56 protein-coding genes (2 of these 56 only partly in view) are annotated in these 56499 nt (G+C 67.5%); 21 read left to right on the top strand and 35 right to left on the bottom strand.

What is annotated here, in order from left to right; genetic code table 11:
• The 3 genes from KV110_RS07510 to KV110_RS07500 form a co-directional block, all read right to left on the bottom strand.
• Positions 1-1713: the 5' portion of a hypothetical protein gene (locus KV110_RS07510; RefSeq protein WP_218474596.1), read on the bottom strand. 2985 nt of this gene lie to the left of the window's left edge; only the first 1713 of its 4698 coding nucleotides appear in the window; it begins with the start codon at positions 1711-1713; the stop codon falls past the left edge of the window.
• A gap of 125 nt (positions 1714-1838) precedes the next feature.
• The gene (locus KV110_RS07505; RefSeq protein ID WP_246634389.1) at positions 1839-2174 is read right to left on the bottom strand and encodes a hypothetical protein; all 336 of its coding nucleotides are present in this window, start codon (positions 2172-2174) and stop codon (positions 1839-1841) included.
• A gap of 259 nt (positions 2175-2433) precedes the next feature.
• On the bottom strand, positions 2434-3789 hold the full coding sequence (locus tag KV110_RS07500; RefSeq protein ID WP_218474595.1) for a flavin monoamine oxidase family protein: 1356 nt from the start codon (positions 3787-3789) through the stop codon (positions 2434-2436).
• A gap of 297 nt (positions 3790-4086) precedes the next feature.
• On the opposite strand from KV110_RS07500, the gene KV110_RS07495 reads away from it, so the two are divergent.
• On the top strand, positions 4087-5448 hold the full coding sequence (locus tag KV110_RS07495; protein WP_218474594.1) for a DUF2252 domain-containing protein: 1362 nt from the start codon (positions 4087-4089) through the stop codon (positions 5446-5448).
• Between the two features lie 3 nt (positions 5449-5451).
• Here the strand turns inward: KV110_RS07495 and KV110_RS07490 are convergent, their stop codons facing one another.
• The gene (locus KV110_RS07490; RefSeq protein ID WP_218474592.1) at positions 5452-5952 is read right to left on the bottom strand and encodes a CGNR zinc finger domain-containing protein; all 501 of its coding nucleotides are present in this window, start codon (positions 5950-5952) and stop codon (positions 5452-5454) included.
• Positions 5953-6227: 275 nt separating this feature from the next.
• On the opposite strand from KV110_RS07490, the gene KV110_RS07485 reads away from it, so the two are divergent.
• From KV110_RS07485 to KV110_RS07470, 4 genes are all read left to right on the top strand, one after another.
• The gene (locus tag KV110_RS07485) at positions 6228-7484 is read left to right on the top strand and encodes a phthiocerol/phthiodiolone dimycocerosyl transferase family protein (protein ID WP_218474590.1); all 1257 of its coding nucleotides are present in this window, start codon (positions 6228-6230) and stop codon (positions 7482-7484) included.
• Between the two features lie 203 nt (positions 7485-7687).
• Complete coding sequence (locus tag KV110_RS07480; protein WP_218474588.1) at positions 7688-8725, top strand: cytochrome P450 family protein; 1038 nt, start codon at positions 7688-7690, stop codon at positions 8723-8725.
• A gap of 140 nt (positions 8726-8865) precedes the next feature.
• Positions 8866-10143: a phthiocerol/phthiodiolone dimycocerosyl transferase family protein gene (locus KV110_RS07475; RefSeq protein WP_218474587.1), complete on the top strand. Its 1278-nt coding sequence runs from the start codon at positions 8866-8868 to the stop codon at positions 10141-10143.
• Between the two features lie 201 nt (positions 10144-10344).
• Positions 10345-11265: an AfsR/SARP family transcriptional regulator gene (locus KV110_RS07470; RefSeq protein ID WP_218474585.1), complete on the top strand. Its 921-nt coding sequence runs from the start codon at positions 10345-10347 to the stop codon at positions 11263-11265.
• Positions 11266-11395: 130 nt separating this feature from the next.
• Here the strand turns inward: KV110_RS07470 and KV110_RS07465 are convergent, their stop codons facing one another.
• From KV110_RS07465 to KV110_RS07455, 3 genes are all read right to left on the bottom strand, one after another.
• Positions 11396-12493, bottom strand: coding sequence for a CSLREA domain-containing protein (locus KV110_RS07465; protein ID WP_218474583.1), 1098 nt, complete (start codon positions 12491-12493; stop codon positions 11396-11398).
• A 134-nt stretch (positions 12494-12627) separates the two neighbouring features.
• Positions 12628-13356, bottom strand: coding sequence for an NIPSNAP family protein (locus KV110_RS07460; RefSeq protein ID WP_218474581.1), 729 nt, complete (start codon positions 13354-13356; stop codon positions 12628-12630).
• A gap of 45 nt (positions 13357-13401) precedes the next feature.
• Positions 13402-13722 (bottom strand): DUF4873 domain-containing protein, encoded by a 321-nt coding sequence (locus tag KV110_RS07455; RefSeq protein ID WP_218474579.1) that lies wholly within the window; start codon positions 13720-13722, stop codon positions 13402-13404.
• 174 nt (positions 13723-13896) lie between these two features.
• Between KV110_RS07455 and KV110_RS07450 the strand changes: the two genes are divergently transcribed.
• The 4 genes from KV110_RS07450 to KV110_RS07435 are packed head-to-tail and all read left to right on the top strand — an operon-like array spanning position 13897 to position 17301.
• The gene (locus tag KV110_RS07450; RefSeq protein WP_218474577.1) at positions 13897-14889 is read left to right on the top strand and encodes a diiron oxygenase; all 993 of its coding nucleotides are present in this window, start codon (positions 13897-13899) and stop codon (positions 14887-14889) included.
• Entirely contained in the window at positions 14886-15875 is a 990-nt protein-coding gene (locus KV110_RS07445) for an AurF N-oxygenase family protein (protein WP_218474575.1), read from the top strand. The genes KV110_RS07450 and KV110_RS07445 overlap by 4 nt, the downstream gene beginning before the upstream one ends.
• Before the next feature lie 2 nt (positions 15876-15877).
• Positions 15878-16951: a ferredoxin--NADP reductase gene (locus KV110_RS07440; protein ID WP_218474573.1), complete on the top strand. Its 1074-nt coding sequence runs from the start codon at positions 15878-15880 to the stop codon at positions 16949-16951.
• 8 nt (positions 16952-16959) lie between these two features.
• Entirely contained in the window at positions 16960-17301 is a 342-nt protein-coding gene (locus KV110_RS07435; RefSeq protein ID WP_218474572.1) for a DUF4873 domain-containing protein, read from the top strand.
• On the opposite strand, the gene KV110_RS07430 is transcribed toward KV110_RS07435, so the two are convergent.
• From KV110_RS07430 to KV110_RS07405, 6 genes are all read right to left on the bottom strand, one after another.
• Positions 17278-18573: a sensor domain-containing diguanylate cyclase gene (locus KV110_RS07430; RefSeq protein WP_218474569.1), complete on the bottom strand. Its 1296-nt coding sequence runs from the start codon at positions 18571-18573 to the stop codon at positions 17278-17280. The two genes, KV110_RS07435 and KV110_RS07430, sit on opposite strands and share 24 nt — an antisense overlap.
• 32 nt (positions 18574-18605) lie before the next feature.
• Complete coding sequence (locus KV110_RS07425; RefSeq protein ID WP_218474567.1) at positions 18606-19415, bottom strand: SAM-dependent methyltransferase; 810 nt, start codon at positions 19413-19415, stop codon at positions 18606-18608.
• A gap of 162 nt (positions 19416-19577) precedes the next feature.
• Positions 19578-20786: an ROK family protein gene (locus KV110_RS07420; RefSeq protein ID WP_218474565.1), complete on the bottom strand. Its 1209-nt coding sequence runs from the start codon at positions 20784-20786 to the stop codon at positions 19578-19580.
• Positions 20787-20811: 25 nt separating this feature from the next.
• Positions 20812-22047 (bottom strand): sugar ABC transporter permease, encoded by a 1236-nt coding sequence (locus tag KV110_RS07415; RefSeq protein WP_218474563.1) that lies wholly within the window; start codon positions 22045-22047, stop codon positions 20812-20814.
• Entirely contained in the window at positions 22044-22844 is an 801-nt protein-coding gene (locus KV110_RS07410) for an ATP-binding cassette domain-containing protein (protein ID WP_218478251.1), read from the bottom strand. Before KV110_RS07410 ends, KV110_RS07415 begins: the two co-directional genes overlap by 4 nt.
• 96 nt (positions 22845-22940) lie before the next feature.
• Complete coding sequence (locus KV110_RS07405; protein ID WP_218474561.1) at positions 22941-24020, bottom strand: sugar ABC transporter substrate-binding protein; 1080 nt, start codon at positions 24018-24020, stop codon at positions 22941-22943.
• Between the two features lie 553 nt (positions 24021-24573).
• On the opposite strand from KV110_RS07405, the gene KV110_RS07400 reads away from it, so the two are divergent.
• The gene (locus KV110_RS07400; protein WP_246634388.1) at positions 24574-25515 is read left to right on the top strand and encodes an alpha/beta hydrolase; all 942 of its coding nucleotides are present in this window, start codon (positions 24574-24576) and stop codon (positions 25513-25515) included.
• 15 nt (positions 25516-25530) lie between these two features.
• Here the strand turns inward: KV110_RS07400 and KV110_RS07395 are convergent, their stop codons facing one another.
• Both KV110_RS07395 and KV110_RS07390 read right to left on the bottom strand, forming a co-directional pair.
• The gene (locus tag KV110_RS07395; protein WP_218474559.1) at positions 25531-26286 is read right to left on the bottom strand and encodes a class I SAM-dependent methyltransferase; all 756 of its coding nucleotides are present in this window, start codon (positions 26284-26286) and stop codon (positions 25531-25533) included.
• Between the two features lie 109 nt (positions 26287-26395).
• Positions 26396-27907 carry a flavin-containing monooxygenase gene (locus KV110_RS07390; RefSeq protein ID WP_218474558.1) on the bottom strand — a complete coding sequence of 504 codons (1512 nt, stop codon included), beginning with the start codon at positions 27905-27907 and terminating at the stop codon, positions 26396-26398.
• Between the two features lie 33 nt (positions 27908-27940).
• Here KV110_RS07390 and KV110_RS07385 point away from each other — a divergent pair, with 33 nt between their 5' ends.
• Positions 27941-28993 (top strand): AraC family transcriptional regulator, encoded by a 1053-nt coding sequence (locus tag KV110_RS07385; RefSeq protein ID WP_246634387.1) that lies wholly within the window; start codon positions 27941-27943, stop codon positions 28991-28993.
• Positions 28936-32070, top strand: a complete 3135-nt coding sequence (locus KV110_RS07380; protein WP_281427748.1) for an AfsR/SARP family transcriptional regulator — start codon at positions 28936-28938, stop codon at positions 32068-32070. The genes KV110_RS07385 and KV110_RS07380 overlap by 58 nt, the downstream gene beginning before the upstream one ends.
• A gap of 455 nt (positions 32071-32525) precedes the next feature.
• On the opposite strand, the gene KV110_RS07375 is transcribed toward KV110_RS07380, so the two are convergent.
• Complete coding sequence (locus KV110_RS07375; protein WP_218474555.1) at positions 32526-33965, bottom strand: alpha/beta hydrolase; 1440 nt, start codon at positions 33963-33965, stop codon at positions 32526-32528.
• Positions 33966-34177: 212 nt separating this feature from the next.
• Here KV110_RS07375 and KV110_RS07370 point away from each other — a divergent pair, with 212 nt between their 5' ends.
• The 3 genes from KV110_RS07370 (at position 34178) to KV110_RS07360 (ending at position 36332) form a co-directional block, all read left to right on the top strand.
• Positions 34178-34723 carry a YdcF family protein gene (locus tag KV110_RS07370; protein ID WP_218478248.1) on the top strand — a complete coding sequence of 182 codons (546 nt, stop codon included), beginning with the start codon at positions 34178-34180 and terminating at the stop codon, positions 34721-34723.
• 42 nt (positions 34724-34765) lie between these two features.
• Positions 34766-35500: a VIT1/CCC1 transporter family protein gene (locus KV110_RS07365; RefSeq protein WP_218474553.1), complete on the top strand. Its 735-nt coding sequence runs from the start codon at positions 34766-34768 to the stop codon at positions 35498-35500.
• Between the two features lie 70 nt (positions 35501-35570).
• Positions 35571-36332 (top strand): GAF and ANTAR domain-containing protein, encoded by a 762-nt coding sequence (locus KV110_RS07360; protein ID WP_218474551.1) that lies wholly within the window; start codon positions 35571-35573, stop codon positions 36330-36332.
• A gap of 70 nt (positions 36333-36402) precedes the next feature.
• Here the strand turns inward: KV110_RS07360 and KV110_RS07355 are convergent, their stop codons facing one another.
• From KV110_RS07355 to KV110_RS07345, 3 genes are read right to left on the bottom strand one after another with little or no spacing between them, the layout of a single operon-like run.
• Positions 36403-36579, bottom strand: a complete 177-nt coding sequence (locus tag KV110_RS07355; RefSeq protein ID WP_218474549.1) for a CsbD family protein — start codon at positions 36577-36579, stop codon at positions 36403-36405.
• A gap of 9 nt (positions 36580-36588) precedes the next feature.
• Positions 36589-36744 (bottom strand): DUF6131 family protein, encoded by a 156-nt coding sequence (locus KV110_RS07350; RefSeq protein WP_167768950.1) that lies wholly within the window; start codon positions 36742-36744, stop codon positions 36589-36591.
• A 24-nt stretch (positions 36745-36768) separates the two neighbouring features.
• Positions 36769-37221, bottom strand: a complete 453-nt coding sequence (locus KV110_RS07345; RefSeq protein WP_218474548.1) for a hypothetical protein — start codon at positions 37219-37221, stop codon at positions 36769-36771.
• A gap of 128 nt (positions 37222-37349) precedes the next feature.
• On the opposite strand from KV110_RS07345, the gene KV110_RS07340 reads away from it, so the two are divergent.
• Complete coding sequence (locus tag KV110_RS07340; RefSeq protein ID WP_218474546.1) at positions 37350-37544, top strand: heavy-metal-associated domain-containing protein; 195 nt, start codon at positions 37350-37352, stop codon at positions 37542-37544.
• 27 nt (positions 37545-37571) lie between these two features.
• Here KV110_RS07340 and KV110_RS07335 read toward each other — a convergent pair whose 3' ends face one another.
• Entirely contained in the window at positions 37572-39272 is a 1701-nt protein-coding gene (locus tag KV110_RS07335; protein ID WP_246634386.1) for a Na+/H+ antiporter, read from the bottom strand.
• A 17-nt stretch (positions 39273-39289) separates the two neighbouring features.
• Here KV110_RS07335 and KV110_RS07330 point away from each other — a divergent pair, with 17 nt between their 5' ends.
• Positions 39290-40462, top strand: a complete 1173-nt coding sequence (locus KV110_RS07330; RefSeq protein WP_218474545.1) for a cytochrome P450 — start codon at positions 39290-39292, stop codon at positions 40460-40462.
• Positions 40463-40476: 14 nt separating this feature from the next.
• Here the strand turns inward: KV110_RS07330 and KV110_RS07325 are convergent, their stop codons facing one another.
• Entirely contained in the window at positions 40477-41469 is a 993-nt protein-coding gene (locus tag KV110_RS07325; protein ID WP_218474543.1) for a DUF418 domain-containing protein, read from the bottom strand.
• A 119-nt stretch (positions 41470-41588) separates the two neighbouring features.
• Here KV110_RS07325 and KV110_RS07320 point away from each other — a divergent pair, with 119 nt between their 5' ends.
• Positions 41589-42029, top strand: a complete 441-nt coding sequence (locus KV110_RS07320) for a MarR family winged helix-turn-helix transcriptional regulator (RefSeq protein ID WP_218474542.1) — start codon at positions 41589-41591, stop codon at positions 42027-42029.
• Between the two features lie 25 nt (positions 42030-42054).
• Positions 42055-42435 carry a DUF5313 family protein gene (locus KV110_RS07315; protein WP_218474540.1) on the top strand — a complete coding sequence of 127 codons (381 nt, stop codon included), beginning with the start codon at positions 42055-42057 and terminating at the stop codon, positions 42433-42435.
• 91 nt (positions 42436-42526) lie between these two features.
• Here KV110_RS07315 and KV110_RS07310 read toward each other — a convergent pair whose 3' ends face one another.
• A complete protein-coding gene (locus tag KV110_RS07310; RefSeq protein WP_218474539.1) occupies positions 42527-43171 on the bottom strand; it encodes a response regulator in 645 nt (214 codons plus the stop codon).
• Positions 43168-44382 (bottom strand): sensor histidine kinase, encoded by a 1215-nt coding sequence (locus KV110_RS07305; RefSeq protein ID WP_246634385.1) that lies wholly within the window; start codon positions 44380-44382, stop codon positions 43168-43170. Before KV110_RS07305 ends, KV110_RS07310 begins: the two co-directional genes overlap by 4 nt.
• A gap of 161 nt (positions 44383-44543) precedes the next feature.
• Between KV110_RS07305 and KV110_RS07300 the strand changes: the two genes are divergently transcribed.
• Positions 44544-45554, top strand: a complete 1011-nt coding sequence (locus tag KV110_RS07300) for an SDR family NAD(P)-dependent oxidoreductase (protein WP_246634384.1) — start codon at positions 44544-44546, stop codon at positions 45552-45554.
• Between the two features lie 61 nt (positions 45555-45615).
• Here KV110_RS07300 and KV110_RS07295 read toward each other — a convergent pair whose 3' ends face one another.
• The 3 genes from KV110_RS07295 to KV110_RS07285 all read right to left on the bottom strand — a co-directional run bounded on the left by KV110_RS07295 (position 45616) and on the right by KV110_RS07285 (position 47579).
• The gene (locus KV110_RS07295) at positions 45616-46500 is read right to left on the bottom strand and encodes an aminoglycoside phosphotransferase family protein (protein WP_218474536.1); all 885 of its coding nucleotides are present in this window, start codon (positions 46498-46500) and stop codon (positions 45616-45618) included.
• Positions 46501-46599: 99 nt separating this feature from the next.
• Positions 46600-46992 carry a RidA family protein gene (locus KV110_RS07290; RefSeq protein WP_218474534.1) on the bottom strand — a complete coding sequence of 131 codons (393 nt, stop codon included), beginning with the start codon at positions 46990-46992 and terminating at the stop codon, positions 46600-46602.
• Positions 46989-47579 (bottom strand): DinB family protein, encoded by a 591-nt coding sequence (locus KV110_RS07285; protein ID WP_218474533.1) that lies wholly within the window; start codon positions 47577-47579, stop codon positions 46989-46991. Before KV110_RS07285 ends, KV110_RS07290 begins: the two co-directional genes overlap by 4 nt.
• 54 nt (positions 47580-47633) lie before the next feature.
• Here KV110_RS07285 and KV110_RS07280 point away from each other — a divergent pair, with 54 nt between their 5' ends.
• Positions 47634-48632, top strand: coding sequence for a helix-turn-helix transcriptional regulator (locus tag KV110_RS07280; protein ID WP_246634383.1), 999 nt, complete (start codon positions 47634-47636; stop codon positions 48630-48632).
• Positions 48633-48655: 23 nt separating this feature from the next.
• Here KV110_RS07280 and KV110_RS07275 read toward each other — a convergent pair whose 3' ends face one another.
• The 9 genes from KV110_RS07275 to KV110_RS07235 form a co-directional block, all read right to left on the bottom strand.
• Positions 48656-49312 (bottom strand): hypothetical protein, encoded by a 657-nt coding sequence (locus tag KV110_RS07275; protein ID WP_218474531.1) that lies wholly within the window; start codon positions 49310-49312, stop codon positions 48656-48658.
• A gap of 198 nt (positions 49313-49510) precedes the next feature.
• Positions 49511-50116, bottom strand: coding sequence for a hypothetical protein (locus tag KV110_RS07270; protein ID WP_218474529.1), 606 nt, complete (start codon positions 50114-50116; stop codon positions 49511-49513).
• A gap of 13 nt (positions 50117-50129) precedes the next feature.
• The gene (locus KV110_RS07265) at positions 50130-51086 is read right to left on the bottom strand and encodes an MlaD family protein (RefSeq protein WP_218474527.1); all 957 of its coding nucleotides are present in this window, start codon (positions 51084-51086) and stop codon (positions 50130-50132) included.
• The gene (locus KV110_RS07260) at positions 51083-52207 is read right to left on the bottom strand and encodes an MlaD family protein (protein WP_218474525.1); all 1125 of its coding nucleotides are present in this window, start codon (positions 52205-52207) and stop codon (positions 51083-51085) included. Before KV110_RS07260 ends, KV110_RS07265 begins: the two co-directional genes overlap by 4 nt.
• Positions 52204-53289 (bottom strand): MlaD family protein, encoded by a 1086-nt coding sequence (locus KV110_RS07255; protein WP_218474523.1) that lies wholly within the window; start codon positions 53287-53289, stop codon positions 52204-52206. Before KV110_RS07255 ends, KV110_RS07260 begins: the two co-directional genes overlap by 4 nt.
• Entirely contained in the window at positions 53289-54323 is a 1035-nt protein-coding gene (locus tag KV110_RS07250; RefSeq protein WP_218474521.1) for an MlaD family protein, read from the bottom strand. Before KV110_RS07250 ends, KV110_RS07255 begins: the two co-directional genes overlap by 1 nt.
• The gene (locus tag KV110_RS07245; RefSeq protein ID WP_218474519.1) at positions 54311-55312 is read right to left on the bottom strand and encodes an MCE family protein; all 1002 of its coding nucleotides are present in this window, start codon (positions 55310-55312) and stop codon (positions 54311-54313) included. The genes KV110_RS07250 and KV110_RS07245 overlap by 13 nt, the downstream gene beginning before the upstream one ends.
• Positions 55309-56310 (bottom strand): MlaD family protein, encoded by a 1002-nt coding sequence (locus KV110_RS07240; RefSeq protein ID WP_246634382.1) that lies wholly within the window; start codon positions 56308-56310, stop codon positions 55309-55311. Before KV110_RS07240 ends, KV110_RS07245 begins: the two co-directional genes overlap by 4 nt.
• A gap of 29 nt (positions 56311-56339) precedes the next feature.
• Positions 56340-56499, bottom strand: the final stretch of a protein-coding gene (locus tag KV110_RS07235) for an ABC transporter permease (protein WP_218474517.1). 707 nt of this gene lie beyond the right edge of the window; only the last 160 of its 867 coding nucleotides appear in the window; its start codon lies off the right edge, out of view; the stop codon is at positions 56340-56342.

Genomic DNA, 56499 nt, shown 5'->3' with positions numbered 1-56499 from the left:
CGGTGCCACCACCGCGAGCACGATGAACTCCGCGAGCGCGACCACGGCCAGGATCGCGCCACCGGCCAGGCCCACCGCGCCGAACGCCAGCACAGCGACTGCCGCGAGCGCGAGCAGGATCGGAAGGGCGATGAGCCCGAACGGAGTGAACAGCGACAGCAGTCCGACGCCGGCGATGAGCACGGCGGTGACCAGTCCGGCGACCCCGAGCACGCCGAAGAAGGCGACCGCCGTGGCGATGAGGCTCACGACGAGGAAGCCGAGCGCGCCGGTGAAGAGCAGCGGCGCAAGGACCAGTCCGAGGAACGGCACGAACACCGTGGCCAGCAGGGCCGCCGCGGTCAGCACGACGAACCCGACGATGCCGAGCGCCAGCCCACCGGCCAGTGCGGCCACGGCGAGGGCGAGGCCGCCGACGATCGCCACCGCGATCGCGGCGATGCCGCCGATCAGGATGATCGGCGCCAGCACCTGGAACGCGACGAACGCGACCGGAACGGCGATGAGCAGTACCGGAATAGCGATGACCGCGAGCACGAGTAGCACCGGAACCGCCAGCACCGCGAGGATCAGTCCGCCGATCACCAGCGCACCGATCACCAACGGAGCCAGCACGATCGCGCCGAGGATCACCGCGCCGAGGGTGAGGACAGCGGCCACCGCGATGCCGCCGGCGAACAGCAGGGGTACCGCGGCGAGCAGCGCGATCACCGGCACCGCCAGCAGCGGCAGCGCCGCGGGGTTCCTGGCGTCGGCAACCAAGCCGCGCACCGCGTCCCGTATCTCGGTGAATACCGCGCCGATCGCGGCCGCCGGGTTCGATGCCATGACGAGCAGCGGCGCAAGGAACGCGAGCACCGGCGCGAGGCCGGCCAGCTGGGGTGCGAACAGGCCGATCATCGGCGCGGCGATCGCGAGCAGGCCGGGCGGCAGCTGCTGTGCCGCCGGATCTTGTTGTCCCACAGTTGGTGTGAGGAGATCGCGCAGCCCCTGGACCGGATCCGGTCCGTCCTTGGGGAAGCCGAACAGCGTGCGAGCCTGGTCGATCAGGTCGTCGATGGCCGGGGTCGCGCTGTTGCGACGGGTGCCCGCCATTTCGGTGGCCTGCTGGACGAAGGCGAGCAGATCGTTGACCGGCCCACGCATCGGGCCCTCGGGAAAGGTCCGGTCCGCCCAGGTGGCCAGCTGGTCGAGCGGCATTCCCGCACCGGCGATCTGCGCGACGGTCGCGGCGAGATCGGCGACCGGCGCGGGAACCCGGCCCGCCACATCCGAAGCGACCGCGGCAGGAGTGCCAGGCGCGGCAGGGATGCCCGGCGCGGCCGGAGCGCCCGGTCCGGCGAACGGCGCTGGTCCCGGTGGCGGTGCCCCGCCCCCGCGATAGGCATCGATCGCCGAGTTCACCTGGTCGCCGAAGGGCGTTGCCGCGCCGACCGTGCCCGCGACACCGAGTGCGCTGTTCAGCGCGTCCTGCTGCGACGGGTCGAGCAGTTGTCCCGCCACGTCGCCCGCGCCCGACAAAACGCCGTTCAGGTCACCGGGAGGTGGCGGTAACTCGAAATCGGCGGCGGCGTTTCCGGCGCCGATCATGGCGGTCGCCATCGAGGCGAATGTCGCCGCGGCGTACATCCCGCGCCGGGACCGTTCGACACCCTTGCGATGACGTGCCGACGCTTTGGTTTCTCTCTGACGTTCCTTCGTGTCTACGCGCATGACTGGAGCCTCTCCGTGAACCCGTCCCGCGGGACGTGCTGGCTACGATGCGCCCTGGCCCTGTTGTCGTGCGATTCACGGGCTCCCGGCGCGGAAGGCGATATCGGGGACAAGCCCCGCCCGGATCAGACCGGACCGGTTTCGGCCGGGGCGCACGTCGCCCTGGACCAACCGCCACCCGGACCGATGGTTTCGCCGATGTGGGTGTGCGGCATGCCGAGGAGGTCGCGGCAGCGGATGAAGGCGTGCTCGCCGACACCGGAGCCGGGGTCGCAGGTGACCGTCAGTTCATTGGGAACCGAGGAGTCGGTCGTGCAACCGGACAGGTCCGCGGCCGCTGAGCCGGGTCCGACGAACCATCCGCCGACCAGCACCGTGCACAGCAGCAGCAGCGTGGCCGGGAAGGCGCGGCCCGTGCCGGACGGCACCGACCTTTGCTGAATGTTTGCTATATGTGCCATGCGCTACATGCTTCGCTTTGAGCAGAATCACAGTCAACATAATGGAGATCACATTCCCGCATTTACCGAGGTCAGCAGCGCCTTTTTGCTTCAAGAATCCCGGGTCGCGTCAAGGAAGCGTTAATGCTTATATACGGGCATTATCAATCGATCTATGATCCGAATTTCATAACTGGACGATTGACTAGTTTAGCTATTTTCCAAATGTCAGCAGGAATTTCCGACCCGGAATGCGCAGCGCGGCATGGGAATCGGCCCGTTAACCAACGGTGGCGTCCCGAGAAGCCGCGAGCACCTCGGCTGCGGCGCGCTCGCCCGAGCGAATCGCGCCCTCGATATATCCCGCCCATTCGGTGGCCGTTTCGCTGCCCGCCCAGTGGATCGCGCCGATCGGTTGACGCAATGTCGAACCGATGGTCGTCAGCACGCCGGGCGGGAAGAAGGCGCCATATCCGCCGCGGGAGTAGGGATCGTCGGCCCAGACTTTCTCGCGCCAATCGATCGGATCGCGCGCCGCGGGACCGAAGGCGCGGACCAGCGAGCCGACGATCATGGCCCGGCGTTCGGCGGCCGGGAGCGCGGCGAGGCGATGGGCGGCGCGGCCCGGGACGAGGGCACCGAGACAGCCCGGCCCACCGGGGCGGGTGGCGTCGAAGGTGACCGGGACCGGGTCGTGCAGGTTCAACGCCTGGCCGGTGAGCCGATCGTCACGCCAGAAGGGCCGCTCGTAGACGGCGAAGGCCTTCAGCACCGAACCCATCGGCATCCGCTGGGTGAGGTGGTCGCGGGCAGCGGGCAGCGGTGGGTCATAGGTGATCCGCCCGGCCAGCGCGGGCGGTAGCGCGACGATCACCTGTGCGGCACGGACCTCCCCGAACTCGCCGCCCACCGAAAGCCCCTCCGGCACTTGGCGAATCGAGGTGACCGGGGTGTCGAGCCGCAGTGCGTCGCCCAGCTCGGCGGCGATCGAGTGGGCCGGGCCGTCGGCGCCGTCGACGAACAGGCGGGTCACCGTCTCGGCGGTCACGCCCCCCTCGACACCGCCCGCGGCGCGAATGGTGGTCAGTACAGCGAGCATCGAGACGCTGCCGACGTCGACGCACAGCTCCTCGCCGATCATCACCTCGGCCAGGTTTCTGGCACGACGCTCGGGCAGGTTGCGGCGCAACCAGGTCGCCGCCGTCATCGCATCGAGCCGGTCCGCGCCCGGGGTGGTCCACGGACGCGCGAGGTCGATGCGCGCCGCCAATCGTTCGATCCGCCACAAGGCCTGTGCGAGCACCACCAGCACGAGCGGCGGCAGCGGCGGCCGCGCGCCGACGAACGGACGCCGCACCGCGCCCTCGACCAGTAGGTTCGCGCCGTTCGACGGTGCCGCATAGGTTTCGGCGCCGTACTCCTCGACGAGCGCGGCGAACCGGGTGTGGGCGCCGGAGATCCACTGGGCGCCGAGATCGATGACCCAGTCACCGGCGATCCGGTCGGTCAGCACCCGGCCGCCGACGCGTCCGCTCGCCTCCAACACGGCAACCTCGCGTCCCACCGCGCGCAGTGCCCGCGCCGCACAGAGTCCCGCGTATCCGGCACCGACGACAACCACATCCGCGCGGTCCATGCGGCCTCCCGTCGCTACCACCGTTGGATACCCCACTGTTGATCACCCGCCGCCGATGCGCAACCGCTCGGTGCACGGCGCACACAGGAGGAGGGCTCTTGCTCACCTGCCGATACCCATTCCCCCGAACTACCACGCTGACCTCCTGAATTAGCCAGGGCGCCAGGGATTCCGAGACACAACCGCAGCCGTGGACAGCCGGGCTCTCCAGACTGCCGATGAGCTGCGATCCGCTTCAGTCGCCGACACTCGGCTCATATTTGCTAATTAGTTGCCATCTGATGACAAACTGGCCAGATGGCGAACCCTTCGGCGATTGCGGAACCCGGCGCGGTCGAGGTGGGGCGGCGCGCGCGCAAGCGGATCGGACGGCGGGCGTTGGGGATATGGGACCCGCCCGCCGACCGTGCGGATCCGATCGCCGTGCTCGAACGCCAGGCCGCCACCCGGGTGCCCCAGCTGGTTCCCATCCGGTACGCCCGAATGGCCGCGGGGCAGTTCCCGTTTCTGCGCGGCGCACCCGCGATCATGGCCGCCGATCTGGCGGTCTCTTCTACCACCGGACTGACGGCCCAACTGTGCGGTGACGCGCACCTGTCCAACTTCGGCCTGTTCGCCTCGCCGGAACGCGCACTGGTCTTCGACGTCAACGACTTCGACGAGACCCTGCCCGGCCCCTTCGAGTGGGACGTCAAACGGCTGGCGGCCAGCATCGCGGTGGCCGCGCGCGCCAACGGCTTCGCCGATACCGACGCCGAAACCTCGGTCGGCGCCGCCGCACGGGCCTATCGGGAGACGATGATCCGGCTGGCCGGTCTCGGCGAGTTGGCCGTCTGGTACGAGCGGATCGACGCCGATCATCTGACCGCGCTGGTGCGCAAACCCAAGCGCCGCAAGGGCGTCGAGCAAGCACTCGCCGAGGCGCGGGCGCGCACCAACCTGCAGGCGCTCGGAAAGCTGACCGAGCCGGATGCCGAGGGCGTCCCACGCATCAGGCACCGGCCGCCGCTGCTCATTCCGATCGAGCAGATCGACGCCGAAACCATCCGGCGGGTCTTCACCGACTACCGCCGCACCCTGGCCGAGGAGCGCCGGGTGCTGCTCGACCGGCACGAGATGCTGGACATGGCGGTCAAGGTGGTCGGCGTCGGCAGTGTCGGCACCCGCTGCTTCATCGTCCTGCTGGCCGGGCGGACGAGCGGTGATCCGCTGTTCTTGCAGGTGAAGGAGGCCGAGCAGTCGGTGCTCGCGCCGCACACCGCGCCGAGCAGGTTCCGCAACCAAGGGCATCGGGTCGTGCATGGCCAGCGGCTGACCCAGGCCGCGAGCGACATCTTCCTCGGCTGGGCAACGGGCGCGGACGGCAGACATTACTACTGGCGCCAGCTGCGCGACATGAAGGGCTCGGCCGTCATCGAGGAGATGTCACGCGCCTACCTGCGCGACTATTCGGCACTGTGCGGCCGCACCCTCGCGCGCGCTCATGCCCGCTCCGGCGACCGAGTCGCCATCGCCGCCTACCTCGGCTCGAGCGACACCTTCGACCGCGCCATGATCGATTTCGCCGTCGCCTACGCCGACCAGACCGTCCTCGACCACCGAACCCTGCTCGCCGCAATCGATTCCGGGCGGGTCGAGGCGGCGGCGAAAGCGTACTGAGACTCAGTCCGAGCGACGGGACCGATGCTCGGCCACGTGCACCCGATTCGAGCACCGCGGCGAGCAGAAGCGGCGCCTGCCGTTGCGCGAGGTGTCGACGAAGACCTCGGCACACCCGTCGCGAGCGCAGCGGCCGATGCGGTTCGGGTCGTCGCAGAACAGCGCGGCGAGTCCGACCGCGGTGTACGCCTTGACCCGTTCGTCGACGGGTGCCGTCTCGTCGGCGAAATGCAGGTGCGGCGCCCGGCTGTCGTGCGTCGAAATATAGGGCCGACTGGTCGTTTTGGCGAGCAACGCGTTCAGTTGGTCCACCGTGGGGCGATCGAACACGGCATCGAGTTCACCGATCCAGCGACGCAGTTCCGCGGCCTGCGACGCGGTAAGCGTCCCGAGCGGTTTGTAGTCGGATTCGGCGAGCAGTTGCCGGAGGTCCTGGTCGGGGCGCGCGTTCACCAGCCGGGCGGCGAGTTCGGCCGCGGCGCCGCCGTAAGGGTTGAAATGCACTAGGTCATTACATCAGGCTGACCGCATGGACCTGACCTGCCCCTCCTGTTCCTGGCCGACACCGACGGTCGTGTCCTCACACGGCCACGTCCGATACCTGCGCTGCGTGTGCGGCCAGTGGCTGATCGCCGAACATGGTCTCGTTGTGGCCACAACCGGAAACAGCTCATTCGGTATGAGCGATACACCACACAGAGGTGATGATCCCGAAAGACCGTGGAGTGCCCGGTATTCGAGCTAGCCTCGATGGGCAGTCTCATGTGGAGGGATTCGACATGACCACGGCTACCGTCATCCGGCCGTTGGCACCGAGCGAAGAGATCTTCGCCGGTAGCGAAGTCCTCGTCGGTTATTCGATGCGACTGTCCGGTCGGTTGAATTTATCCGCGCTTTCCGAGGCGTTCGATGCCGTGGTCCGCGCCTACCCCGCACTCGGCGCCCATTTGGAAGAGGACGGACGCGGCCATATTCTCGTCGACTCCCTCGCTTCCGCACCGGAAATCACCGTCGTCGACGGCGATCCCGAACAATTGCTGAGCGGTGCGCGATTGGACCAGCGCACCGGACTCGCCGCGCTGTGCGTGGTCCGCGACGGCGACAGCACCGGGGTAACGCTGATAACCCACCACAGCATCGCGGACGCGTGCCACTCGCTCGCGGTGCTCGCCGAACTGTGGTCGTGCTACACCCAGGTCAGCGACGGCCACCCGCCGATGCTGACGCCACACCGCTTCCCGGCCGCCGTGGAGGATCTGCTGCTCGCCAGATGCGTCGAGAAGATGTCCGGCTTGCCGGTGTCGGCTCGACCGCTGGCCGTCACCGCGGCGCCCGCCACCGCCCCACCGGTCGGCGCGGACCTGTCCTATCTGCTGCCACTGACGGCACGCTGCCGCCTGACCCAGCAGGAGACCGTCGCGCTCGCCGACCTCGCGCACCGGGAAGGGACCACGATCAACGGGCTGGCCTCGGCCGCGATCCTGCTCACCGAGGCCGAACTGCGCGAACTGCCGCTGACCGAACTCAGCTACACCTACTCTGTCGACCTGCGCAACCGGGTCACCCCCGCGATCGGCAGCACCGAGGGAACGAATGTCCTCGGGTTCGCCGATTTCATACCCACCCTCAGCGGCGGAACAACGCTGACCTCGCTGGCCCGCGGCATCAGCGATGCCCTGCGCAACGGCCTCGCAACCGGCGTCGTGCAGCAGACACCGCTGCACATCCCCGATATCGCGTCCGGCCCGCCGCCACGGGCTCCCGGCATCGTGCTGGCGACCAACTGGGGCCGGATCGACCGGCCGTGCTTACCGGAAGGTCTGCGGGTCAACGACTTTCGCACCGTCATGATCGCGAAGCCGGACAGGGCCGGGCGTCGGCTACAACAGCCGAGCGGCACCATCATCATCAGCACGTTCGACGACCGGCTGAGCATCGAGATCCATCACCCCGTGGAAACCCTCGCACAGCAGCGGCTGCGGGTGCACCTGCTTGCCGCGCACCTGGATGCGGTCAGCGAGGCCGGTGCCGCGTAGCGCGGGTGGCGCGGGTGGCGCGGACCGAGTCCGGACTCCATCCGGCGACGTCCAATACACTGCGGGCAATGGGCGGCAGTGAGGTTGGGGTGATGGTGGAAACAGCGGCGATCGGAACGTCTGCGAGCACACGATGGGCCGAGCATGCGAGCTGGCGAGGATCGGTACGTCGTACGGAAACGCCTGATGGCCACCCGGTTTGGGTGATCGCCGGATACGACGAGGTGTCCGCGTTGCTCGCCGATCCCCAGCTCAGCCTGGACAAGCGGCACGCGTGCGACGGGTACACCGGCTTCGCGCTGCCGCCCGCGCTGGATCGGAACCTGCTGAACATGGACGGCGACCAGCACAACCGGATCAGAAAGCTTGCCGCACCGGCGTTTTCCCGGCGATCGGTCGATGATCTGCGCGCCGCGATCGGGCGGATCGCCGGTGCGGTGTTCGACTCGCTCTCCGAAAAGGACGGTGAGACAGTCGATCTGCTCGACGAACTGTGTGTCCCGGTGCCCGCGCTCGTCCTCGGTGAGTTGCTCGGGGTACCCGCCGACCTCTACCCGCACCTGCGCGACGCCGCGGCGGCGATGTTCACCGTCGACACCTCGTCGGCGGAATCCAGGCAGCGGTTGAAGGCAGCCATCGACTGGCTGACCACCACCTTCGCCGACTTGGTCGCCGCGAAACGGGCCGACCCCGGCGACGATCTGCTCAGCGGCTGGGTACGGGCCCGCGACGACGAGGCGGCGCTCACCGAGGACGAGCTGGTGTCGTTGGCGTTCCTGATGATGCTGGCCGGACTGGAAAACGCGGTGCACATGTGCGGCAACATCATCGCCGCCCTGCTCGATTCCGGCGACGCCGCGGCAGCCGTCGCCGCCTGGCAGTCCCGCCGTGGTGAACTCATGGAGCAGGCCAATCCGTCGCCGTTCGCCATCCGCCGGTTTCCGATCGCCGACCTCACCGTCGGTGCCACGACCATCCCGAAAGGCGACACCGTCCTGCTGTCGCTGATCGGCGCCGACTCCGACCCCGCCCGCAACGGCAGACGGAGCCTGATGTTCGGCCGCGGCCCGCACTACTGCCTCGGCGCCCAGGCGGCCTCGCTGATCGTCGACGCCGTCGTTCCGGAATTGTTCACGCGCCACCCTCGCGCCCGGCTGGCGATTCCGGCAGCCGAGCTGACCTACCGCGCCTCATGGCGCTCCCACGGTCTGGTCGCGCTCCCCGCGATCCTCGCCCCCTGACCGCGAAACCGCAGTGAGACGCCGGTGAAACCCGGCTCGTGGATGGTGGTCGGCGGCCGGAAAACCGTTTGCTCCGGCGCGCGCGCCGCGGCTTGGATCGTCCGTTGGCGCGTAACTCGGCACAGGTGAAGGGGAGCTCTATGACCACGTCTACTGTCATCCGCCCGTTGGCACCGAGCGAACAGATATTCGCGGGCACGGAAGTCTATGTGGGGTACGGGGTGCTGGTTTCGGGCCGCTTGGACCTGGCGGCCTTGTCCGCGGCGTACGAGGCCGTGGTGTGTGCGTACCCGGTGCTGGGCGCGCGGCTCGAGCCGACCGAGGACGGCGGCTATGTCCTGGTCTCGTCGGCGGGTGTGACACCCGAGATCTCGGTGGTCGACGGTGACCCGGAACGTCTGCTGGTCGATCCGAAATTCGATCAGAGTGTCGCGCTCAGCGCGGTGTGCGTGGTCCGCGACGGGGACACGGCGAGCGTCACGTTGATGACGCATCACAGCGTGGCGGACGCCTATCACTCGCTGGCCGTGCTTGCCGAGCTGTGGTCCTGCTACACCGACGCCGTCGCGGGCCGACCGCTGGAGCGGGCGGTCCGGCCGTATCCGCGGTCGGTGGAAGACCTGCTCGCGGAGCGGGGGATCGAGAAGATGGTCGATCCGAATGTGGCCGAGCCCCCGGGTGCCGCCGCTGACGAATCGGCTGTGCCCGAATCGATTATGTCCGACTCAACGGTGCCCGAATCTGGTCATGACGATCTCGAATTCGCCTCGCTGCGCACCGCTCGGTGCCACTTGTCGGTGGCGGAGACCACGGCGCTGGTCGAACTCGGGCATCGGGAAGGGGTGACGATCAATGGTCTGGTGTCGGCGGCGGTCCTGCTCAGCGAAGCGGAGGTGCTCCAACTCCCGCTGACCGACATCCTGTTCACCTACCCGGTCGACCTCCGCAGCCGGATCACGCCGACGGTCGGCCTGACCGATGGCACCAACGTCCTCGGCTTCGCCAACTACATCCCGCAGGAGACCACCGGACTGCTCGACCTCGCCCGCGGTATCTGTGAGTCGTTGCGGACGAGCTTGGCCGCGGGAATCGTGCAGCAGACTCCGCTGCACATTCCCGATATGGCGGCGAGCGAGTTCCGACTCGTCCCCGGTATGGTCATCGTCACGAACTGGGGCCGCGTGCCGGACCTCCGGGCCCCGGAAGGGTTGCGTCTCACCGATTTCCGCTCCACTTTGACCGCGAAGCCGGACCGGATCACCATGCGCCGCGCCGAGGCGCCCGGCGGTGGCGCCTGCATTGTCAGCACCTTCGGCGGCCGGTTGAGCATCGAGATCCATCACCTGGAGTCGAATATCGCGCAACAGCAACGGCGCATCGACGGCATCTCCGCCAAGCTGCGCGCCGCCATTTCATAACCGCTCCGACGAAGCAGCGCCGCGCGCTCCGCTATCAGGCGGGGCGCGCGGCCTTTCTCGTCGCTGTCGGAAGCCCCCTTCGTCCACTCAAATAATAACCGAGGGAAAGTCGAAAAACATCAGCATGCAGGACGATGTTTCCGCAGGTAGCCACCCCTAATCTGGTCTCCTGACCCCGGATGAACCCCGCGCGGAGGAATCTTGGACACCACGGAGCACACAGCATTCGACAGCGGCGGCGCGATGAGCGATGGCCTCGGGATGCACCGCGAGGTGGCGCTCATGTGTCGGGTCCTCGGGCCGATCGAGGTCGAGGTCGACGGTGTTCCGGTCGAGCTGCGTGGTCCGCGGCCTCGTCAGCTGCTGGCGGCGCTGTCTTTTGCCGCGGGCGCACCGGTGTCGAATGACGTTCTGGCCGAGCATCTTTGGGGGCCTGCGCCGCTGGGGCAGCCGGGGGCCAATGTGCGAGTTGTCGTCCATCGCTTGCGTGCCGCCCTCGGGCCGCACGCGGGTCGCATGCTCGAACTCGACCGCTGCGGCTATCGGTTCACGCTCTCACCCGAGCACACCGACCACGGGCGGTTCGCCGAACTCGTTGGCGCGGGCCAGCATGCGCTGCTCGACGGCCATGCCGCCGCGGCAGTGGACACACTGCGGGCGGGTCTCGCCTTGTGGCGTGGTCAACCGTGGGTCGAGCTCGGGGATTCGCCGGAACTGCGCGGGGCGCGGGCGAAACTGACGGAACTGCGGGAGCTCGCGATCGAGGAATTGCAGGCTGCCAGGTTGGCGGATGGGGATACGGCGGGAGCTGTCGCGGCGTTGCGCGAGGCCGTCATTCAAGCTCCGTATCGCGAACGGCGCTGGGAGCTCTTGGTTGTCGGCCTGTTCCGCAGCGGCAGGCAGGCCGATGCGCTCGCGGAGCTACGGAAGGTGCGCGCGTTACTGATCGAGGAGGTCGGTGTCGAACCGGGACCCGCCCTGCGTGAGCTGGAGCGGCGGTTGCTCGATCACGACCCGGGACTGCTGTTGCCGGATAGGTCGATCCGCCCCGCGACCGGCCGGGCTACCGCCACGCTTGTCCGCGGTTTCCGGACCTATCCGGCCGGGCGCCGTGCCAGTTGATCAGGACGAACCGGCGGTAGCGCCGGACACCAGCATCGACATCACCCAGGCGAAGGCCTGACCGAGCGTCGTCATCCAGTCGCCGACATTGAACGAACCCATCGCGGATTTCCTTCTGGTTGTGGGTGTTTCAGCGGATGCCCGCGTCGGGGCGGACCTCGTCGCCCGCCGCGGTCAGATCGCAGGAGTGGTCGTTGCTGAGATTGCCGCCGGTGGAGAGGATGACGGCGAACACCTTCTTGCAGTTCTGTTCACCCAGGCCCGCGGTGTTCTGCGCGATGGTCGAACCGCGCAGGATCAGGTGTCCCATACCGGGATTGAAGACATCGGTGAACTGATACGGCAGTGTGTCGAGATAGGCGGGCGCGATATTGATGCCACCGCCGCCCTCATCGGCGCTGTTGCGCATGACGACGGTGTCGATGAGGACCACCTCGCCGACCCCGCGGATATCGAGCCCGCCGCCGCGGCCCGCGAATCCGCCGATCCGGTACCACTTGGTGCGCGGATTGACGACGTGGTTGTCGGTGATGGCCGTGCGGGTGAAGGTGCAGGTGTTGTCGCAGCGCACGCCCCCGGCTTCGCCCGCCGCGTTGGCGGTGATGATGCTGTCGGTCACCTTCATGTCCGCGACCGGAATGTTGAAGATGCCGCCGCCGTAGTCGGCGGCGTTGCCGGTGACCGTCACGTGGTCGAGGACCAGCTTGCCCGAGTTGGCGATGCCACCGCCGCCGGTCTCGAACAGCGGGATCTCGTGTTCGGTCGCGCGGCCGCCGGTGATGGTCAGGCCGGAGATCGAGACATGGGCCGTGGTCAGCACCACCCGGTCGCGGTGTCCGGCATCGATGACGGTGCGGTCCTGGCCCGCGCCTTCGATGGTGGTGTCGGCGGTGACGTCGAGGTCGCCGGTGGCCGGATCGATGAAGGGCCCGTTGGTATTCCAGAAGTTCGGTGGGATGGTCAGTACGTACCGTCCTTCGGGCACCCGAATGGTGCTGCCGGGCCGGACATTCGCGGCCTGCACCGCCGCGCGCAGCGTGCACTCGCCGGTCGTGGTGCGGCATCGGCCCTCGAACGGATTCGCTGCCGCACCGTCGGCGGTCGTCGTCACGGCGAAAACTTCCGGCGGCGACCCGGCCGAGCCCGTGTCGGCGGCCGCGTGGGCAGGCACCCCGCTCACCGCAGCGAGAACTACGACACCGATCATCGAAATCGACGAGATTTTCATCGGAACAACCACTCTCGACCAGCCACTGTCTCAGTCATTTCGGTTCTAACAGAACCGAAACCCGTGTCGTGGCGGGTCGGGCAGTTCCTTCGCTATTGCACAATCTCGCTGGGCGTGTCGACAGGGCTGTGCGCTCAGCGCAGCAGAGATCGTGCGGTCGGTGCAAGTCGCAATCGCTCGATCGGGCCGGACAACCGTTTCGCCAGTTCCGGCTGGACCTCTGCGGTCCAGGTCGGTGCGGCAGCCAGCCGGTCGAGGTGCTCGGCGCGCTGATCGGCAGTGTCGAACAGCGCGAACCACACGAAAACCGTCTCCGATCGGACCGGAAGCGCGGCAAAGGTATTCGGCGCGGGATCGGTCAGGTAGCAGGCGATCGGCGGCGCACCGGTCGCCGCCAGCAGCGGCCGAACCCGGCTGTCGAAGAATTCCGCGAACTCGTCGGCAGGTGTATCGAGGTAGTAGATCGTTGCCAGCACCCGAGATTCCGGTAGCTCGGCGGCGTGCGCGCCGGGACGCTCGCCCGCTAGCGCGAACCCCGATGTCGCCGATGCGGGCTGTAGCAGAAGGGCATTGGTGGTGTCGACCATCGTCGCCCGCGCCGCTGGGGCGTGCGTCCGCCATGTCTCCCCATCGACGTAGAAGGCGGTCAGCGCGGCGCCGCGCGATTCGATGTCGCGGAAGGCGCGAACCCAGACGAATCTGTCCGGGTCGTCCTCGTCCCGGAACTGCGCGACGATGCGCATGCCGACGGCTTCCTGTGTCTCGACGAGCTCCCGATCGAACAGTTCGATCAGCACGTCCCTGGTGCCGGGGCGCAGCGTGTACTGCCTGAGTTCGACTACCGGCCATACATTTTCAGTCATCCGGTCACCGTGCCAGCAGGCACCGACAAACGCCACCGATAGGGGTCAGAGCAGCGGATACGGCGGCGTGCTCTTGCCCATGACGCGGTACCGGTTCCACAGGTCGCGGTCGCCGACCACGGCGGGGCAGGCGGTGTCGCCGGTCCGCACCACGCAGGGCGTCCGTTGTTCGTCGCCGAGCACGTCGGTGAGCGCGTCGTCGGCGTCGATCCGGCCGACCCACCGGTAGACGCCGTCCGTCGGTTCCGGATATCCCCGCATCTCCACGCGCACCGGCACTTCCACACCGCGAACGATGAGGATTGCCGTTCCGTAGTAGTCGGCGCCGGCATGCGGGCTGCCCTTTGCTGTGCTGCGCCGTGCCATCGCGTCCACCTTCTTCGACCTCTGTGTCTCAGACAATCTTGACAATACCGACCCCGAGTTCCAGACTCAAGGTGTGTCGGTACCAGCGGTACCGGATAAACATCTCGCGATCGTGCGCCGTTGCGGGTCGACGCAGGCGACGCACGCGCGCGACCAGGAAGAGAGCCGCTCACGATGGGAACGCCGAGCCCCGAACCGATCGAATTCCCGTCGCCCACTAGCATTTCCGGAGCCGCGGTGCGGCGCCGCCGTGCCATCGCCGATCGCGGGCTCAGTGCCCGGCGGCTATTGCTCGATGCCGCGGCGGAGACCTACGACGGCGACCTCGACATCGACTGGGCGGCGCCGCTCGATCCCGGAAAACGCTGGCTGCCCGACCAGCTCAGCACCATCCACGGCACCTGGCTCTGGCACCGGATGGGTAGCGAACAGCGGGCCACCCTCGCCAAATACGAGCTGGCCAACCTGCTCACCCTGGCCATCTATGCAAATGCGGCTCGGTCCATGCTGCTGTTCCGCGACATCATCGAGGCCTCGGGTCCGGCCGACGATCAGACCCGCGCCGCGCTGGCGGCCATTCACGCCGACAGCCGCACCATGGCCATGTTCGGCAGGATGGTGCACAAGAGCGGGCTTGCCCCCTACCGGCGGCCGGTACTCGCTCAGGTGGTGTCCCGGCTGGTGTTGTTGACGCCGAGGAACACCGCGACGTCGGCGGTGACGCTGCTGATTCAGCAGGCCATGTACGACTTGGCGAGCACGATCGCCGACGACCCCGATACCCAGCCGCACTTGCGCCAGCTGATGAAGATTCATCGGGTAGCCGCCCGACGCAACCTGGCCTACGCCCAGGACGAGCTGATCGCCGAAATCGAGGAGCACGGCAGAGTTTCCAACACGCTCGCCGCGCTCTTGACCGCGGCGGCCACCGCGGCGCTGTATCCGGCGGTCATCGCGCCACGTCCCTATCGAGCGGCCGGTGTTCGTGCCGGCCAGGCACTGGCTGCCGCATACCTCGGCCGCCACTACCAGGAAGCGGCCCGCACGTTCACCGAATCCTTTGTCCGCCAAGGTGTTCAGGGCGGACTCTTCGGCGACCCGCTGACCACCACCATTCTCCGGCTGGGTCGTGTCTGGCCCGGTTCCGCACCGAGGAGGCACCGATGACCGAACCCATCCGGCACGCGGTCAGCACGGCAGGGATGTCGACCACCCGCGCCAAGAATGTCGGTGACCGGCAGAAGACCGCGCAGCGCCTGCTGCGTTCGGCGGCCGATCGGGCCTATGACGGTGAGGTGGACATCAATTGGGATGCGCCCCTCGAGCCGGACAAGCGGTGGATGCTCGATCATCGGCAGACGCTGTACGGAACATACCTGTGGGACCGGCTGACCGAGGAGCAGCGCCGGACCCTCGGCATGCACGAGGCGGTCAGCGCGCTGAGCTTCGGCTTGCTCGCCGAGGCCGCGCTGTCCACCTTCCTGCTGCGGCAGGTGATCGAATACCAGAACCCGGGCGACGAGCACAGTCGCTACGCGCTGGCCGAGGTCGGCGAGGAGACAAGGCATTCCACGATGTTCAGCAGGCTGATCAACAAATCGGGTCTGCCCGCGTATCAGCCGTTCGTGCCCAAGCAGCTGTTCAAAGCGGTGCGGCTGATCGGGCTCGTTCCGATGGGTCCGGCGACCATGGCCGGTCTGCTGCTGGTCGAGGAGACGCTGGATCGGTTGCAGCGGGAGAACATGGACGATCCGCGAATCCAGCCACATATGCGGCAGCTCAACAAGATTCACGTGCTGGAGGAGGCCAGGCACATCACCTATGCCCGGGAGGAACTGGTGCGGCAGATCGGCAGGCGCGGCAAGATGGTCAATGCCGCCCATCGACTCGCCTTCGCCATCATGGTGTTCGGTATCCAGCCCGCCGTCGTGACGCCGCGGGTCTACCGTTCGGTCGGCATCCATCCGTTGCACGGCCTCGCGGTCGCGCTGCTGAACCCGAACTATCGGGAGAACGCGAAGTTCGCGGGGGAAATGCTGTTGCGCTACGCCTACGAGGTGGGCATGGTCCGTGGCGCCGTCAGCACCCGCATTCTGCGGCTGGCCCGTGCTCTGCCGGACGACGTGGCGGCCGAGTTGTCGCGGCCGGTGTGACCATGGCCGAGCCGGATACCAGCGCACCGCTGCCTGCGACGACCGCGAACACCCATGTGCACGAACTGGAAGTCGCCGAGGTGATCCGGGAGACCGCCGACGCGGTCTCGCTGGTCTTCGAGGTGCCCGAACCGCTGGTCCCCCGATTCCGCTATCGCCCAGGGCAATTCCTGACCCTGCGCGTGCCGAGTGATCGGACCGGCTCGGTCGCGCGCTGTTACTCCCTGTCCAGCTCACCGCATCTCGATGACGACCTGATCATCACCGTGAAACGCACCGCAGGCGGCTACGCGTCGAACTGGCTGTGCGACAACGCTTTTCCCGGCACGCGGTTGACCACACTGTCCCCCTCCGGTGTCTTCACGCCGAAGTCGCTGGACGCCGATCTGTTGATGATCGCCGCGGGCAGCGGCATCACGCCGGTCATGTCGATCATCAAGTCGGCCTTGATCGCCGGTACCGGCACCAGTTACCTGCTCTATGCGAATCGCGACGCGTCCTCGGTCATTTTCGGCGCCGAACTCGCGGACATGATGGCCGAGTATCCGGATCGACTCGTCGTCGACCATTGGCTGGAGTCGGCCATGGGTCTGCCCACCGCCGAAGCACTGACCGAGCGGCTGTGGCCATATACGGGTTTCGATGCATTTCTCTGCGGGCCAACGCTATTCATGAACATCGCGCGTTCCGCCATGGTCACGGCGGGGATGGCCGAAAGGCATATACACACCGAGATCTATCGATCGCTGACCGGCGACCCCTTCGCCGAGATCGTGGTCGCCCGCGACGATGCCCAAACCCCGGCCACCGCAACGGTAGAACTCGACGGCCGACGGCTGGAACTGTCCTGGCCCCGGCAGACCCCACTGCTCGATGTGCTGCTTGCCAACGGCTACGACGCTCCCTACTCCTGCCGTGAGGGGGCGTGCAGTGCGTGTGCCTGTACCGTCCGCGCGGGCGAGATCCGCATGCTCCGCAACGACACTCTGGTCGACGCCGACCTGGCCATCGGCCTGACCCTCGCCTGCCAATCCATCCCGCTCACCGAGCACGTCGACATCGCCTTCGACCAGTAGGGACGACCATGGCGGATCCCGCCGAAGACCACGACTACCAGGGCCTGGCAATCGTCACCGTCGCAGGCACCGGCATCCTGGTCCAGCTCACGCTGCGCGGACACTTCCAAGGCATCGACGGAATCTATCGCTGGTATGGGCGCATTCGACCGAATCCAGCACTCGCGGCCGCGGTCGGCGAGCACGCGGACGTCGAGATCCGAACCTCCTTCGGCACCGCCCGCGCCGTCATCGGCGACATCGATTTCTGGGGCCGCTACCGAATTTCCGGCCACAGCACCCCGCCGTTCTTCGTACCCAACAGCTTGGCAGGCACGGCGAATCCGCTAATGCCGCTGTCGGAACCGTGACTCACGCGCGCCTTGCGCGGCCTTGTTGCGGTACATGGCGGTATCGGCCGCGTGCATGAGTTGGTCTGGGGCGGGGGGGACGTCGTGGAGGAAGACGGTACCGATGCTGGCGGCGACGGACACCAGATGGTTCTGCACCTCCATCGGCTGGGTCAGCGCCCGCGACAGCCAGGCGGAGACTTCGGTCAAAGTGTCCGCGCCCGGGCACTTTTCGATCAGGACGATGAATTCGTCGCCGCCGAGCCGGGCGACCAGTCCGTCGACCGGCTCGACGGCCGCGCGTAATCGCTCGCCGACAACGCGCAACACCCGGTCGCCTACCGTATGGCCCCAGACGTCGTTGATCTCCTTGAACCCGTCGAGATCGAGGTAGCACACGCCGATCGGCGGGCTCGCGTTCGCCAGCCGATCGAAGAACAAGGTGCGGTTGGGCAGACCGGTGAGGCTGTCATGGTTCGCGTCGTGCCAGAGCCGGTCGGCCAGCTGCTTGCGTTCGGTGATGTCGACGGCCACCCCGATCAGGAACCGCACCTGCCCGGCGCTGTCGCGCACCGCTGACATCGAGAGGTCGATGGTGGTGATGGCGCCATCCGGGCGCAGATGGTCGGTCTCCAGCCGGAAACGGTCGATCGCTCCGCTGAGCATTCGCTGCAGTTCGTCGAAGGCGTACCCGATGTTCGCCGGGCCGAGCAGTTCGGCCACCGACCGGCCGGGCATGACTTCCACTGGCAGGCCGAGCATTTCGGCCATGGCGACGTTCGCGTCGAGCACCTTACCGGTGACATCGATGGTGCCGATGCCGACCGAGGCGCCCGCGAAGACCGCCGCGAACCTGGCCTCCGACAGCTGCCGTTTGGCCTCGGCCTCCTGCGCGGCCGCCAAGGTGGCCACCAGCGTGGCTTCCTGTTCGGCCAGCGCCGCCGTCCGCAATGCCGCGGTGAAGCCGGCCGCGAATTCGGCGGCGACGACCACCGCGCGGTCGCGGATCCGCTCGAATTCCGGCTCGGTCCGGGTCGGGCAGAGGTCGTCCACCAGATCGTGGCAGATCACCACCACCGAACGGCTGACCGCCACCGCGTCGCGATAGTTCGCCGCGACCAGCACCGAGGCGGCATCGCGGGCGACCGTGAGGTCGGCGGTACCGAGGACCACGGCCTCGAGCGCGTCGCCGAGGTCGGTCAGCATGGCTTCGATCTGGGTCCGCGTGAGAGTGGGGGCCACCGCGCCGTCGAGCGCCTCGGCCCACTGAATCGCTAGCTCATGCGACCCCACTCAGGGACTCCCTGCCGGCTCGTGTTCGCGCTTCAGGCCTTTCGGCCGACGCCGGCCAGACCGAGCGAACGGCCCGGCGCCTCGTGCAGATCCCGCTCGGACTCCGGGCGCCAGACCGGCAGCTCGACCACGCCGGGCTCGATCAGGTCCCATCCATCGAACATAGCGACGATCCCGTCGCGATTACGGAAATGGATACCAATTCGATTCTCGGTGCTCGCGTTGGCGCCGAGCTTGCCCGCGTCGTCGGGCCGCATTTCCGAGGTCAGGTGGGAGATGGCGACGTAGCTGCCCGGCTGAACGGCGGCGCGCAGGTCGGCCACCTTCGCGACGGGCTCGTCGCTGTCCGAGAGCAGGTGCAGCACCGCGACCAGCAGCAGACCCACCGGCTGATCGAAGTCGATCAACCCGGTCTCGGCGGCCTTGCCGAGCAGCTCGGCGGGCTTGCGCAGGTCGGCTTCGATGGCGCCGGCCCGGCTGTTGCCCCGCAGAATCGCCCGCGAATGTGCGACGGCCACCGGATCGATGTCCGCGTAGAGCACTCGAATATCGGGGTCGATACCTTGCACGACTTCGTGCACATTTCCGGCTGTCGGGATCCCCGACCCGATGTCGAGGAATTGCCGAATCCCGGAATCGGCCAGGAAGCGCACCGCGCGACGCAGGAAGGCCCGGTTGCTCAGCGCCAAACGCGGCAGGTCCGGCACCAGCGTCTTGCCCATCTCGGCGGCCTTGCGGTCGATCTCGAAATTGTGCGAACCGCCCAGCAGCGCGTCGTACATTCGTGCCGGGCTCGCCTGCTGCATATCCACGCCCTCGGGCGCCCACGCCGGCCTATCCATCGAAACCCCTTATTGCTCACGATCGAAACTCGCCGACCTCAGACCGGCCGATCCACGCGGGCGTCGTGTGCTCGATCACCCGAACGGTGTTCTGCGGATAGTAGTCGGGTTTGGTGACCAGCGGGAAGCTCGCCGATGACCGTGCTCTACCCGCGCCCGATTTCACCGGCGCCCGGCGGAGATCCTGGCCAGGGTCTGTACCGGATCGGTCAGCACGTCGGTGAAGGCCAGCTCCGCGGCGCCGATCAGGGTCGCGTCGCCGCCCAGCGCCGAAGTACGCAGCTTCACCCGTTCGCGGACCGCGAGCAGGCCGTCCACCGCCACCCTGCTGCGCACCTGGGCCGCCGAGGCGAGGTAGATCTCGCGCAGCACTCCGCCGAAGACGACCATCGACGGGTTGAAGATATTGACCAGGTTGGCGACGCCGTAGCCCAGCCAATCCCCCACCTGGTGCAGGGCGTCCCTGGCGGTCGAGTCGCCGCGGGCCGCGGCCTCCACGATCGCCTCGACGGCGGCTCGGCCCGCCGGATCGGTGCGCCCGGCGGCGGCGATCAAGCCGAGCTCGCCCGCCTCGGCTTCGAGGCAGCCGCGCGATCCGCAGGCGCAGGCTCGCCCGTCCCGGTTGACGATCATGTGGCCGACCTCGCCCGCGTAGCCGCCCTCGCCGCCGAGCAGTTGTCCGCCCATGATGATGCCGCCGCCGATCCCTACGTCGCCGTGCAGGTAGATCAGGTCGGACAGGCCCGCACCGACGCCGCGCTCGCGTTCGGCGAGCGCGCCGAGATTGGCGTTGTTGCCGACCGCGACCCGAAGGTCGAGGTCGAGTTCCCGAGTCAGGCTCGCGCCGAACGGGACATCGACCCAGCCGATGTTCGGGCCGTAGCGCACGACCCCGTCTTCCTCCCGGACCATCCCGCAGAACGCCACGCCGACGCCGACACACACGCCGTCGCGGGCCGCCTTGTCGATCATGCCGCGCGCCATGGCCGCCAGTGTGCTGATCACGTCGTCGGGGTCGAAAGTGCCTCGCGGACGGTCGGTTTCGATCTGGTCGAGGACCGAGCCGCCCAAGCCGACCCGGGCCGCGGCGAGCCGGTCCGCGCCCACGTCGAGTGCGACGACGTAGATGCGGTCCGATTCCGGCCGCACCACCAGCGACGGGCGGCCCGCCCTACCGGTCTGGCCGGGCAGTTCCTCACGGATCAGCCCGGCTGCGGCGAGGTCGGCGGTCAAGGCCAGAATGGTGCTGCGGTTCAGCCCCATTCGCTCGGCGAGCGTGGCGCGCGACACCGGACCGTCGCGGTGGACGTGCCGGAGCAGCACGGCCAGGTTGCTCTTCCGAATCTCCTCGGGAGAAGAAGCTGCCCTCATTCACCGTCCTTCGCCGAGGGATGGGTTATCTACGGAGTAACGTGCGCTTACGCGACAGGGCGTCCACTCCGGCCGCCAAGAGCAGCACAAATCCTGTCACAACGAATTTCGTGCCCGCGCTGTAGCCCATCAGGCCCATTCCGTTGTCGATCACCGCGACCACGGCCGCGCCGAGGACCGCATCCAGCATGCGGCCGCGGCCGCCGAACAGACTGGTGCCGCCGATGACCGCGGCGCCGACCGCGAGCAGCAGGACGCTGCTGCCGCCGGTGTTCGGGTCGACGGAGTTGGCACGCGAGGCCGCGATCAGGCCGCCGACCGCGGCCATTGTCGAACACAGCACGAAGGCGGTGATTTTCACCCGATCCACCGTGATGCCCGCGCGCCTGGCCGCCTCGGCGTTGCCGCCGACGGCGTAGATGTGCCTGCCGAACGACGTCCGGTTGAGCACGAAGGTCCACAGCAGCAACAGGATCGCGATGAGTGGCACCACGATCGGCATGCCCTTGAGCGAGTGCAACTCCGGGTTGCGGCTGCGTTCGCCGTTGAGCACGAGCACCGCGATGCCGAGTACCACCGCCACTGCCACGATCCGCGCCACGATCACCGGTGCGGTCTCGCCGGTGAGCCCGAGTTTGGTGCGGGCCCGCAATTTTCGATATTGCAGGAACGCGAATCCGGCGACGAGAACCGTGTACATCACCCAGCCGAGCAAGGGCGGTACGTTTTTGTTCGCGATGGCGAGGATGGTGTCGTCGCGGATGGAAATGTTGCGGCCGTTGTCCATGATCTTCAGCGCGACTCCTTGCAGCGCAAGGAATGCCGCGAGCGTCACCACGAACGACGGGATGCCGATCTTCACCACGATGGTGCCGATCGTCAGCCCGATCAGCACTCCGGTGAGCAGCGAAACCAGCACCGCCACATACCAGGGCCAGCCACGATCGGTGAGCAGCACCGCGAGCACCGCCGCGCAGACGCCACTGGTGAATCCCGCCGACAGATCGATCTCGCCGAGCAGCAGCACGAAGATCAGGCCCATCGCGATCACCGCGATCGCCGCGCCCTGGGTGAACAGATTCGCGAAGTTTGCCTCGGACATGAAGACCGGGCGCGCGGCCCAGAAGACGCAGGACAGGATGACCAGGGCGAGCACCGAAGGCAGCGCGCCCATATCGCCGCTGCGTACGCGTCCGACGTAGGTGTTCACCAAATCGGAAACTGGTGGGGTTTCGGGCTTTTCCGTCAAAATGGCGCTCATCTATTGGCTCCGTTCGGGTCCAGGCCCAGTGCGCCGCTGCGGCCTGCCGTGATCAGTTCGACGACCTGTCCGTGGGTCACATCGGAGGTCCGCACCTGCGCCGCCATCCGGCCCAGGTACAGCGCGGCGATCCGATCCGAGACCGCGAAGACGTCGTTCATGTTGTGCGAGATCAGCACCACCGCGAGACCTCGGTCGGCTAGGCGGCGCACCAGCTCGAGCACCTGCTGGGTCTGCTGCACGCCGAGGGCGGCGGTCGGTTCGTCGAGGATCACCACCTTGCTGTTCCACAGCACGGCCTTCGCGATCGCCACCGTCTGGCGCTGCCCGCCGGACAGGCTCGATACCTGCTGGCGGACGCTCTTGACCGTCCGAACGGACAGGCTCGCCAACGTCTTTCCGGCCAGCTCCTCCATCGCGTACTCGTCCAGCACGATCCCGGTCTTCTTCTCCCGGCCGAGGAACATGTTCTGGACGATGTCGAGGTTGTCGCAGAGCGCGAGGTCCTGGTAGACGATCTCGATGCCGAGCGCGGCCGCGTCGCGCGGACTGTGCACCTGAACGGGATTGCCCTCGAACAGGAATTCGCCCGCGTCGATCGGGTGCGTGCCGCCGATGCATTTGACGAGCGTGGACTTTCCGGCCCCGTTGTCGCCGACCAGTGCGGTCACCTCACCCGCGTAGGCGGCGAAGGCGACGTCGTGCAAGACGTGAACCGGCCCGAAACTCTTTTCCAAGCCACGTAGTTCGACTACCGGCGTATCGGGCCCACCCGTCACCCGGCCACCACCCCTCATCGAATCGCTGCGCGATGCTTCACTCATAGTGCTGCTCCTGAGAAGGAGCCCCTTCCGCTGTGCCCTCATCGAAACGGCGGAAGGGGCTCGAGACGATCAGATGCCGTTGTCGGTGCAGAGTTTCGCGATCTCGCCGGTGCACAGCTCGGCCTTGGTGACATAACCGTCTGCGACAACGTCTTTCACGTTCGCCGCGTAGATCGGCTTGGGCTCCAACAGCACCGACGGCACGTCGGCGTTGGCCTCGGGGTCACGCACTTTGCCGTTCGCATGACCCTGTTGTCCCTTGGCCAGCGCGATGGCCAGTTCCGCCGCGGCCTCGGCTTCCTTCTTGATCGCCTTGTAGACGGTCATGCACTGGTCGCCCTTGAGGACGTTCTGCAGGCCCTGCACGGTGGCGTCCTGGCCGCTCACCGGAACCTGACCGTTGAGCTTCTGCTTCTTCAGCACCGCGATCGCCGCATTGGCCAGGCCGTCGTTGGCGGCGACCACGCCGCCGATGTTCGGCTGGCTGGTGAGCATCTGCTCGAAGATGGTGCCCGCCTGGGTGTTATCCCACTCCGGCACCGCCTGATCCGGGCCCTTCACGTACTGGCCCGCGTCGAACTTCGGCTTCAGCACCGCGTCGTAGCCGGTCTTGAGCAGGGTGGCGTTGTTGTCCGTCGGCCCGCCGTTCAGGTAGGCGACAACGGGATTGGCCGCGTTCTTGTCCGTCAGGCACTTCGCCACACCCTCGCCGAGCAGGCTGCCGACCTTCACATTGTCGAACGACACGTAGAACTGGGCGCCGCCGCCGAGCGTGAGCCGGTCGTAGTCGATCACCGTGACGCCCTGTGCCTTTGCTTTCTGGATGACCGCCTTGCCGGTGCCGCTGTCCAGGTTCGTCATCAGCAGGACCGACGCACCGTTGGTCATCATCTGATCCGCGATCGTCTGGAAGGCGTTCTTGTCACCCTGTGCGTTCTGGATGTCGGCCTTGACCCCCGCCGAGTCGAACGCCTGCTGTAGATACTTGCGGTCCGCCGTCTCCCACCGTGCCGATGTCTTGCTGTCCGGCAGGATCACCCCGATCTTGGCCCCACCACCCCCCGAATCCTTTGAATCGTCACCACAAGCAGTCAATGAAGCGAGCACGGCGACCGAGACGGCCGCAACGCCGAGAATGCCCTTACGCATGAGGGGGCCTTTCGTGGAACCACCGCCCCGGTGTCGCCCGGGCGGTCGAGGTAGAACGAATGTTGTTCGCTGCAACATATTCGACTGTGACCCACTGCACAACCTGTTCGAGCGACCAATTTGTTGTTCGAGATAACAATCAGGACACGTTCCGGTTGGCTCCTGTGCCAGATTCGGCCGTGGACCGGTCGGCCCGACAGTCTGCCGCGAGCAGTGCGGCCAGTTCGCGAGCCTCCCGCAACCAGGCGGCCCGCACCTCGCGAGTCGAGTCCGTCACCGTTCGGAACACCTGGCGGCGCACGTCATTCACGCCCACGAAGGGCAGCACGGACCACTGTGTCGGAAGGGGTAGGCACCCACTGGCAACGGTCGGCCGTTGCGGCCCGAGGGCGGACGAGAAGCACTGGTTCAGCGGGTGATTCGGTCACGTGCTTCGCGTCATGAGTTTTCGCCAATTTGCGAACAACACTATTCGTAGAGTGCCTCGGTGCTCTAGATTCAGCGCTGCGGGATCGCGCAGTTCGACGCCGATCCCGGAGGAAAGGATCGTCCGTTGCCCCGAATCAGCAGGCTCATCTTGGCCGTCGCTACCGTAATCGCCAGTCTCTTAACGCCTTTCGCGGGTGCTGGCCCGGCGCATGCCGCGGCGGGCACGGTCCGCTGGGAGACCCGTGTCAGCGATCGCATCCTCGACATCGGCGTCTCTTCGCCCAATCTCGAAGGGCCCGACTGGTCCGTCAAGGTGGTCCGTCTGCTGCTCCCACCGGGCTGGACCAAGGAAACCTCGCGCACCTGGCCCACCGTCTGGGTGCTGCACGGCGGCTTCGACGATCACAAATCCTGGACCGACAAAGGTGATCTGGAAGCGATGACCGCGGGCAAGGACGCCATCTTCGTGCTCCCCGAAACCAGCTGGTGCAGTGCGTATTCCGACTGGTACAACGACGGTCGTGGCGGTCCGCCCGCTTGGGAGAAGTACCTGCTCGACGATGTCCGCACCATCTTGGAAACCACTTATCGCGCCAACACGACCCGCGCCATCGCGGGTAATTCCATGGGCGGTCTCGGCGCCATGAAATTCGCTGCCGCGCACCAGGGTTGGTTCAACTCGGCCGCCTCCTTCAGCGGCAATGTCGACCCGCTGCACGACTCGGGCGCACCCGGCGATCCCGACAAGCCGGGGCAGGGCTGCGCCGCCGACTGGAAACGAGTCTGGGGCGATTACAAAACCAACCGCGACATCTGGGTCGCCAACAACCCGTACAGCCAGGCCGCCAACCTCACCGGCATTCCGCTGTTCGTCTCCTACGGCAAGGCAGGCACCGTCGAATCCCTCGTCTACGAACAGAACTACCGCTTCGTCGACCGCCTCCAACAACTAGGTGCCCGAGTCGACGAACGCTACGAGCCGAGCCACGGACACGACTGGGCAGCCTGGAAGGTGCAGATGCGCAACGCCCTCCGCATGCTGCTCACCTCGGTGGGAGTCGGCTGACCGCCCTGGTCGCGATCAGGCGGTTCGACGCAGCACCGCTTGATACTCCCAGGCGTCCCAGAGCGGGTGTGTCGCCGAATACCGTTGGTCTGGACGAAGTTCCGTGCCGTCGAGTTCCATCCGCTCGACGGCAAGTCCGGTGCCTTCGACCAGCAGCAGCAGATCGGCGGGGGTGTAGCAGCGCCCGAACTGATCGAGGGCTTCGGACTCCTTGCCGACCGGCCACCACCGGTCGTTGAACCGGCTCGTCACCGGGTCGTAGTCGTTGGAGTTCGCGAGTTCGACGACATACTTCTCGTGGTCGAGTTCACCCGCGACGCGGGCCCATTTCCATGGGCTGAACACATCGACGATCATCGCCCCGCCCGGCCGCAACCATTCTGCGCTGACCCGGCGCAACAAGGCGCGCTGTTCCGCGTCGGTGCCGACACCGAACCCGTTCCAATACACCACGCAATCGAACTGCTCACCGAGCTCGACCGCGTAGAAGTCACCCTCGACGATCCGCAGATCCCGCCCCGCCACCTCCCCCGCGCGTTCGCTCGCCTGCCGCGCCCGCACCGAGCTCAGCTCCACCGCCACCACGGAATAGCCGAGATCGGCCGTCACCACCGCAGTCGTTCCGCTCCCCGCCCCCAACTCCAGCACCCGTTCGACCCCGGTCCCCGCCAGTCGCGCGATGGACTCCGCGCGCCGCCGATCCGACTCCCGCACCGCCTGCGGCCCCCACCACTGCGGCGCGGTATCGAAGAAGCGCTGCACCCAATCCATTCCCGACCACCCCATCCAGTAGGTCACCACCCAACGGCGACAAGCCAATCGGCCGACCCCTGGAATCGTGCCCTACCTCCGCTACGACGGACACCGAATATTCACGGCGTCAGTGGGCGGTGGTGAGGGTCGGTTGGGGTAGGGCGGATTTTGGGGTGGCGGTGAGGGTTTTGGTGAGGTTGGTGCGGAGGGTGGTGGCGGAGTCGAGGAGGTAGTTCTGGCGGACCTTCCAGGGGTGGCGGTCGCCCTGGCGGGGGAACTCGGCGATCGAGCGCTGGATGTAGCCGGAGGCGAGGTCGAGGAGTGGTTGCTCGGTGAGGTTGCCGTCCGGCTTCGGGACAACGGCGGCGTAACCGCGTCGGTCCATGTGGTTGAGGATCTTGCAGACCAGGCGGGAGCTGAGGTCGGCGCGCAGCGTCCAGGAGGCGTTGGTGTAGCCGACGCAGACGGCGAAGTTGGGCAGGCCGGTGATCATGGCGCCCTGCCAGACGAACTGATCGGATAGGACGACCGGTTGGCCATCGACGCGCGGTGCGATGCCGCCGAGGGGCAGCATTTGCAGACCGGTGGCGGTGACGACGATGTCGGCCCGCAGGATTCGGCCCGACTTCAGCCGAATACCTTCCGGCACAAAGGTATCGATGTGGTCGGTGACGACCTCGGCTTTGTCCTTCTTCATGGCCTTGAAGAAGTCCGCGTTGGGGACGGCGCACAGGCGCTGGTCCCACGGATTGTAGGTGGGGGTGAAGTGTTCGGCTACGGCCTTCTCGTCCTTGAGAATTCGGGTGGTCAGGCCGGTGAGCAGCTTGCGCGCGGAGTCCGGGCGGCGACGGCAGTACTGGTAGAAGCCGATGGCGAACAGGATGTTCTTGGTGCGAATCAGCCGGTGCGCCAGGTTCGGCGGCAGCAGCTCGCGGATCTTGTCGGCGTACTTGTCCCGACCGGGAATCGCGCTGATCCAGGTCGGGCTGCGCTGCAACATGGTCACCCGTTCGGCCTGCTTAGCCATCGCGGGCACGAGGGTGACCGCGGTGGCGCCGCTGCCGATCACGATGACCCGCTTACCGGTGTAGTCGAGATCCTCCGGCCAGAACTGGGGGTGCACCACCTGCCCGGAAAACGAGGAAAGGCCGGGGAATTCGGGCGTGTAGCCGCGGTCGTAGTCGTAGTAACCCGCACACGCGTACAGGAAGCCACAGGTCAGCTCGCGCCGCGAGACGTTGCCCGCCGCGTCGCGCTCTTCGAGAGTCAGTGTCCAGCGGGCGGTTTCGCTCGACCAGTCGGCGGCGATCACCTTGGTCGAGTAGCGGATGTGCCGGTCGATGCCGAACTCGGCGGCGGTTTCGTTGATATACCGGCGAATCGACGTCCCGTCGGCGATCGACTCGGCATCGCGCCACGGCTTGAACGGGTAGCCGAGGGTGAACATGTCGGAGTCGGAGCGGATACCGGGATAGCGGAACAGATCCCAGGTGCCACCCATCGCGGCGCGGGCCTCGACGATGGCGTAGGTCTTGCCGCGGCACTCGGTCTGCAACCGGTAGGCGGCACCGATACCGGACAGTCCGGCGCCAATGATCACGACGTCGAGGTGTTCGGGGGCTACGACGGTCTCGTTCATAGTTCCAGTCTGGGACCGAATGGAGCCACGCTCTTGACTTTGTGCGACAACTATTTGATTCTGGACGACATGTCGGTGATCCGCTCCGCGGGACTGCGCGGGTTCCGCGCGACGGTGGCCGAGCTCGGCGCAAATGCCGAGCAGTTCGCCACCGCGTGCGGGCTGCCGATCGCCGCGCTCGACACCGACGATCTCTTGATCCCCGACCACGCACTGGCGGCCGTGCTGGAGTTGGCCGCACAACAGCTGGACTGCCCGGACCTCGGCTTGCGGATTTCCCGCCGACAAGACCTCGACATGCTCGGCCCGCTGGCACTGGCCATCCGGAACTCGCCGTCGCTGACACACGTGCTGGAATGCACGGCGCGCTACCTGTTCCTGCACGCCCGCGCCCTCACGCTGACCCCGGAGCCGGACCCGTACGGCGATCGCGGCGTGATCGCGCTACGTTATGGCCTGCCCCCGGGATTCCCGACGCCCATCCAAGGCACGGATCTCGGACTCGCGTTCGTGCACCGCACAATTCAGCGTCTGGTCGACCACAGCTATGGCCTGCTCTCGGTCGAGTTGCCGTACCACCCCGCGGCCCCGATCGCCCGCTACGAGGAATTCTTCGGCGCACCGATACGGATAAACCGGCCGTACGCTGCCTTGCGTGTGCCGCGCAATCTGCCGACCCGACCGCTGAGCGGCGGTGACGAAAACCTGCACCGGTTGGCGATGGCATTCCTGGCGGAGCAGGCGGGCGGCGCCGACGCCTCGGTGGTGACCGAGGTGCGCGCCACCGTCCAACAGCTGCTCGGCACCATCCCGCCCGAAATCGGCGCCGTCGCAAGGCTGCTGACCGTCCATCCACGTACACTGCAACGCCGCCTCGCCGCGGAAGGCACCTCGTTCGCCACGATTCTCGACGAAGCCCGGCGCGACGAAGCCCGCCGCTATCTCACCACCACCGACATGCCCATGAGCCAGGTCGCATCCCTCATCGGCCTGTCCGAGCAGTCCACCTTCACCCGCTGCGCCCGACGATGGTGGGGCACCACACCTACCGCGATACGCCGCGCCGGGGCGCCCGCCAAGGCGTGACCTCGAGGTCCACAGCTTTCATAATCAAGGGGACATGGTGGCGGCATCGCCCGAGAGCACAGCAGATATCTGGTTGGTCTCGGTCACCCGGTGCACGAGGCAACACGGCGGGACGCCACGTACACTCCCAGCGTTCGGGAGGTCGGTTGTTGCACTTCGTTGTGTTGGGGGAGGTCAGGGGGTGGCGCGGGGAGGCGCCGCTCCAGCTGGGGCCGCCGCAGCGTCGGGCCGTGTTGGCGGCCCTGCTCTTACGTGCCGGGAACGCGGTGACGGCGGCCGAATTGGTCGAGGGCATCTGGGGTGAGCGGCCGGTGCCGCGCGCGATCGCCGCGCTGCGCACCCATGTCGCGCAGCTGCGCCGGACGCTGGAACCGGATCGGCCGACGCGTGGGCCGTCGACGGTGCTGGTGTCGATCGGGGACGGTTACGCGCTGCGGATACCGCCCGGCGCGACCGACGTGGCGCAGGTGGAGCGACTCGTCGCCGCGGCAGGCCAGGTTCGCGACAGCGATCCCGCTGCCGCGCGGGCGAATCTGGTTGCCGCGCTCGGCAAGTGGCAAGGGTCAGCGCTGAGCGGGCTGCCGGGCCCGTTCGCGGAGCGGCAGCGATCACGGCTGGAGCAGTGGCGGCTGGCCATTCTGGAGGATCGGCTCGCCCTCGACATCGAGACCGGCCGCAGCTCCGACGCGGTCGCCGAGCTCGGCCCGCTGATCGAGGAACATCCACTGCGCGAACGGTTCCGGGCGCTGTTGATGACCGCGCTGTATCACTGCGGCCGCCAGTCGGACGCCCTCGACGCCTACGCGCAGGCCCGCCGCGCATTGGTGGACGGGGTCGGCGTCGAGCCGGGCCCGGAGCTGACGGTGGTGCACGAACGGATCCTGCGCGGCGCGATGCCCGAGATCGCCGAGCCCCGCTCGATGGCCGAGCTCCGTACTGACCGCGGACGCGGCTCGACGATCGAACCGTCCGCGCAAACCGATCACGGCGCCGAACCGGTGCCTGCCCAGTTACCGCCCGACATCGCCGATTTCACCGGCCGCGAGCGACTGGTCGACGAGTTGGCGGCACAACTGACCGGTGCGGGCAGTGCGGTGGCGATCTCCGCGGTCGGCGGCATGGGCGGCGTCGGCAAGACAACCCTCGCCCTGCACGTCGCGCATCGGGTGCGGGATCGGTTCCCGGATGGGCAGTTGTACGCGAATCTGCACGGCGTCGACCCGGTGCCCACTCCCCCTGGCGCCGCGCTCGGTGGCTTTCTGCGCGCGCTCGGTGTCGCCGAGGGCGACATTCCGTCCACGGTCGACGAACGTGCGGCCGAGCTGCGAACCCGATTGTCCGGCAAGCGAATACTCATGGTGCTCGACAATGCCCGCGACTACGCGCAGGTCGAACCGCTGCTCGCCGGGTCGGCGGTGCTGATCACCAGCCGGTCCGCGCTGACCGAACTGCCCGCGGTGACCCGCACCCGGCTCGACGTGCTCGAAGCGGCCGAGGCGACGGCACTGCTCGTTCGCATTCTCGGTGCGGAACGCGTTGCCGCCGAGGCGGAATCGGCACAGGAAGTGGTCGCGCTGTGCGGTTACCTGCCGCTGGCGGTTCGCATCGTCGGTGCGCGGCTGGCGGTGCGACCGCGGTGGACGATCGCCTCGTTCGCGGAACGACTGGCCGATGAGAAGAGCAGGCTGGACGTACTTAAGACGGGCGAGCTGGCAGTGGAGGCGGCGTTCCGGCTCGGCTACGGGCAGTTGACCGACGAGCAGGCCAGGGCATTTCGCACGCTGGCGCTCGCGGACGTGCCCGATCTCCCGCTCGACGGTGTCGCGGCGGTCCTCGGCGTCGCCGAGCCGGACGCGGAGCGGGTATGCGAATCCCTCGTCGACCTGAGCCTGCTGGAGACCACCACACCCGGCCGGTACCGATTCCACGATCTACTGCGGCTTTTCGCGCGTAGCGTCGCCGACGAGGACGAATCCGCCGTGCTGGTCCGGGTACTCGACTTCTATCTGGCCGGCGCGAAGAACCTGCTCAGCGCGATCGACTACAGCAATACGACGCGGCTGCTCGTCCCGACCACCGTCCCCGGCCGCGCGTTCGCGGGCGGCTCGGAAGGGCAGGCGTGGAACGACATCGAGCGCCCGGTGGTCATCGCGTTGCATCAGCAGGCGGCGCGGATCGGCGGTCGCGCCCTCGACGTGGCGGCCGATCTCGCCTGGGTGATGGCCGAGTTGATGGACGCGGGCACGAGCGCACGTGAGCTGTCCCGCGCCCTGGAGTCGTTGCTGGACACCGCGATCGCGGAAGACAACCTGGCCGCGGAGCGCCGCATCAGGACGGCGCTCGGCGCCCTGCTGCAGGTCGGGCTCGGCGAGGTCGAGGCGAGTCTGCCGCATCTGCACGCGGTATCCGGGCCACCGGCGAGCGATGTCGACCGGCGGCTGTCGGTGCTCGCGTCGGTGCTGCTCGGCGTCGCGGCGCGGCGAATGGGCGACGCGGTCGCCTCGCGCCGGCATTTCGAGCACGCGACGCAACTCACCCGCACCCTCGGTGACCGCTCCATGGAAGCGTGGTGCCTGGCACTGGTCACCCGAACCTTCTGCGCGGCCGGGCAATACACCGAGGCGGTGGAAATGGGGCAGCGGGCCATCGCGCTCGCTCGCGAGTCCTCGAATCCCGTCGCACTCGGCTGGGCGACGCACGAGCTGGCGGCCACCCTGTCGATGCGCGGCGAACACCGGCGCGCGATCGAGCTCGGCATCGAGGCGGTGCGGCTAGCGCAGCGCAACGGTGTCCGGTTGTGGGAGGGTTGGGCGCGTACCAGGCTGGCGCAGATTCAGCTGCAGGCGGGCAATGTGGCCGAGGCGGAGACGCATGCCGCCGAGGCACTGCAGTTGCTGACCAAGGCCGCCGACCCGATCGATCGGGCGCGCGCCATGGCGTTGCACGCCGCGGCGCTGGCGGCGCGGGGCAGTCCGGAACGTGCCGAGCGGGAATTCGGCGAATCCGCCGAGATCTTCAAGCGCTCGGGATTGCCGCCACCGACCATCGACCAGCTGTTCGGCCCCGCCGAAGACTAACTCACCGGCGCGCGATAACGAACGTTGATTCGTTATTTATCGGGCACTGAACCGCAGCTGGCACGCTGCCTTGTCGAGAAGAACACCATTGCCAGTGGTGGACAGGAGATGAGCCGTGCGGACCTGCGACCGCCCGGAACCGAGACCGGGCGGCGGGCCGGGACCGCGTCGACTCGCGCTCGAGGGGTGCGCGAGGCGCATAGCGTGCCCGCTCCCTCGCCGACGAACGTGACCGACGCCAGGCGGAGCGCAGCACGGACGCGCAGACGGGTCGGCGCACTGGGCTCGAATCTCCTGTCCGCCACACCTCCCCCCGTACCGATCGAATCTTGGTGTGCCTGATCGTATCGGTATCGGGGTGAACCGCACAGTATTTCGGCGGTGGAAAACGGCGCTGATGGCGTGGGAGTGACTCGCCCCCAGATGGTTTCGCGTTCAACGAATGACGAGCGGGCTTACCGGCAGACGGCTCCGCGTTCCGGCACGACACCGTCGCGCAGGTAGGCGTTCACCAGGTGGTCGACGCAGTCGTTCCCGCCGCCGTACGCGCCGTGACCGACGCCGTGATAGGTCACCAGGACACCGGAGGCCAGCGCCCGCGCCAGTTCCGATACCCAATCGATCGGCGCCTCCGGATCACCGGTGTTGCCGATCAACACGATCGGCGCGGCGCCCGCGCCACTGATCGGCGCCCGGCCGACGCCGTGGACCGGCCAGTATGTGCACTCGGCAAGGCGCAGCCCGGTGAGTTCGCCGAAACGTGGTGAGACACCGGCGAACTCAGGCATGAACCCGCGGATCTGGGCGACCGTGTAGTGATCTGGGTAGTCGGCACAGTTCGCGGCGGTGTTGATCGAAGCGAAGTTCGACTGCGAGCCGTCGGGGCGGCGGCCCGCGAACAGGTCCGCGTAGCCGACGAGTTCGGTGCCGTCGCCCGCGAAGGCGCGGTCGAGCGCGGTGATGAGGTGCGGCCAGGCTTCCGGCGCCGCCACCCCGAGGCCGAGTCCCGCCGTCGCGACCGACCGGGTGAGCGGAGTGCCGCGAGCGGTCGGCAACGGTGACACTTCGGTTCGGGCGAGAATCTCGTCCACCCGATCCAGTGCCTGCTGTTCTGTGCCGCCGAGCGGGCAATTTCCCTGGGCCACACAGAAATCGAGAAACTGCCGCAACGCGATCTCACTGCCAGCGGACTGATCGAGCAGGCTCTGCCGGAACGTACGCAACGGCGTGCCCGGCGCGTCGAGCAGCATGCGGCCGACTCGCTGCGGAAACAGCGTCGCGTAGGCGGCGCCGAGTTGCCCACCGTAGGAGACGCCGAGGTAGTTGAGCTTGTCGTCGCCGACCGCGGCGCGGACGAGGTCGATATCGCGCGCGGAATCGAACAGCCCGATGTGCGGCAGCAACGCCGCAGATGTCGCGGCACACGAATCGGTGAACCGCCTGCTGCTCGCGTCGACGGCCACCCATTCGGCGTCGGTGCGCGGAACACGGTCGGGCAGTGCGCCATCCGAGCAGCGCACCGGTGAGCTGCGGCCGACGCCGCGGGGATCCCAGGACACCAGGTCGTAGCGGTCGAGCAGGGCCGCGAACCGAGATGCCGCCCCTACCACGGTTTCCAGGCCGGAACCGCCGGGCCCACCAGGGTTGTAGACCAGCGATCCGAGCCGCTTGGCCGGATCTGCGCTGCGGGTGCGGATCAGCGCGAGTTCTATCGTGCCCGCGTCGGGATCGCGGTGGTCGCGAGGTGCGCTGATGGTCGCGCATTCCCATATCCGCCCGTCACCGGCGATGCCATCACACGGCGACCAGGCCGGGTCGGTGCGCCGCGGCGGTTCGCCCGCACAGGACCCGGTCAGCAGCGCCAGCACCGCGAGCAGCACACCGAACCACCGCATCACTGATCCCCGCCTTTCTCAGCACGGCTGTATTGCCAAATGAAAGTTAACACTGGCTGTGGCCGACCGGTCGTCGTCAATGTGCGGTGACGAGCTCTACGACAGCACAGCCGAACTCGTCACTGGACGACGCGGGAGCCGTCCGTGCGCGGCCGACCGCGGAAGGGCTTCGTGCCTTCGGCCCGCGCCGGGGCTTCGGTATCGTCGGCGTGGTGCCCGGCCTGCGACGAGCTGGAATTTTCTTCGGAGCCCTGCTCGCCCTAGTCGTGTTGATCGGGCTCGCGGGTCTGCCGGTGTACGTCTATCCGCAAACCGACCCGCTGCGCCGGGCGGACGCGATAGTGGTGCTCGGCGGCACCGCCTACGAACGCTTCGACCTCGGGCTCGATCTGGCCCGCCGGGGATACGCTCCGACACTAGTGATTTCGCGCTCCACCGGGCTCGACGACCATGAGATGGACAAGTACTGCGCGGGCCGATTCGACTTCACCGTCAGCTGTTTCGTCCCCGATCCGTGGACGACCGAGGGCGAGGCGCAGGAAATCGGGCGGCGGGCAGCGCGATTCGGCTGGCGGCACATCATCGTGGTGACCTACACACCGCACGTGTCGCGGGCACGCTACATCGTGTCGAAGTGCTTCGACGGCGAGCTGACCATGGTGGCCAGCCCGAGCGCCGCCGGACCGCGCTTCTGGACCTGGATGTACATCAGGCAGTCGGCGGGATATCTGCGGGCGTTGCTGTCGCCGGGCTGCTGAGGCTACCGGTCAGGCGGACGAACTTCGCTTAGTCTTCGCCTCATGGACGAAACGACCAGCGAACCCACCGCGGGCGCGCACCCGCACGAGCCGCACGCCGAAGGGCTGGCGTCCAAGCTGAACTGGTTGCGCGCCGGGGTGCTCGGCGCGAACGACGGCATCGTGTCCACGGCCGGTTTGGTCGTCGGTGTCGCCGCGGCGACTACTAGCACCGGGGCCATCTTCACCGCGGGCATCGCGGGGCTGTCGGCGGGCGCGATCTCGATGGCGGTCGGCGAATACGTGTCGGTCAGCACCCAGCGCGACTCCGAGCGGGCGCTGCTCGCCAAGGAGCGCAAGGAGCTGCGCGAGGAACCGGAGTACGAGCTGAACGAGCTGGCGGGCATCTACCAATCCAAAGGCTTGTCCGCGGCAACGGCCCGCAAGGTCGCCGAGGAGCTCACCGCGCACGACGCGTTCACCGCACACGCCGAAGCCGAACTCGGGCTGAAACCGGACGAATTGACGAATCCGTGGCAGGCGGCGTTCTCCTCGGCGGTGTCGTTCACCCTCGGCGCGTTGCTGCCGCTGCTGGCCATCCTGCTGCCGCCGGTTCCGGCCCGCATCCCGGTCACCTTCGCCGCCGTGCTCGTCGCGCTCGCGGTCACCGGCTCGGTCAGTGCCCGGCTCGGCGGCAGCGCCCGCGGCCGCGCGGTACTGCGGGTGGTGGTCGGTGGTGCCCTGGCCATGGCGGTCACCTACGGCATCGGGCAACTCGCCGGCGTCGCCGGGATCTGATGCGGCCGGGACGGTTTCCGGATCCGCTGTTCCGGGTATCCGGCAGATAGCCGACGGAAGTGGTTCCGCGATGCCGGAACAGACGAGCACGAGCGACGAACTGGCCACCGGGATGGCCGAACTGACAGCATTGCTGTTGTCCACCAACGACATCGGCGCCGCACTGCACGCCCTTACCGAGATCGTGTCCCGGATGCTGCCCGGGCGGCCGATGGTCGGCGTCACCATGCGGCTCGCCGGGGAGCCGGCCACCGTCGCGGCGACCGGGACCGAGGTCATCGTGGTCGATGAGGCCCAGTACGACCAGCGGCACGGTCCGTGCCTGACGGCCATGGATACCGCGCAGCCGGTGTCCGTGCCTGCTCTGACGCACGAGCAACGCTGGGGCGACTATCCGGCGCGGGTTCTCGCCCACGGCATCCACGCAATCTACGCACAGCCGCTGCTGGCCGAAGGGAAGCCGGTCGGGGCACTGAATCTCTACGCGCGCATGCCCAACGCATTCGACGAACGGTCGCAACGCGCGATCAACCTGACCGCCGAGCACACCGGCGTCCTGCTGACGGCCGTGTTCGCCGCGACACGTCAAGCCGACCTGACCGACCAATTGCGGGCCGCGCTGGCCTCGCGAACGGTGATCGATCAGGCACTCGGCATTCTGATGGGTCAGCAACGCTGCGATCGCGACGCCGCATTCGACCTGCTGCGCAAGGCATCCCAGCGCCGCAATATGAAGATCATCGACTTGGCCCGCGCGACCATACGGACGATGACCGGGGCCGAGCCGCCGGAGCGGCCGCATTTCAAAGACCCATCGCGAATAACGCGGTGACAGCCGATATCAGCCGAGGGGCGTTGGCCCCTCGGCTGATATCGGCTACTGGGTCGGCGTTCGAACAGGGTTACCGTTTGAACGCGGCCCGCAATTTATCCGCAGCACGCTCGAGGTTGCCGCGAGTCTGTTCTCGACGTCCTTCGGCCTCCATTCGCCGGTCACCCGACGTGCGACCGAGAATCCGTTTGACGTTGCCCCGTGCGGCTCGCACCTGGTGCGCGATCCGGTCTTCGAATTTGTTCATTGCCGATCCCTAGTAATACCAACGCCTACCGCCGACGGGGCGGCCGACCGAACCCGCGATCATCAGCACGAGGCCGACGATGAGGATGATGATGCCCGCGGTGGTGAGTAATCCGATTCCGAGCAGCCACCCCGCGATGAGGAGGACAAGTCCGAGAATAATCATGGTTGTATTTCCTTTTCTCTATGATTATTTCGACGTCGGCGCCTGCACGCGGAGCGTGCTGTCGGCGCGCGAAGTGTCACCGGCGGGAGCCGTGGCCGGGCGGCGCACGAATCGACTCCAGACGGGCTCGCGGTGCGGCTGCGGTGCGGGCTCCTGACGGGCCGGTGGCGTGCCGTCCGCTAGATCGCGCCGGACCGCCGCCATTTCGCGGCGGGACTGCCTGAGCTCGCGACGTGCCGCCATGTTACGGCGGGAGACACGCCAGACACCGGTCAGCAGGAGGGCCAGGCCCAGCGTGCCGATGGCGCCAAGGGCGATGCCGTAGCCGAACAGCAAACCACTGGAACCGTGGAAGTGGTAGTCGAAGACGGCGAAATCACTTGGTAGGAAATTGGCTTCACCGTTGTTCGCCACCACGCCGGCGACCCCGATGATCACTGCTGCGATCAAGACGACAAGCCCGATGATGATGATCATGACAATCCTGTTGCGTCGAGTTGTATGACACCCCAGCTATTCCCGGGGACTCGGCGACCAAACGTAGGAAAATCGAAGACCACTGCTCGACGGCGTTTGCGCTCGTCGATTCGGTCTATTCGGTGTACATGAGTTCGTACACCATCACCCTGCATAACGTTACCCGCGAGTCCGCCTCCGCCATCGAGTCCCAACTACGCGGGGTCAACGGTGTCGATTCCGTCGACATCGATGTGGCGTCGGAGAGCGCCATCGTCAACTCCTCCCTCACCTACAACGAAGTGCTCGAGGCGATCCGCGACACCGGGGTATCGGCTAGCTGATCTTGTTGCTCGGGTAGCGAACTCGGCTCAGCGCGTGCCGAGGTCCAGTCGCCGGGTGACCCGGTCGACCAGGTCCGGCGGCATGCCGGGTTCCCGGCGGGCATTGAGGGCTTCGCGACGGCCCGCGTCGATGATGTCCGCCCGGATCACCCGTAACTTCTTGGCCAGCCGCAGGTTTCGGGCGGCCGCCGACTCGGCGTCCGCGTCGGCGGCCTGTGGGTCGGCCCGGGCCATTCGTTGCCGGAGGCCGTCGCGGAGGCGTTCGTACACGTCGTCGGGTAGTTGTTCGGCGGCGGCAATCTCCTTCAACCGCGCCAATTCCGCCTTGATGACGCGCTCCCAGAGCTGCCGTTCGAGTTCGCGCTCGCGCTGGGTGTCGGCGTGCACGCCGGTGAGCCGGACGACGAACGGCAGCGTCGTTCCTTGCAGCAACAGGGTGAACAGCACGACGACGAAGGCCGTGAACAGGATTTCGGTGCGGCCGGGAAAGTCGGCGCCGTCGTCGGTGATGAACGGGATGGCCAGTGCCAGTGCGACGGTCGCGACACCGCGCATGCCCGCCCACCAGGTGACGATGGTCTCGCGCCAGGTGTAGGGCTCGTCGGCGCGCGAGCTACGCCACCAGGTCTGTCCGATCGCCCAGGTGGCCATCAGCCAGACCAGGCGCAGCCCGACCACGACGGCGACCACGGCGGCCGCACCGCCGAGCAGCCTCGGCCAGTCGCCGCCGGTTGCGTCCAGTACCGCGCCGAGTTCCAGGCCGATGAGGCCGAAAGCGAAACCGCTCAACAGCATTTCGATGATGTCCCAGAACGCGGTGCCGACCAGCCGGTAGTCCGAGTCGCCGAATTCGGTGACGGCGTCGGTCAGATATAGCGCACAGACCAGCACGGCGAGCACGCCGGAGCCGTGCCACGCCTCGGCGAGTCCGTAGGCGGCGAACGGCAGCAGCAGACTCAACGCCACCTGCCAGGTGGCCTCCGCGAGGTAGTTGGTCAGCCTGCTCCCCGCCCACCCCAGCACCAGCCCGACGGCGATCGCGACCACCGCGGAGATCACGAATTCGGCCGCCGCGTGCGGCGCGGAGAACCGGCCGGTGACCACGGCTTGAATCGCGACACCATAGATGACGATGGCGGTGACATCGTTGAAAAGGCCCTCGCCACCCAGCACCACCACCAGGCGGCGGGGCAGCCCGAGCCGGCCCGCCAGCGCGGTGGCCGCGACCGGATCCGGTGGTGCGACCAAAGCGCCGAGCGCGACGGCGGCGGCGAGCGGCAGTCCCGGATACCAGGCATGGAAGACAAAGGCCACCACGGCGGCCGTCGCCGCGACCAGGCCCACCGCGCGCAGGGCGATCAACAGCCAATTCTCCGCGAACTGCCGCCACGAGGTGCGTCGCGCCGCCGCGTACAGCAGAGGCGGCAGTACCAACGGCAGAATCAGGTCGGGCGGAATATTGATACGCGGGGCGAACGGAACCAGCGCCACCACGCACCCGAACACCGTCATCAGCACCGCCGACGCGATGCCGAGCCGCTTGCCGAGCGGTTCGGCGAAGATCGCGGCGAACAGGATGACGAACATCAGCACTAACTGGTCCATGACCGCCCAGTCTGCGAGGTAGCGCGGGAGTTGCTCGCCCGCCGCGCCGAACCGCCGTTCGGCTGATTGCCGATCGATAGCGATTCCGTAGCCGCCGGAACCGTGCAAAGTACTGGCGCACAATGCGAGATGATGGCTGGGTGACGGAGGTATTCGATGCCGGGTTCGCGGCAGATCCGTGGCCGACGCTGGCGCGCCTGCGCGCCGAGGGCGGGGTGCATCGGATACGGACGCCCGACGGTCCGTCCGCGTGGCTGGTGACCAGGTATCGCGATGTGCGCGCCGGGTTGCTGGACGACCGGTTGTCGACCAACGTGCGGCGGGCGGGCACCGACGACTATCGCGGTTTCACGGTCCCGCCGTCGCTGCTCGCCTTCCTGCTCACCGAACCCGCCGACCATGCGCGCTTACGTGGGATAGTGACCGGCGAACTGTCGCCGCGACGGCTGGCCGAATGGACGCGGCTCGCCCCTACGTTGGTCGATTCCCTTCTGCGGGAATTGGATTCGGGCACCGAGGTGGATCTCGTCGAGCAGCTGGCCGTACCGCTGCCTGCCGCCGTGCTCGGCGAACTGCTCGGACTCGGCGAGGCTGAACGCGAACGTCTGCTCGACTGGGCAAATTCGACGCTGTTGCCCGCGGCCACTCCCCCGCGTGCCAGGGACACCTTGGACACCATGCGCGCGATCATCACCGCGACAACGGAACAGGCGCGGGCGGTGCGTGCCGATACGCTGCTCGGCAGATTGGTCGCGGCGCACGACGACACCGGGTCGCCGACCGCGGACGAGTTGGCCGGGCTGCTGTTCTATCTGTTGTTCGTCTGGTACGAGGTGCTGGTCGACCTGATCGCCGGATCGGTGCTGACGCTGCTCGGGCGGCCGGACCAGCTCCATATCCTGCGCACGGCGACGGAAAAGCATTCCGCAGTAGACGAATTGCTGCGTTACCTGTCGCCGCAGGTGCTCGCCGGGCCACGTTTCGCGATCACCGATCTGACCATCGGCGGGCACACCATTCGGGCCGGGCAAACGGTCTTGCTGTGCCTCGCCTCCGCCAACCGTGACCCCGAGACGTTCGACAGGCCAGACGAATTGGACTTGAGGCGCGCGCCGCACGCGCAACTCGACCTGGGCTACGGCCCGCACTCCTGCCTGGGTAACGCGCTGGTGCGCACGCTGGCCGGGACGGCGCTCGACTACCTCTTCACTCGCTGGCCTGGCACCACTCTGACGGTGGACGCCCGGGATATTGCGTGGCGCTCAGGGTTTCGGCATCGTGGGCCGTTTACGTTGCCGGTGGAGCTCGGCTGAAACCGCGTGCGTTCTCATCGATATCGGCTGGTTTCCAGCTCGCGCCGGGCGGGCACCAGTTCCCACCAGGTCACACTGCGCCAGATCCATTCGAGGGGGCCGTACCGGAATATCTTCAGCCAGGACCAGCTGACTATTGCCTGGACGGCGATTATCGCGGTGGCCAGGCCGAGTAGTGCGCCGTACTTGTCGGAGCCGGACAGGCCGAGGCGTGGCGCGGCGATCAGGATGAAGGCTGTTGCGGAGACGTAGTTGGTCAATGCCATTCGGCCGAGGGGCTCCAGCGCCTCCGCGAGTACCGCGCCGGTTTCGGTGCGCAGCACCAGCAACATGCCGGTCAGGTATGCGAGGGCACCGAGCAGACCGGCGACCGGCGGGGCACTGCTGGCCAGCAGGTCGAGGTACGGCGTGCGGAACTCCCAGATCGCGGTCACCACCGCGGCGGGCAGGGCGAGCGCGAAAACGGCAGCGATCTGCCAGCCGCGCTCGTCGAGCGTCTCGGCGATGCCGTAGCGGGCGGTCGCCAGGCCGAGCAGGAACAGGCCGGGCACCAGACCGAACCCGCCGCCGAGCGCCAATCCGACACCCGTCGTGGCGAGCCCGGCGATCAGCACCGCCCAGCGCGGCAGGCTCGCGGCGGGCAACAGGATCACCAATCCGACTATCGCGTACGGCAACAGCGCTTCACCCGGCTGGAACTGATGATGGACGAACCCGAGCACGCCGAGCGCGACAAGCCGCCGGATCAAGACCAGTCGCGGATGCTCGGTGCGCCGCGCGGCGCTGTCCAGGAACAGTGCGAAGCTCAGCCCGAACAGGAACGAGAAGATCGGAAAGAACCGTCCCTCGAACAACACCGAGAGCACGTGCCGCAGCGGAACCATCTCGCCCGGGGCTTTCACCGCGGTCATGTCGGTGAGCTGCCAGATGTTGACGACCAGAATCCCGCACAGGGCGAATCCGCGGACAGCGTCTAGCTCGTGGATGCGACCGGCGTCGTTCTGCATGTGTCTCAAACTAACGATCACCCACGCCGGAACCACGCTTCTCCGACGAGATGTCGCCCACATAGTTAATGCATTAACTGTTCGTGCGTTAACGTTGACGACAGAAGACAGGAGCTCTGATGGACGATCCGCTACAGCTCGACCGGCAGGTGTGCTTCGCCTTGGCGGTGGCCAACCGCGCGGTACTCGCCGTCTATCGGCCGCTGCTGGAACCACTCGGCCTCACCCATCCGCAATACCTGGTGATGCTCGCGCTGTGGGGTGAGGCGCCGATGTCGGTCAAGGCGATCGCCGAGGCGATTCAGCTCGACTCGCCGACGCTCTCGCCGCTGCTCAAGCGACTGGAGAGTGCCGGACTGATCACCCGCGAACGGGACAGCCGCGACGAACGGAACCTGGTGGTGAACCTGACCCCGGCCGGTGCCGCGATGCGCGAGCAGGCCGTGCGGATCCCGCCCGCGGTAGTCGAGCGGCTCGGCGTCACGCTGGCCGACCTCGAGGAGTTGCGTGAAGTCCTCACCCGCGTCAACGAGGCCGCACGTCGATCCGTGCTCGCCTGAGCCCCACCCAGTTAGGAGCCCACGCATGTCCAGAGAACAGCGACGGCCCAACCCGATCCAGTGGATCGGCTACGTCTTCGGACGCCGCCTGCCCGATTCGATGATCGACTGGGTGCGCAACGACCTCACCGGAAAGCACGCCGCCGCCCGCCACATCCTGCGCGGCCTGATCCCGTTCACCCCGCTGTTCGCGGCCTTCCTGCTCTTCCCAGGCGAACTGTGGTTACGCGGCTCGATGGTGCTGCTCGCCTTACTCCTCGCCCTGTTCTATACAGCCGCGTTCATGCCGATGAACAGGGCCCACCGGCTTGCCAAACACGGCCTTCCCGCCGACCTCGAAAGCCCCGAACGCACCCACCGCCGCGCCCAAGAACGCGCCACCTACGCCGCCCAACACCCCCACTGACGCGCCGCCGCGCACGAGTTGCGGTGCCGCGCATGAAATTTCCAGCAACTCTGTGCGCGGGGTTGGTGCGCGGGGCGAGGGTCGCTGGGTGTCAGCGGGGCCGGATGCCGAAGACCGCCAGTTGGACGCGGTTGGTGGTGCCGGTTTTTGCCATCAGGTTGGTGACGTGGGTTTTGACGGTGGTGATGCCGAGGTGCAGGCGCTGGGCGATCTCGGCGTTGGCGAGGCCCTCGGCGACGAGGGCGAGTACTTCGACTTCGCGAGCCGTCAGGCCCGAGGGTGCGACAGCTTCGGCCTGCGGCGGGCTGGTGCGGGCCGCCAGTGCGGAATCGAGCACGCGGCGTAGGACATCGGGAGAGAACGGGTGGTCGCCCGCGGCGGCGCGGTGGATGCCTTGGAGCAGGTCGGCGGGCGAGGCGTCCTTGACCAGGAAGCCGCAGGCACCGGCCGCGAGTGCCGGGTATAGATGGTCATCGTCGTCGAAGGTGGTCAGCGCGACCACGCGGGTCGCCGGTCTGGCAGCGAGAATGGCCGCGGTGGCGCGGATTCCATCCATCCCCGGCATGCGCAGATCCATCAGGACGACGTCGGGAGTAAGTTGCTCGGCGAGCCGCACGGCGTCGCTGCCGGTGGCGGCCTCCCCCACCACCGCCAAGCCGTCGTCGGTCTCGCAGAGCATGCGCAGACCGGCGCGGACCAGGTGCTGATCATCGACGATGAAGACGCGGATCGTCATGACAGCACCGGTCGACCGGTCGGAAGGCGTGCTGCGAGTTGCCATTCCGAGCCGACCTCGGTGGCGGAGAACTCGCCGCCGAGCAGTTCGACGCGCTCGCGTAATCCGATCAAGCCGAGTCCATGACCCGCCGCGGCGTACGGCGGTGCGGCCGAGGGCTTGTCGCGCCCTTCGACCAGGCCGTTGCCAGGGTTCGAGTTCGACCCATTGTCGCGCAACGTGAACTGAATTTCGCTGTCGCGCATGGCAATGGTCAACTTCGCTGTTGCGCCCGGCCCAGCATGTTTCGCGATGTTCGAGATGCCCTCCTGGGTGAGCCGCAACAGCGTAAGCGCAAGTACCGCATCGACATCGGTGACCTCCTCGGTCACCTCGGCATCGACGGTGATGCCCAATTGCCGTGCGCGATCCACCACGGCGATGAGTGCGCTGGGCAGGTCGGCTGGCGCGATGAAGGAGTCGCCGGTCATCGCGGGATCACGCAGGATGGCGACCAGCCTGCGCAGGTCGGTGAGGGTTTCCTTGCCGCTGGCGTGGATGTCGTCGAGGACTTGCCTGGCCCCGGGTGGCGCGTCGGGCATGGCATGGCGGGCGACACCGACGCGCAACACGGTCGAGGACACGTGGTGGGCGATCAGATCATGCAATTCCCTGGCGATGGCTGTTCGTTCGACGGCGCGGGCGGCCGCCACTTCGGCATCACGGCGCTGGGCGATCTCGTGGGCTTGTCGTCGCGCGTGGTCGGCGCTCTCGCGTGCCGCGCGCAGCAGGGCGCCGACCAGCAGCGGCGCGCCCGCCATCACCACCGCTCGATAACCGTTCGCGGCGAGGTCGCCGCTGGGATGCAGGAAATAGGCGGCGGCCACCGCACAGGCGGCGAACCACGGCTGCCAGCCGGACCGGCGGGCAGACAACTCGAGCAATGCGATCGCGGCGGCGACCTTGGCCACCATCGGTCCGGTATCGCCGATCTCGAAACCGAGCAGCAGCAGACCGCTCACCACGAGCGACGTGGCGAACGGTCGGCCCACCCCACCGGCGGTGACCAGCACCGCGAACATCCCGATCGTCCAGTCAAGGACGCTCGGCGAATCGGTGAGGAACAGTAGGCAACCCACCGCCGAGAGCACCAGCACCAGCATCCGGACCGGTAAGAACCGCACATCGAGCCAGGACTCCACCCCACGCGTCACCCCAGCCGAACTCACCACGGCACCATCATGCCGTGCGCCCGCGTTGCCCGGTTCCTCCCAGCGGAGGAGCCGCCTCATCCTCGAGGAGGAACCGGAACGGCGCATGCGTCCGCCATATGTCCGGCGATTCGGGCCCGCAGAGGGATTCACCCGAGCACGGTTCTCGCGAGGGTGGTGGCATGACGAACGAAGACGACTCGGTGCGGGTGTCCGATGGTGGCGAGCAACCCGATTCCCGGACCAAGCCGACCGGGAACAGTACGCAGGCAGCGAAGCCGAGCCGCAGGCGGCTGCTCGGCACGATGGCTGCCGCGTCCGGGCTCGCGGTCGGTGTGGGTGCGGGTCTGGCCGGAGGTGTTGCGCTGGGCGCGAATTCGAACCCGCCTCGGTTCGAACCGACGGCGTTGCGGCGGTTCGAAGGCAAGACCGTGCTGATCACCGGGGCGACCTCGGGGATCGGCGCCGCGGCGGCGCGATTGTTCGCCGCCGAGGGCGGGCGGGTCGCGTTCTGTGGCCGCAGGGAGGGGCGCGGGCACGCGGTGGAGCGCGAGATCAGGGCGGCAGGAGGTGAGGCGACATACATCCGCGCGGATGTCCTGGTCGAGGACGACGTCCGGAGTTTTGTCGACGCGGCGGTGAAAACCTATGGCGGACTGCATGTCGCGTTCAACAACGCGGGCATCACCATTCAGAAGAAGCTGCACGAGTACAGCACTGCGGAGTTCGATCGGGTCCTGAACACCAACCTGCGCGGGACCTTCCTTTCCATCAAATATCAAGTGCCGCATATGCTTCGCAGCGGCGGAGGCACCATCGTGGTCACCTCGTCGAGTAACGCACTCGCGACGGACGCGGGTCGTGGTGCGTACACCGCTAGCAAGCGCGGGCTTGTCGGCTTGGTCCAGTCGGCGGCGCTCGACTATGCGGCGGACGGGATCCGGGTCAACGCACTCGTCCCCGGCACCACCGACACCGAGTTGGTGCGCCGAGCCGCGGGCATGGAGCACATTCCCGATGACGCGTGGCGGGTGCTGATGAAACAGTGGGCGGGCAGCAATGTTCCTGGACTCGGCCGACTCGCGACCGCCGCGGAGATCGCGGCCTTCGCGCTCACCCTCGCTTCCCCAGAGCACCCGTATCTCACCGGAGCCCAGCTCGTCATCGACGGTGGAAAAACCGCGCACGCGTGAACGTTCACCCCCGAGACACCGAGCGGCGGCTACGGTCAATTCAGCTCGGCAGCAACCGATTTCAACGCAGTGCCCACGGTCCGATCTCCTGGACGGACGGGTAGCCGGGGTCGTCGCAATCCTCGTCCTCGGCGAACCACAGCCAGTTTCGCGCGCACTGGACGAGGGTCCACGCGCGGGCCCGGTCGGCGTCGAGTCCGGCGATGTCGACGACGGCGGCGAAGCGGTCGTCGAGGGCGGATTCGGTGCGGCGGCTCCACAGCAGTGACAGGGTGGTGAATTCGAGATCGCCCGCCAACGGCTGAGGGTCGATGACCAGCCACGGCTCGCGTTCTCCGGCGAGCACGTTCTCGAAGTGCAGGTCCTCGTTGACCAGCAACTGGTCCGCGCCTGGTCCGAGCTGGGTGCACACCTCGACGGCCGCGTCCAGCAGCTTGCGGGGGTACGGTGCGCCGAGCCGCTCCCACTCCCGCGGCAGTTCCTCGGCCCAGGCCGCGGATTCGGTCCGCAAGTTGCGTGAAATGTCTTGCGGCACCGGAATTGCGAGCCTGCGCATCAGTTCGCAGGTGATCCGCACGGCATCGTCGATCGGCTCGGTTTCCAGTGACCGTCCAGCCGCCAAACGCTCCAGCAGCAGTGCCCCGTTTTCGGGGTCGCTGTCGAACAGCAGCACCGCACCGTCACCCTGCCACGCGGCCAGCGCGACCGGCTCATCCTTGGTCTCGGGAGTCAGATAGTTCAGCTTGAGCACGGCCGGGCTGCCGTCGGCCCGGCGGACCGGCAGCACCAGCCCGCCGTAACCGTGCATGGACGGACCGTCGAAAGTGAGCTGCCAGCGGTCGGCGTAGTGCGCCGCGAGGCCGGGCAGGCGGTCGAGCCAGGCGCGGGCGGGCGCACCCTCCTGGTTGGTGAGACGAGTAGCGAAGAATTCCGGAACGACGGTCACGCGTCGAGCATCTCAGCCGTGTCGATCGATTTTCGGCCCGGCTCGGACTCGTCCTGCCGAAGCCGGGACAACGGCCTCGGCTTCGGCAGTGCCACGGCACTATTCGGGGACGATCGCCACAGCGTCGATCTCCACGAGCGCACCAGGGCGCGCGTGCGCCGCGGTGGAAACGACGGTGATGGCCGTGCGGTGGTCACCCCACACGGACCGCGCCGCCGCGTATCCCAGTTGCGCGTCGACCCCGTTGACCAGGTAGATGTTGAGTTTGACGACATGCTCCGGACCGGTGTCCGCGGCAGCGAGCACGGTCAGCACGTTTCGCATCGCCTGAGTGGTCTGCGCCTCGATACCGCCGAGCAGATTTCCGGTGCTATCGGTGCCGAGCTGGCCACCGACATAGAGCGTCTGGGCAGCGGGCGCGATCACGCCCTGCGTGAAGGCCGGGTTGTAGTGCAGTTCTTCAGGATCGAGGTGGGTCGTCTTCACGGTCATGCGGTTTCCTCCTGGCGGGCAGCAGATTTGGTGTGCAGGTAGAGGTCGCGCAGCAGGCAGACCTCGGACAGGTGGTGGATCAGCTCGCGATGGACGTGCAGCACCAAGTCGGCCATGGGCAGTTCGGGGTAGGGCTCCTTATTACCGACCGGAACGCGGAGTCCGGCGTCGCCGAGGCTGCGCACCCCCGCCAGCCAGCGATCGAGCTCGGCTTCGAGCTGGTCGAGCGCGGTGGCCGCGCTCGCGGCGTATTCCCAGCTCTCGTAGGACGCCGCGGGTGCGCCGAAGTGTGCCGCGTTGCGCGCGGCGAGCACGCCGACGATGACGTGGCCGAGCCGCCAGGCGATCGTGGTGAAGGCCGCGGGGTCCGGCGCCGGGATGGCGTAGTCGATCGTGAAGTCCCCGGCACCGGCTTGGATGGGCGCGGTCGAGCTGCCGCGCGGCCGCACACTCCAGGCCTCCGGCACCGGCGACCAGAAGTACTCGTCGTCGGGGAGGCCGTCGAGCCGGGCTCGCAACTGATGGTTCCAGTGGAACTCCCACTGCTCGCGCAGTGTCCGGTTCCGGTCGAGTTCGTCTGTGTCCATGACGCCACCTTGGCACCCCTAGCGGACAGAATCGGTCCGCTATTGTGCGGCAAGATGGGTGCCATGGACGGCGACGAGCGGGGCACGACCGAGCGGGTGCTCACCTTGCTCGGGCTCTTGCAGCAGCGCCAGGTCTGGACCGGCCCCGAACTCGCCGACCGGCTCGGGGTGACGCCGCGCACGGTACGGCGCGATGTCGAACGACTGCGCACGCTCGGCTATCCGGTAGAAGCCAGCCACGGTGTCGGCGGCGGCTACCGGCTCGGCCCGGGACAGGAGCTGCCGCCGCTGCTGCTCGATGACGAAGAGGCGATCGTCACCGCGGTCGCACTGCTGGTCGGCGCGGGTGGCGCGGTCGCGGGCGCCGGTGACGCGGCACTTCGGGCGCTGACCAAGCTCGACCGGGTGCTGCCCAACCGGTTACGGCACGAGATGCGCGCGCTCGCCGAGTCGGTGGAGTCCTTCGACGGCGGCCGGACACCGGTCGACGCCGACGTGCTCATGACACTGGCCAGAGCCTGCCGCGACGAGGTCGAAATCAACTTCGACTACCCGTCCGGAAGCGCGGTGCGACAGCGGCGGATCGAGCCCTACCGGCTGGTCGCCTCCGACCGGCGCTGGTACCTGCTCGCCTACGACCTCGATCGCGACGACTGGCGCACCTTCCGTGTCGACCGGATGACCGATGTGTCCGCACGGACCTGGCGGTTCCGTCCGCGCCCCGCGCCCGACGCGGCGACCTACGTGCAGGAGGGAGTGGCGAGCCGGGTCTACCCGCACCGAGCGCGGTTCCTCGTGCACGCGTCGGCCGACACGGTGCGCGCGCAGATTCCGGCGTCGGCGGCCGCCGTACAACCGCACGGCAGCGAGCTCTGTGAGGTGCTCAGCGGCGCCGACAGCAGCCTCGACGTCGTGCTCATGCACATGGTCCTGCTGGGCCACGACTTCGAGGTACTCGATCCGCCAGAACTCGGAAGGCGGTGTCGCGCACTGGCGGCGAGACTGATGACGGCCGGTGCGGCATTCGCACCGGTGCCGGACACGGGAGCCTGAGGCGCTGCCCTGCGTCGATACGCCTAGGGCGTGCCTGGTGCGGTGGGCGTGGTGGGTACGGGTTCGGTGGTGGTGCCGCCGCCCTGCTCCTGCGGGAGGCAGACCCAGCGGCCGTCTGGTGTCAGCGACCATTGGGCGACGATGCCGTCGTGCGAGCAGTCCTCGCCGACCTGATGTTCGTCGCCGCCCTGCTCTTGCGGGACGCAGACCCAGTGGCCGTCGGGGCTCAGCGCCCACTGGGCGACGATGCCGTCGTGTGAGCAGTCGTCGCCGACCTGATGTTCGGCCCGGCCCTGCGCCTGCGGGATGCACGCCCATTGGCCGTCGCGCAGGTCCCACTGCGCGACGATCCCGCCCGCCGAGCAGTCGTCGCCGATCTTGCGTGCGGGCTGCGCCGGAACCACCGGCGTCGCCGGACCTGGACTCAGCTGAGTGGGCGGCGGCGGTCCTGGCATCCGGCCGGGGCTGATGGTGGGCGACGAGCTGATCGTTCTGGCCTTGGAGGTGGTTGTCGACGGCGGCGAGTTGTCGTCCTCCGAGTCCTCATTCGACCGCAACAGCAGACCTGCCGCGACCACCAGCGCCAGCACGGCGGCGAGCACGGCCGCGATGACCAGCGCGCGGTTGTTGCCGGATCCGCGACCGACTTCGGGGTCGTGACTGCCGCCGGGTGTCGCCATCGAAACCGCCTTCACTGCTGGACAGGGAAATACCGGTACGAATGCACAAGCCGTTCTTCATTGCACGTTACCCGAAGGTTGCTGGCTCAATCGTCAATTTATGAAATTGCATTTACGCAGGTCAGGGCCATTTGCTGGAAATAGCCACCACTTTATTCATTTAATAGTGACGCTACCGGCCGAAGCCGGCGAAGCGCGTTACTGCTTCGGCAGCGCACCCGCCATCCCACCGACATCGGCGACCTTCCAGCCATTGTTCGGATCCACGTTGACCGTGTAGGTGACCGTGCTCTGCGCGCCCTCGGGCGTCTGGGCACTGGTCGAGGTGACGTTCAAGAAGACGTTCACCTTGTAGATCCCGTTGTCGGTGTTCATCACCTTGGCGGTGATCGGGGTCGAGGTCGAGGTCCACTTCAGCGGAACCAGGATGTCCTGCAGCTTCGACGCGGTGGCGTCGAACTTGGTGGCCAGCTGCGGGGTGGTGTTGGCCTTGAGCTTGGCAACCCAGGAGTTGACGTCCTGGAAGTTGATGGTGGAGGCGCCGAGCGCGTAGTCGGTGGCGACCTGCTCGGCGTGCTGGTCGGCGGCAGCGGCGGCGTCACGATCGCTGAGGTCACCGCGCGCGGACGCCCACAGTGCGGCGAAGACCGCGGTGGCGCCGACCAACGCCACCGCCGCGACCGCGATCGCGACCGTGGACAGGCGAATCGAGACGGTCTTCGGGTTACGCACCGGCTCGGCGCCGCGGGTGGCCTCCGCCTCGTCGCTGCCCAGCTTCGGTTCGGTCACAACGTCGTTCGACATCGCGTCCTCCTTTCTATTTGACGGCGACCCGCACCTTGACGGCGCCATCGGCGTCGACGTCGGCGAGAGCCTGGGAGATCAGGTCGGAAATGTCGATGCGCGGCGCGGCCGAGACGATCGCGTCGACCAGCGGCCGCAGCGCCGGGGCCAGCGAACTCAGCTCGGGTTGCAGCTCGCGCAACCTGTCGACGGTCTTCGCGGTGAACGGGGCGACCCCGTTTCCTGTCGTGTACTCGTCGATCGGCTGGCTGTCGACCATGCGGCCGACATGGGCCACCAGCTCGCTCAGCGCCTGGGTGAACTTGACCCATTCGGGCGCGGCGGCGCTGAACGAAGGCCCTACCCAGTCCATGTTGGTCGCCGTGTTCTGGAAGCTGTTGAGCAGCGAGGCGATCTGCGGGTTCCGGCTCATGATGGCCGCCGCGAGCAGATCACCCGAGCGGGCCAGATTCGGGATCGCGCCGTCGGTGTCGGCCAGCGACTTCTCGGCCGTGTCGACCAGCGAGCCGACCACCGTCGGATCGAGCTGGTTCAACGTCTTGGTGGCGAGCCGGGCGACCTCCGGAATCGACAGCGGCGTCCGCACATTCGCGGTCTTCAGCTGTTGCCCGTCGCGCACGTACGGACCGTCGCCGGAATTCGGCTTGAACTCGACGTAGGGCTCGCCGAGTGCGGACAGGTGCTCGATGGTGACCATGCTGTCGGTGGGCACCCGCCGGTCTGCGGCGAGCTTCAGCCCGACCTCGACGCCGCCCGCGCTGTTGGTCACCGAGCTGACGCGGCCCACCTCGATGCCGGTGAGCAACACCGGCGATCCGACGGCGAGGCCACCCGAATTGGTCAGCACCATGGTGGCGTGGGTGTAGTCGGCCAGCGGATCGGCTTGCACCACACCGAACGTCAGATATCCCGCGCCGAACACGGTGATGGCGGCGATACCGCCCAGTGAGGCGAGCGGACCGAGCTTCATCGGACGACTCCGATCATGCGTAGGGTCTGGATGATCCGGTCCGTCTGGTCCTGAATCGGCACGGGGGCATCGGTTTTCACGCCGGTGATATTCACCTTGGGCCCGTGCTCCGCGAATGGGATGATCTTGTCGCGGACCAGCGAGATCAGCGCCTGCAGATTCGACGGCTGGCTCAGATCCAACGGCCGGGCCGACGCCAACAGCGGCAGGTACGCCTGCACGGTGCCGTCCGCGCTGTTCAGCAGCGGGCCGAGCCAGGTGAGCGAGGTGCCGATCGGGCCGAGCACGCTGAAGATCTTGGTCACGCCGACGATGGACGGAGCGATGCCGGTCATCTGGTCGACCGATTCCTGGGTCAGCAGGTCAGCCAGCACCGGCCGGATGCCGTGCAGCACATTGGTGTTGTTGTCGATACCGTCGAGCAGCGAATCGAGCTCGTCCAGGTGGTTGCCCAGATCCACGGCGTCGTCGGCCAGGGTCTTGCCGATCTGGGCGGTTCGCGCGGGATCGGTGGGGAGCACATCGTTGAGTTGCTCGATGGTGTCCTGTACCTGCTGCACAGCCCCGCCCTGGGTGAACGTGGCCAGCGCGGCCATCGTGTCCTCCAGCTGCACCGGTGGTTTCGTCTGCGCCAGCGGGATCGTGCCGCCCTCGGGCAGCAGCTTGTCGAAGCCGTCCGGCGGAGTGAGCAGCGCGAGATGGATGTCGCCGAGCACGGTGTTCTGCCGCAGTTCGGCGTGCGTGTCGGCGGGCAGCCGTGCCGATCTCGAGATCCTGGCGTCGACCACCACGTACCCGCCGCGCCCGCCGGTCTCGGCCGAATCCACCACCGACACCCCGGAAACCGTGCCGACCTGGGCGCCGTTGGCCATGATCTTGGCCCGCGCGGGCAGGTTCAGCACATTGGCGAACTGGATGTGGATGTCGTAGGTGTCGCCGGAGACCTCTGAGCCGGGTACCGGAACCGAGGACGGGTCGAACGAGCAGCCAGCGGCGGGCACCGTGAGCGCCAGCGCCACCGCGAGCCCGGCGACGAAACGGCCACTGCGGCAACCATTCTCGCTACGCACCCGGGCAAGCGTGACGACCAGCCGCCCGGTCTCGTCCCGATTGATCCTCATCGCGCACCAGCCAATCCGAACATCAGGGCCGCCATGTCGACCTTCGCCATACCCCCCGCGGCGTCGCAGCGGCCCGGCGCCAGCGCGTTCAGCACCGCGCACACTTGGTCGGCCTGCTGCTGCGGGATCGCGACTTTCGGTGCGGCATAGATGATCCCCGACTGCCCGACCGACCGGAGGGCGTCGGTCAGCACCGGCATCATCGACACGACCTGGGCCAGCGATCCGACCCGGGCACGCAGGAACTTCACCAGCGGCACGGTGAAATCGAGGGCCTTCATGATCGGATCGCCGAAGGCCGTGGTGAGGTCGTTGAGCACCGGAAGCAGTTGCGCGAGTCCGTCGATCACCTGCGCACCGGGTTCCAGGAGATCGGTGCGCGACGCACTGAGCACCGGCGCCAACCGGCGGAACATCGATTCGATGTCGCCCCAGTGCTCCTCGACCTTCTTGCCGACCGAGGCGAAGGCGTCGAAAACGCCGACCAGATGGCCGATGTCGGCATCGGGCGAGGCCATCGCCCCGCTCAGCTTCTTGATGATGTCGTTGATCTGCGGCCCGGTTCCCGCGGTCGCCGCGTTCAGCTGCGACAAACCCTGGGCGAGGGCGTCGGGGGTTTTGGCGTCCGGTCCCGAGATCTGCGCGGACAGCTGCGCGACCGCGTTCAGCGTCTCGGAGACGCTCTTGGGCGTCAGCGTCTTGGTGATGCACTGCGCGGCGTTCCAGCGCGCGGTGTCCTTGCCCGCGGACACCACGGCGAGCTCGCGAGCCGCGACGATGCTGTCGGCCAGCGTGGTGGCGCCCGCGTCGGCGTAGACCGGCTTATCGGCTTCGACGTCGAATTCGACCTTCACCGACTTGCCCTGCGGGGCAATGGAAGTCACGGTGCCCACCGGAATGCCCCGCATGGTCACCTGATTGCCGACGTACAGGCCGACGCTGTCGGGCATGATCGCGCAGTAGCTCTGGGTCTGCTTCATCGGATCGAAGGCGATGAAATACCCCACGACGACGAGCGCGACCGCCACGAGCGCGCCCGATACCGACATGAACGCCCGCGAGCCCAGGATCTTGTGCAGCATCAGCAGTCCCTCCCCGGCAGCGGCACGCACACCCGCGCGATCGCGTTCGGTGGCGCGGTAATGGTCTGACCGGACTGGTCGATCGTCACGCCGCCGTCGGGAATCGCCATCGCCGACAGCTTCTGCTGCAGGTCCTGCACCGAGGCGACGACCGGGTCCAGCTTGTCGAGCAGTTCCGTCAGCCGTGGCACGGCGTCGAACAGCGGCTGCAGCTTCGGCTTCAGCTCCGCGTAGGTCGGCGCGATCGCCGCGGCCTTGCTGATCACCGCATTCAACAGCCGCAGACCCTCGCGCAGCTCGGCACGCTTGCCCAGGACCAGGTCCTCCATCAGGTTGGTTGCCTGCACCAGCCTGCCCAGCGAACTCTTGGCGCCGTCGTACATGGTCACGTACTCGTCGGCGTTGGCGATCGCCTTGGAAATCATCGTGTGCTGGCGATTGAGGTCGTCGACGAAGCTGTTGAGGCTGTCGAGGGTGGTGCGCAGCGTGTCCGGCGCCTGCGCGACCGAGGTGCCGAGCGCGGCCAGGTTGCGCCGCAACGTGTCTCCATCGATCTTGCGCAGCGGCTCGGCCGCGTCCTGGAAGGTCTGCACCAGGCTGTACGGCAGCCGCACCCGGTCCGGCGGAATGTGCTTGTCGCCCAACGGTGTCGTGCCCGAGGGGAACAGCGCCACATAGTTGCCGCCGACCACGGTGAGCATGCGGATATCCAGCGTGGACTGGTCGCCGACGAACACGTTGGAGTCGACGGTGAAGCGCATGACCACCCGATCCGGTTTCAGCTCCAGCGATTTCACCGTGCCGACGCTGATCCCGGCGACGCGGATGTCGTCACCGGCCTGCACCGACTGGGCCTCCGCCAGATCGGCACTGTAGGTCTGCTTACCGATCGGGACGACGTACAGCACGCCCGCCGCGACGGCCAGCACCGCGATCAACACGACGCCGGCGATGCCGAGCCGGATTTCGCGCCGCTTCTTCTCCTGCTCGCCGACGACCCGGCGATCGGCGAACATCCCACTCACCCAGCGCATACCGCCACCTGCTGTCCCGCGATGAGTACGCCGAGTACCTGTGGCACGTCCGCCTGCCCCTTGGAGCACTGCGGCTTCCAGCCCGCCACGGCCGATTTGGGGATCGCCGCGTCGAAGCCCGCCAACAGTCCGGGCAGCTTGTCGAACACCTCGAGGGCCTGCTGCGGATCGGGGAAGATCTTGCTGATCAACGCGTCCACATCGTCGGGGCTCTGCAGGCCGAGGGCGTTGAACAGATTTTCCAGCGGGCCGAGCACCGAGGGCGCGGCCGCGGCGAACTGGGCCAGCCCAGCCATATTGGATTGCAGGCCCGAGAAGATGTCGGCCAGCCGGGCCAGCAGGGGCACCATGTAGTGGACCTTCCCGCCGGCTGTTTCTTGCAGGTCGGACAGGTTCTGCAGCACCTTGTCGATCACCACCTGCCGGTCCTTGACGTGCGCCGCGAGTTTGTCGATCGCCGCCAGCGCGGGTCCGATGCCGTTGCCGTCGCCCTCGATGAGGGCGACCATGCTCGCGCTGAACTGGTTGATCTCCTCCGGGGAGATGGTGGCCAGCACCGGCTTCAGGCCGTTGAACATGCTGGTCACATCGAACGACGGCACGGTGTGCTCGACGCCGACCGTCGTGCCGCCCGCGATGCGCTTGCCGGGCCGCGGCTGCTGCTGCAGGTCGATATAGCGCTGGCCGGTGAGGTTCTGGTAGCGGATGGCCAGTTTCGAGTTGTCGTAGATCGACGCATCGGTCTTCAGCGACAACCGAACTCGCGCCTGCACCCCGTCGAGCTCGATACCGTCGACCTTGCCGACCTGCACGCCGTACATGCGCACGTCGTCGCCGACCTTCAAACCGTTGGCATCGGTGAACAGCGCGGAGTGCTGTTCGGTAGGTCCGGACACCGGTCGCTTGATCGCCGTGCAGACGATGCCGAGCACGACGATCATCACCACGGCGAACAACCCCAGCCGCCAGCCGGCGGCACGCACCGTCATCGGACACCCGCCACTAAGGGTGCCAGCACGGGCATTCCGGTCAGGTCGATCTCGGCGTTCAGCACGGGCCCGTTCGGGGTGTCCGGCATGGCCGCGCGCAGGCGGCGCAGCAACTCGGTCAGCTCGGCGCCCGACTGTCGCGGCTGCGGCACCATCTGGGCGAGCAGCGTCAGCACCGGCGCGAGCATGTCGGTGACCCCGGACAGGTCGTCACCCAACGCGTTGCCGAGGTCGGCTATGCCCGGCAGCAGCGTGTCGGTGTGCATCCGCACGCCTGCGTCGAAGGATTCCCGATTCGACTGCAGCCGTGGGATATTGCGAAGCATGTCCACCATCACCTCGTTGGCGCCGGCGAAATCGCCTGCGCCGTAGAACGCGGGTCCGAGCCGGGCGGCCAGTTCGGAGGGTGGCATCCGCTGGTTGTCGGTGACGATCTGGGCCGCCTGGATAATCGCCTGCGCCAGCGGGGTGAAGGCCTTCATGTCGTGGGAAACCTGGCTGATCACCGTCGCCATCTGCGGGGTCAGCACCGAATCGCCGCTCTGCGACAGGTTGCGCAGCATGCTGCCCATGGTGGCGTCGAAGATCGCGGCGGAATTGGCACCGGTCAGGTCGATCACGCTGTTGTCGCGCAGAGCCGAACCGCCGGAGCCACGGCGCAACTCGATCTCGCTGATGCCGAAGAGGTTCGCGGGGGCGTAGTCGACTCGCAGGCTGTCGTCGATGCCGTGCAGCTGAGAGCGATCCAGCCGCAAGGTGATTCGCTGGGTTCCCCGCTCGGCCGGGTCGATCTCGGTGACCGTGCCGACCTGCACGCCATCCACCCGCACCGGGGTGCCCGCGACGATGCCGTCGCCGATCTGTTCGGTGTGCATCGCGATGTGCAGCCCATCATCGGAGCGCAGCTCCCGTTGCAGCGCGATGGTCGCGACCACCGCCGCGATCAGGCCGACCGCGATCAGGCCGACGAGCCGTGATCGCTGCTTGTCTACTGCCACTCCGGGCAATCCGTACTTCGGCATCGCCACTATCCCGTGAAACTGATCGTCGCGTGGAAGCCCCACAGCACGATGGTGAGCACCATGTCGATGGCCACGATCGCCACCGACGAGGCGCGCACCGCACGGCCCGAGGCAATGCCGACGCCCTCGGGCCCGCCGGTGGCGAAGAAGCCGTAGTAGCTGTGG

Source organism: Nocardia iowensis, assembly GCF_019222765.1.
In the GTDB taxonomy this organism is placed as follows: domain Bacteria; phylum Actinomycetota; class Actinomycetes; order Mycobacteriales; family Mycobacteriaceae; genus Nocardia; species Nocardia iowensis.
This window is presented reverse-complemented; position numbering and strand designations above follow the sequence as displayed.

What these genes read in the sequence shown, in the direction of transcription:
- KV110_RS07505 (WP_246634389.1), bottom strand. Translation starts at nt 2,174, where the DNA reads ATGGCACATATAGCAAACATTCAGCAAAGGTCGGTGCCGTCCGGCACG.
- KV110_RS07500 (WP_218474595.1), bottom strand. Translation starts at nt 3,789, where the DNA reads ATGGACCGCGCGGATGTGGTTGTCGTCGGTGCCGGATACGCGGGACTC.
- KV110_RS07495 (WP_218474594.1), top strand. Translation starts at nt 4,087, where the DNA reads ATGGCGAACCCTTCGGCGATTGCGGAACCCGGCGCGGTCGAGGTGGGG.
- KV110_RS07485 (WP_218474590.1), top strand. Translation starts at nt 6,228, where the DNA reads ATGACCACGGCTACCGTCATCCGGCCGTTGGCACCGAGCGAAGAGATC.
- KV110_RS07475 (WP_218474587.1), top strand. Translation starts at nt 8,866, where the DNA reads ATGACCACGTCTACTGTCATCCGCCCGTTGGCACCGAGCGAACAGATA.
- KV110_RS07465 (WP_218474583.1), bottom strand. Translation starts at nt 12,493, where the DNA reads ATGAAAATCTCGTCGATTTCGATGATCGGTGTCGTAGTTCTCGCTGCG.
- KV110_RS07460 (WP_218474581.1), bottom strand. Translation starts at nt 13,356, where the DNA reads ATGACTGAAAATGTATGGCCGGTAGTCGAACTCAGGCAGTACACGCTG.
- KV110_RS07455 (WP_218474579.1), bottom strand. Translation starts at nt 13,722, where the DNA reads ATGGCACGGCGCAGCACAGCAAAGGGCAGCCCGCATGCCGGCGCCGAC.
- KV110_RS07450 (WP_218474577.1), top strand. Translation starts at nt 13,897, where the DNA reads ATGGGAACGCCGAGCCCCGAACCGATCGAATTCCCGTCGCCCACTAGC.
- KV110_RS07445 (WP_218474575.1), top strand. Translation starts at nt 14,886, where the DNA reads ATGACCGAACCCATCCGGCACGCGGTCAGCACGGCAGGGATGTCGACC.
- KV110_RS07440 (WP_218474573.1), top strand. Translation starts at nt 15,878, where the DNA reads ATGGCCGAGCCGGATACCAGCGCACCGCTGCCTGCGACGACCGCGAAC.
- KV110_RS07435 (WP_218474572.1), top strand. Translation starts at nt 16,960, where the DNA reads ATGGCGGATCCCGCCGAAGACCACGACTACCAGGGCCTGGCAATCGTC.
- KV110_RS07425 (WP_218474567.1), bottom strand. Translation starts at nt 19,415, where the DNA reads ATGGATAGGCCGGCGTGGGCGCCCGAGGGCGTGGATATGCAGCAGGCG.
- KV110_RS07420 (WP_218474565.1), bottom strand. Translation starts at nt 20,786, where the DNA reads ATGAGGGCAGCTTCTTCTCCCGAGGAGATTCGGAAGAGCAACCTGGCC.
- KV110_RS07415 (WP_218474563.1), bottom strand. Translation starts at nt 22,047, where the DNA reads ATGAGCGCCATTTTGACGGAAAAGCCCGAAACCCCACCAGTTTCCGAT.
- KV110_RS07410 (WP_218478251.1), bottom strand. Translation starts at nt 22,844, where the DNA reads ATGAGGGGTGGTGGCCGGGTGACGGGTGGGCCCGATACGCCGGTAGTC.
- KV110_RS07405 (WP_218474561.1), bottom strand. Translation starts at nt 24,020, where the DNA reads ATGCGTAAGGGCATTCTCGGCGTTGCGGCCGTCTCGGTCGCCGTGCTC.
- KV110_RS07395 (WP_218474559.1), bottom strand. Translation starts at nt 26,286, where the DNA reads ATGGATTGGGTGCAGCGCTTCTTCGATACCGCGCCGCAGTGGTGGGGG.
- KV110_RS07390 (WP_218474558.1), bottom strand. Translation starts at nt 27,907, where the DNA reads ATGAACGAGACCGTCGTAGCCCCCGAACACCTCGACGTCGTGATCATT.
- KV110_RS07380 (WP_281427748.1), top strand. Translation starts at nt 28,936, where the DNA reads ATGGTGGGGCACCACACCTACCGCGATACGCCGCGCCGGGGCGCCCGC.
- KV110_RS07375 (WP_218474555.1), bottom strand. Translation starts at nt 33,965, where the DNA reads ATGCGGTGGTTCGGTGTGCTGCTCGCGGTGCTGGCGCTGCTGACCGGG.
- KV110_RS07365 (WP_218474553.1), top strand. Translation starts at nt 34,766, where the DNA reads ATGGACGAAACGACCAGCGAACCCACCGCGGGCGCGCACCCGCACGAG.
- KV110_RS07360 (WP_218474551.1), top strand. Translation starts at nt 35,571, where the DNA reads ATGCCGGAACAGACGAGCACGAGCGACGAACTGGCCACCGGGATGGCC.
- KV110_RS07355 (WP_218474549.1), bottom strand. Translation starts at nt 36,579, where the DNA reads ATGAACAAATTCGAAGACCGGATCGCGCACCAGGTGCGAGCCGCACGG.
- KV110_RS07350 (WP_167768950.1), bottom strand. Translation starts at nt 36,744, where the DNA reads ATGATTATTCTCGGACTTGTCCTCCTCATCGCGGGGTGGCTGCTCGGA.
- KV110_RS07345 (WP_218474548.1), bottom strand. Translation starts at nt 37,221, where the DNA reads ATGATCATCATCATCGGGCTTGTCGTCTTGATCGCAGCAGTGATCATC.
- KV110_RS07340 (WP_218474546.1), top strand. Translation starts at nt 37,350, where the DNA reads ATGAGTTCGTACACCATCACCCTGCATAACGTTACCCGCGAGTCCGCC.
- KV110_RS07325 (WP_218474543.1), bottom strand. Translation starts at nt 41,469, where the DNA reads ATGCAGAACGACGCCGGTCGCATCCACGAGCTAGACGCTGTCCGCGGA.
- KV110_RS07320 (WP_218474542.1), top strand. Translation starts at nt 41,589, where the DNA reads ATGGACGATCCGCTACAGCTCGACCGGCAGGTGTGCTTCGCCTTGGCG.
- KV110_RS07315 (WP_218474540.1), top strand. Translation starts at nt 42,055, where the DNA reads ATGTCCAGAGAACAGCGACGGCCCAACCCGATCCAGTGGATCGGCTAC.
- KV110_RS07310 (WP_218474539.1), bottom strand. Translation starts at nt 43,171, where the DNA reads ATGACGATCCGCGTCTTCATCGTCGATGATCAGCACCTGGTCCGCGCC.
- KV110_RS07300 (WP_246634384.1), top strand. Translation starts at nt 44,544, where the DNA reads ATGACGAACGAAGACGACTCGGTGCGGGTGTCCGATGGTGGCGAGCAA.
- KV110_RS07290 (WP_218474534.1), bottom strand. Translation starts at nt 46,992, where the DNA reads ATGACCGTGAAGACGACCCACCTCGATCCTGAAGAACTGCACTACAAC.
- KV110_RS07285 (WP_218474533.1), bottom strand. Translation starts at nt 47,579, where the DNA reads ATGGACACAGACGAACTCGACCGGAACCGGACACTGCGCGAGCAGTGG.
- KV110_RS07280 (WP_246634383.1), top strand. Translation starts at nt 47,634, where the DNA reads ATGGGTGCCATGGACGGCGACGAGCGGGGCACGACCGAGCGGGTGCTC.
- KV110_RS07275 (WP_218474531.1), bottom strand. Translation starts at nt 49,312, where the DNA reads ATGGCGACACCCGGCGGCAGTCACGACCCCGAAGTCGGTCGCGGATCC.
- KV110_RS07270 (WP_218474529.1), bottom strand. Translation starts at nt 50,116, where the DNA reads ATGTCGAACGACGTTGTGACCGAACCGAAGCTGGGCAGCGACGAGGCG.
- KV110_RS07265 (WP_218474527.1), bottom strand. Translation starts at nt 51,086, where the DNA reads ATGAAGCTCGGTCCGCTCGCCTCACTGGGCGGTATCGCCGCCATCACC.
- KV110_RS07260 (WP_218474525.1), bottom strand. Translation starts at nt 52,207, where the DNA reads ATGAGGATCAATCGGGACGAGACCGGGCGGCTGGTCGTCACGCTTGCC.
- KV110_RS07255 (WP_218474523.1), bottom strand. Translation starts at nt 53,289, where the DNA reads ATGCTGCACAAGATCCTGGGCTCGCGGGCGTTCATGTCGGTATCGGGC.
- KV110_RS07250 (WP_218474521.1), bottom strand. Translation starts at nt 54,323, where the DNA reads ATGCGCTGGGTGAGTGGGATGTTCGCCGATCGCCGGGTCGTCGGCGAG.
- KV110_RS07245 (WP_218474519.1), bottom strand. Translation starts at nt 55,312, where the DNA reads ATGACGGTGCGTGCCGCCGGCTGGCGGCTGGGGTTGTTCGCCGTGGTG.